We start from the raw sequence: 57671 nt of genomic DNA, 5'->3' as shown, positions 1-57671 counted from the left end.
TCCTTATTATTGGTTTGCTCATTGTCCATTTCGTAAAATCTTACCGCTTCGCGCATCGATAATGGTCGAGGGCTGACGTTGTTCGCCGAGTTCACCTAATACGAGTGCATCAATTTTACCTGTAAAATCTGCGAGAATTTCATCGGCAGTTAATGCTGGATCTTCACCCGCAAGGTTAGCGCTGGTCGACACTAAAGGTTTATTGAGTGCGCGGCACAGGGCTTGCACCCCAGTATGGGCTGACACTCGCACTGCGATAGAGTCAAATTCACCACAGAGGTATTTTGAAACCTGCGCTTTGATTGGCATTACAAAGGTAAAAGGCCCCGGCCACTTGGAAAATGCAAACTCGAGCTGCTCAGCCGTTAATTGCGATTCATCAACATAAGCTAAAAGCTGCTGAAAATCACTGGCGACTAAGATCAGTCCCTTTTGCCATGGGCGCTGTTTTACCGCCAATAACTTTTGGATAGCGGTGTCATTATCTGGGTCACAACCTAGGCCATAAACGGCCTCGGTTGGATAAGCGATAACACCACCGTTAAGCACAATATCTTTTATGTCAGATGGGTGCAGCTGCAACATCTTAGGATCACCTTTTGAGTATTGTCGATTTCAACAATCAAATTATTGGATAAATTCGAATACTGACCGCCCCATCAGCGGTCAGCCGAGGATTATACGCAAGCCACTTTCATCGGCCAAATATTAAGATGCAGGTCACACAATAAACTAAAGTGGTCTTTTGTATTTACAGCTTTTTTGCGGGCATTCTAAACGCATCCCAGCCGCACCTTTACGCTCGACCAAGATCCCAAAACCACAACTCGGGCAAGCTTCAGCAACCGGAGGATAATTCACAATAAACTTGCACTTAGGGTAAGCACTACAGGCATAAAAACTCTTTCCGAAGCGACTCGTTCTGTGCTCAAGCTTACCCGCTTTGCATTCAGGGCAAGGAATTTCAGGCTTGTCACTCGCTTGATCCTGTTTTTCAATATGCGTGCAGCTAGGATATTGAGTACACCCAATAAAGATCCCAAAACGCCCAGACTTTACCGCCAGTTCGTGACCGCATTCAGGGCATACAGAACCTTCAATCACTTGAGTTTCAATGGATTCGTGCTGCACTAAGGGTCGAGTGTAATTACAGCTAGGGTAATTATTACAGCCAATAAAACCGCCGTGCTTACTGTGTTTGACCGATAACTCGCTGCCACATTCAGGGCAAAGTTCGTATTCTTTTTCCAGTGCGTGTTCGTGGGCACTAAATAATTGTTCATCAATCTTAGACATAATCATTCACCACCTGTCGTAGCGCATTAGGATATCAAGCGCAGTGCCATCAAGGAATTTATGGCATCAAAAAAGGAGGTCTTAGCCTCCTTTCTCTCATAATTCATCTTTCACAACAATTAAGAATGCAGTCGGCCTTCGGGCTGTTCGAAGATTAAATCTTCCATTTGCTCATAAGCGGACTCATGGCCAGGAGCATTAAACAGTACCATTAAGATAACCCATTTGAGATCTTCTAAAATCAGGGTTGGTTCATCCAACTCCATAACTCTATCGATCACCATTTCACGGGTTTCGACATTCAGCACTTTAACTTGCTCTAAAAACAGCAAGAAACCGCGGGATTCCACATCCAGCTTGTCCATTTCGTCCTTTGTATAGATACGAAACGAATGCTGATCGTGATTACAAAGATAAGGTTTATCCCCTTCTTGTAATTCAGCTAAGCGCTCTAACCAAGTTAACGCTTTTAAAATCTCGGATTGATGAAATCCGGCACGAGTGAGTTCCTTGGTTAACTCGTCTTCATCAACTAGTAGTTCAACTTCACTGTGAACATAGTTTTCAAATAGATACATGAGGATATCAAACATGGCTAGCTCCTCTTTACTCTGACGTAACCACCGGGTACTGCTATTACCCAACCTTGCAACTCAAGTTCAAGCATTTGTTCTAACACCAGATCTATCGTTTTTCCACTATGTTCAACGACTGCATCAATTGATGTAGTTTCATAACCTACACTAGCTAACAGAGACGAAAATGGCAAATTACAAATCTCGCCTTGCTGTATATGGTGGCATAACTTCAATTCTTCAAGGTGGAAAGCGGTTAAACTTGCCAACTCTTCCACTATATCGGCAGCGGTTTCCACAAGCTTTGCTCCATCACGTAATAAATCATGACAGCCTTGATGGTAACCACCTAAGATTGAGCCCGGAACGGCAAACACCTCACGCCCTTGTTCCATCGCCAACCTAGCAGTGATTAAAGAGCCGCTTTTGCGACAAGCTTCAACCACAAGTGTCCCTAAAGAAAGACCGCTAATAATGCGATTTCGTTTCGGGAAATTACCCGCAAAGGGACCAGTATCAGGCCAAAACTCGCTAAGTATACAGCCTTGCCGCTGAATATCATGATAAAGCTGTCGATGTTTTCGTGGATAAATGATCTCTATGCCCGTTCCTAGTACGGCAATAGTGCGCCCTTGATGGTCAACACAGGCTTTATGGGCCGCCCCATCAATCCCCATCGCCATGCCACTACAGATACCAAATCCCATTGAGGACATCTCAGCAGCCAGTTGGTAAGCGACCTGCAATCCGCCAGGAGAAGCATTACGACTGCCAACAATCGCAAGATAAGGAAGGGCTAACGCCTCTAAGCAACCTTTAGCGAATAGGACGGCGGGCGGATCTGAGAGCTGTTTTAATAATGGGGGATAAAGCGGATCAGAGAAACAAAGCAGATGATGATCGGCGGCTTGCTGTTGCCATTCGAGGGCGACATCCACTTTTTGATAATCAATAACAAGGCTATGGAGCAGATGATCAGATAAAGGTAGCGCTTGTCTCTCATGCTCTAACCTTTGTCTGAGGTCGTCCACTTCCATGTGCGTTAATAATTGTTGGATCCGAGCGGGTCCTAGCCCAGATACAGCACAAACAACTAACCAATCGACCAAATTTTCAGAGATTATAGACCTCTTAAGGCTAAAGATTCTGGGGCGATTAACTTATCGTCGACACGAACAGGCCGCTCGGTGGAGACAATCAAACCTAAGCTCGCCTTATCAAACACTTTAAACACTAACAACTTACCATGATAAACATCCGGCATCTTAACTGCACGATCCGAAGAGACTGACGCCATTAGGTTATCATAGGCAGTACGTTCAATTGCAGGGACAGGCGTACCGTCATTGTTGATAACAATAACCTCACCATCACGATAAATAGAAAATACCACCCCAGGCTCGACGCCATCCTGAGTGCCTTTATCTAAGTACACGACATTCAACTTACCCGCTTCACGCAAATTTGATTCTGTCGCTAACACTAAAGCCGGTATCTTTAATTCCGCAGGTTTAGGAGTAAAGTAAGCTGACATCAAGGAATCACTTTCCATCGGCAATACTCTGAAGCCTGCTTTGGTTTCGCGAAAGCTCGTTAGCAACTTAATTTTTGAAACCTTACCAGACTCAATCACTTGCCCAGTAGACGACAAAATGGCTTCTTGTCCTAACGCTTCGCCTGACTCTTTATTGAAAAACTCGCGACCGCGTTCGTAAATACCATATTTTTGGTTTATTGGCAGTTCAGCATCAATATAAATCACATCACCCACAATATGGTGACGCGATGGACTTTCACCTGCCAGCACCATAGGTTGCTCAGTAAGCCAGTAAGTCTCGACGACCCGATTCTGCACTAAATATTGTTCAATCAAGGCTAAATCAACGGCTGGAATAGCATTACTCTTAGCAATGACACGTCCCTCGGGACTCTTTCTTACATGGGGTTTAGCACTATCAACAGTAGCACCATTACGCACAAGGCGGGGCTGACCATCAATAAATACCAGAGTGAGTTGATCGCCAGGGTAAATAAGGTGGGGATTAGCAATTTGTGGGTTTACATCCCAAAGACTTGGCCATTTCCATGGGTCATTCAGAAACGCGGCGGAGATATCCCAAAGAGTATCGCCCTTTTTCACTACATATGACTCAGGATGCCCCGCCTTAAGCGTCAGGGTATCTGCGGCAACAAACGTGCAATTGAATGTCATTAACGCGAGTAAAATTAACCGTTTCATGGGTATTTCCATGTTGTTTAACTCTTAGTTTGAGCTTTTACTGTTATTGGTAGGCACTAAAGATTAAAATTAACTCATTAGCATCAGTCAGTATAACTAACTGGCAGAGATTTGACAGACTTGTTAAGAGTTTATGTATGACACTATTAAAAGTATTACAATTCCCTGACGAAAGATTACGAACACAAGCCACACCCATCACAGAGTTTAATGCCGAACTGCAGACTCAAATTGATGATATGTTCGAAACCATGTACCAAGAAAAAGGTATCGGTCTGGCCGCGACCCAAGTTGATTACCATAAACAACTTATTGTCATGGACTTACAGGATGAAGTCGAACGACCCAAAGTGTTTATCAACCCCGAAATTATCGCCAGCAGCGGTGACTTCTGCAATGAAGAAGGTTGCCTGTCGGTTCCGGGGATTTACGCCAAAGTCGATCGCGCCGAATTTGTCACGGTAAAAGCCTTAGACAGACACGGTAACGAATTTATAGTTGAGGCCGATGAGTTATTTGCCATTTGTATTCAACACGAAATGGATCACCTCAAAGGCAAATTGTTTGTCGATTATTTGTCGCCGCTAAAACGTCAGCGGATCAAACAAAAACTTGAAAAAGCGGCCCGATTGGACGCCAAAGAAGCATAGGATCAGATTTGAAACCACTCAACATCATCTTTGCCGGAACACCGGATTTTGCCGCTCGCCACTTACAAGCACTGTTGAACTCACACCACAATGTGATTGGCGTTTACACTCAGCCCGATAGACCCGCTGGCCGCGGCAAGAAACTGACCGCCAGCCCAGTAAAAGAACTCGCTATCGCCAATAGTATTCCAGTGTTTCAACCCGGCTCATTACGTAAAGAACCCGCGCAACAAGAACTTGCCGCACTCAACGCCGATATCATGGTGGTCGTAGCCTACGGTCTGATCTTGCCAAAAGTCGTGTTAGATACACCGCGTTTAGGTTGTATTAACGTTCATGGTTCTATTTTGCCACGCTGGCGCGGTGCCGCACCGATCCAACGCGCACTTTGGGCCGGCGACAAAGAAACCGGCGTGACCGTTATGCAGATGGATGTGGGTTTAGATACAGGTGACATGCTGCTTAAAACCTATCTGCCGATCGAAGATAACGACACGTCAGCCAGCCTTTACGAGAAACTGGCAGAACAAGGTCCCGTTGCCCTATTGCAAGCACTCGAAGGTTTGGCAAATGGCACCTTAGCCGCTGAAAAACAAGATGAAGCCTTAGCGAACTACGCAGAAAAACTCAGCAAAGAAGAAGCTAGACTCGACTGGAATAAATCCGCTAAACAGTTATGGCAAGAAGTCCGTGCCTTTAATCCTTGGCCTGTGAGTTACTTTGAGCACCAAGGTAACACTATAAAAGTGTGGCAAACTCAAGTCAGCGAAACCACCAGCACAGCCGCTCCAGGCACTATTATCAGCGCCAGCAAAAAAGGCATAGACGTTGCCACCGCTGATGGTGTGTTAACCCTGCTGAGTATGCAGCTTCCGGGGAAAAAGCCACTCAATGTTGCTGATATTCTCAATGCTCGAGGTGAATGGTTTAGCCCGAATACTCGCCTCGCACACGAGGCACAATAATCATGAACTTGCGCGCGCTTGCTGCGAAAGCCATCTTCGAAGTATTAGAAAAAGGCGTGTCACTGTCAGTGGCATTGCCTGATCAACAAAAGCATCTTGCCAGCGGCAAAGATAAAGCCCTACTTGCCGAGATCTGCTACGGCGTGATGCGCACTCTGCCACAAATAGAAAAACGCATCAGTGAATGCCTAGAGAAACCACTTAAAGGCAAACAAAGGATTATCCACCAGCTCCTGATCGTAGGTTGCTATCAACTGTACTTCACTCGTATTCCAAGCCACGCCGCAATTTCAGAAACTGCCGAAGCCTGTCGCCAATTAAAATTTGAAGGCATGGTCAAAGTGGTTAATGGTGTACTGCGCAATATTCAGCGCCAGCTATCGCCGCTAAGCACAGAATCAGATACCTTAAGCTATAACACACCCGCTTGGTTAATTAAGCGCTTAAAAGAAGCCTATCCCGAGCAATGGCAAGACATCATTCAACAAAGCCATGAACGCCCGCCCATGTGGCTGCGTAACAATCGCTTATCCCAGAGCCGTGCCGAATACCTCGCAGCTTTAGCCGAAATCGACATTGAAGCGAGCGAAGGCAGCAGTGCCGATGCCATTCTCCTAGCGCATCCAAAGGATGTCGCCACACTGCCACACTTTCATGAAGGTGCAGCATCAGTGCAAGATGGCGCGGCACAATGGGCGGCGACATTACTAGCCCCGCAAGCGAATGAATTAATACTCGATGCCTGCGCGGCACCCGGTGGCAAAAGTTGTCACTTACTCGAACTTGAGCCGAGTATCAAATTAGTGGCTGTTGATTTTGATGCTAAACGCCTCGAGCGTGTGCAACAGAACCTTGACCGCTTATCATTAAAAGCGGAGCTTATCCATGGTGATGCGGCCAACATAGACTCATGGTGGCAAGGCGGACAATTTGATCGTATCTTACTGGACGCGCCTTGCTCAGCCACAGGAGTGATCCGCCGCCATCCCGATATTAAATGGTTGCGAAAAAACCATGACATCGAAGAGTTGGCTGAACTACAACAGCAAATTCTCGATCATTGCTGGAAGTGGCTAAAACCCGGTGGCACGCTTCTTTATGCCACTTGTTCGATTTTACCGCAGGAAAACCGCGACCAGATCAGTGCGTTTTTAGATAGAACGGTAGATGCTAAGCTAGACACACTTGCCCAGCAAAATTCGCCACAGGATATAGGTTGGCAAATCACGCCAGGACAAGACAATATGGATGGGTTTTATTATGCCCGTTTATTGAAAGCGACTGATTAGGAAGTAAGCAAGGCCATGAAAATTATCATATTAGGTGCGGGTCAAGTTGGGGGAACCTTGGCCGAAAATTTGGTGGGTGAGAACAATGACATCACCATTGTCGATTATGACAAATCCAGATTACGCGCCCTGCAAGATAAATATGACCTTCGCGTCGTAGCGGGCCATGCCGCTCACCCTGATGTGCTCAGAGAAGCGGGCGCAGAAGATGCCGACATGCTTATCGCCGTAACCAATAGTGATGAATGCAATATGGCTGCCTGCCAGATTGCCTATACCCTTTTTGGTACGCCGACTAAAATTGCCCGTATCCGCTCAGAACCGTATTTGGCGATGCGCGATAAACTCTTTATCGACAGTGAAACCAAAAATAGCGACGGTCGCCCCCGCGGCGGCTTCGTGATCGATGAATTAATCGCCCCTGAACAGTTAGTGACCGCTTACATCCAGCGACTCGTAGAATATCCAGGCGCATTGCAAGTGCTTGAATTTGCGGAAGGCCGGTTGAGCCTAGTGGCTGTTCGAGCCTATTACGGCGGCCCACTGGTGGGTAATGCATTAGCGGCACTTCGCGAACACATGCCCAATATTGATACCCGGGTCGCGGCGATTTTCCGCCAAGGCCGCGCTATTATGCCTCGCGGAACGACCATTATCGAAGCCGATGATGAAGTCTTCTTCGTTGCAGACAGTCGCCACATTCGCGCTGTCATGAGCGAAATGCAAAAGCTCGATAACTCCTACCGCAACATTATGATCGCTGGTGGCGGTAACATAGGCCTAGGCTTAGCAAAACGCCTTGAGCGCACCCACTCGGTCAAACTGATTGAGCATAAATTAGAACGTGCCGAAGCCTTATCGGAGCAGCTGGAAAATACCACAGTGTTCTGCGGTGATGCCTCAGATCAAGAATTACTGCTCGAAGAACACATAGACCAAACCGACGTATTTATTGCGGTCACCAATGACGACGAAGCCAATATTATGTCCGCTCTGCTAGCAAAACGTATGGGCGCGAAAAAGGTCATGGTGCTTATTCAACGCGAAGCCTATGTGGATATAGTGCAAGAAGCCAACATCGATATTGCAATCTCACCACAACAAGCGACGATTTCAGCACTATTAACTCATATTCGTCAGGGTGATATCTGTAACGTTTACTCTCTACGTCGTGGGGCGGCCGAGGCAATTGAAGCCATCGCCCACGGAGATGCCAGCACTTCTAAAGTCGTTGGCAAAGCCATTGGTGATATTAAGTTGCCACCGGGGACAACGATTGGCGCCATTGTCCGCAATGATGAAGTGCTGATGGCCCACGATAAAACCGTGATAGAGCAAGGGGATCACGTGATCTTGTTCTTAGTGAATAAAAAGTTTGTCGGTGAAGTCGAGAAGCTTTTCCAACCAAGTGCTTTCTTCTTCTAAGAACCTTAGTAAGCCAACTTATGCTGAACTTTAGACCGCTATTGTTTATTTTAGGGCTGTTTTTGTCGATGCTGACAGCCTTCATGCTGATCCCACTGCTCCTCGCCGCATACAAAGGTGAGGAAACGGTGGGCTCTTTTATGGTGTCGGCATTAGTCACTGGCATTAGCTCAAGCCTGTGTTTACACAATGGCCAGAGCAAAAGCATTAACCTCAATATCCGCGATATGTTTCTGCTAACCAGCCTAACGTGGTTGATCGTAAGCCTATTCGCGGCCATGCCATTTACCCTTTATCACGGTATTGGTTATACCGACGCCTTCTTTGAAACCATGTCCGGCATCACGACCACAGGTTCTACAGTACTCTCAGGGTTGGATACTATGGATCACAGTATCTTAATCTGGCGCTCTTTATTGCAATGGCTAGGTGGGATTGGTTTTATCGTAATGGCGGTGGCGATTCTGCCCTTCTTAAACGTTGGCGGGATGCGGCTATTCCGCACTGAATCATCCGATTGGAGCGATAAAGCAGTGCCTCGCACTCAAACCATGGCTAAGTATTTATTCTTTATATATATTTTACTAACGAGTATCTGCTGTGTTGCCTATCATCTGGCGGGAATGACTTGGTTTCAGGCCATCAATCATGCAATGACCACCCTCTCGACTGGTGGCTACTCGACCTCAGATAGCTCAATGGCGGCGTTCTCCAACTCTGCACACTGGGTTGGGACTTTCTTTATGGCAGCAGGTGGCTTGCCACTACTCATGTTTGTACAAACCATACAGCAAAGGGATCTACGGATTTGGAACGATGCTCAGGTCAAAGGCTTCTTATTTTTCCTCACGTTTGTCTCTTGTTCTATTGGCTTCTGGCTGTGGCAAACCCGCGACATTGAACTTCTAGATGCACTGCGTTTATCCAGCTTTAACGTGGTATCGGTAGTCACCACTACAGGTTATGGCTTAACGGACTACGGTGCTTGGGGCGCCTTTGCCAATATCGCCTTCCTGTTTTTAATGTTTGTCGGTAGTTGCTCTGGCTCAACTTCGGGCGGGATTAAGATCTTCCGTTTTCAAATTGCTGGGGCCATTATGCGCGAGCAATTGAAACAGCAATGTCATCCAAACGGTATCTTTAGGGAACGTTACAACAACCGCATCATCAGTGATGATATCGTGCGCTCTCTGATCACTTTCGTACTGCTGTTTGTGATGGTGATTGTAGGCTTGTCAGTGATTTTAGTGCTCACGGGTCTCGATCCTATGACCAGTTTCACGGGCGCGATTACGGCAGTCACTAACGTGGGCCCTGGTTTAGGCCCGATTATTGGACCTGTAGGTAACTTCTCAACGCTACCCGATGTCGCTAAATGGGCGTTGTCACTCGGCATGCTCCTCGGTCGTTTAGAAATCTTAACCGTGGCGGTGTTGTTTCACCCGAGTTTCTGGAAGTACTAATTCAGTAGAGCTTGAATACTAAAAAGGCGCTTAACTTGTTAAGCGCCTTTTTTATTAAGCTGTTGCAGTAACGTCAGCTAATTCCAACAGATGATCAGCATAGACTTTCACATCTGCCCAGTCGGTATAATCGATAACTGACTTAGGATCAGTTGGACCCTTAGTCATCTTCATAATCAACTGAATCGCCAATCTGTCATACCAAGGCCATGAAGGATAATCCACTTTGCCCGCAATAATTTTAAGATCAGCAGGCGTCCATGGCGATAACGCAATGAACTTTTGCAGATATTTATTATTTGCAGGGATACGTTTTTCAGGATTTCTCGCCACAACATTGACGCAGAAAAAACTGTTTGGCAATGCGCCCAGAGCCTGTGCATGCTGCTCAATAAATTGAAAAACGCTCTTATCATAGGTGCCATAGAGCACGCAGGCACCTAAGGCAACGACATCATAATCAGGCCAATTAATACAAGTCGCAGCAGCACTGTTGATATCGATGAGGTCAACCTTAGCGTCACGAAATCTTAATTGCTCGGCAATTGCACTGGCAATCTTGGCCGTATGGCCACCACGGGTAAAATAAAGTACGAGGACGCGTGTCATAGGCAATTCCCGATCCACTGAGTAATACCACCATTGTGGCAAGGTTACGTTAAATAAACCTCTGATAGGATCACAAATCAGTCGTATCTCATATTCTGAGATGCAAAAATTGAGATCTGCATTGCCGAGCAGTATGATTGCGTAAACACATGTGTTCAATTAGAATTATCTAATCAAAAGCGATAAAGTGAGTGACCTTATGCAAAATGACATAGATGTAGATGCAATGGTAACTAATGCGGAAAGTGCGGCTAAATGGCTCAAGGCCATAGCGAACCCTTATCGCCTAATGATTTTATGTCTATTACTAGACAAAGAGTTGAGCGTAACCGAGCTCAACGCCACAGTGCCATTAAGCCAGTCGGCCCTATCCCAGCATTTAGCCGTATTACGCGCAGAAGATCTCGTGGATACCCGTAAGAGCTCGCAGATTGTTTACTATAAACTCAAAAACGAGCAAGTCACCCAAGTGATTTCGATTCTGCATAGCCGCTACTGTGCAGCCTAACACTGCAAAATTAGCCTAAATTTAAGCCCTAACCTCTTGCAAGTGATTAGGGCTTAATGGTTTTTAATGTTGGCTAAAACGGTTACCGAAGGCATCGACTTTTGCCCAATCGGTAAACTCAAAAGTGCCTGTGATATCCGTTGGCCCTTTAGTCAACCACATGATAAAACGTATCATGGTCCGATCGAAGAAACCGTATTTAGGGTAATCAATCTTGCCTGCAAACACTTCTAACAGCTGGGGTTGCCACAGTGAAAGCTTGAGAAACTTTTGCATATAAGGATTGGTTTCAGGCGTATTTTTTAAGGATTTGCGCGCCACTACGTTAACGGTAAAAAAACCATTAATCTTAGTATCTAGCACTGCATGGTGGCGATTCACATACTGATAAAGCTCTGGTCTATGTTTACCATAACGAATACTGGCACCAATCAGCACTTTATCAAAATCCACTAGACTCAACGCTTCCGCCTGCTCTAATGTGGCGAGCGAAACCTGCTCTCCCGCCTGTTCAGCAATCGTCTTCATTTTTTGGCAAATTGCCAATGTTTGGCCATCTATCGTCGAATAGATTATTAACGTCTGCATGATTAATTCTTCCAAAAAGTTGGCGTAAACAAAATCAGTAAGGTAAATACTTCGAGGCGACCAAACAGCATAGCCACGACCAATACCCACTTGGCTCCATCACCAATACTGGCATAATTGCTCGCTACCTCACCTAAACCTGGGCCTAAGTTGTTTAAGCATGCCGCCGTGGCACTAAAAGCCGTAATATCATCTAATCCCATCACCATGAGTGCAAGCATACAAATCACAAACACCAGCGCATAGGCAGAAAAGAATCCCCAAACAGCATCAACCACGCGATCGGGCAAGGCTTTAGAGCCAATCCTAATCGAAAACATTGCCTTAGGGTGAACGAGTCGTTTCAATTCACGGGAACCCTGTAACAGCAGTAAAATTACTCGAATGACCTTAATCCCACCCGCCGTTGAGCCACCACAGCCACCGATAAAACTCGAAAACATTAATAGTATGGGTAAAAATAATGGCCACAGATGGAAGCTATCAGTGCCAAATCCAGCCGTAGTGGCAACTGAAACTGCCTGAAATAAAGCATGATCTAAGGTTTCTTCTGGCGAATCATAAATACCAGAACGATAAAGCGTGAAGAAACAAATCGCTGTGAGAATAAGTTGAATCGCCACCAGCATCTTAAATTCAGCATCTTTAAAATAGACTCTAACGTTAATCCCACGTCGTGAAAATGCCGCAAAATGCACGCTAAAGTTAACCGCAGAAACAATTAAAAAGAACACACAAATAAGGTTAATAGTAGGACTATCGAAATAGCCCATGCTGGCATCGTGGGTCGAAAAACCTCCGATGGCAATGGTCGAAAATGAATGACAAATAGCGTCAAAAATACTCATGCCCGCCCACCAATAAGCCGTCGCGCAGGAAATCGTTAGCAGTAAATAGATATACCACAGTGCTTTAGCAGTTTCGGCTATCCGCGGGGTCATCTTACTGTCTTTCACTGGCCCTGGAATTTCTGCGCGATAAAGCTGCATTCCTCCCACACCGAGCACAGGTAAAATAGCCACTGCGAGCACAATAATCCCCATACCACCAAGCCATTGCAGCATATGGCGGTAAAACAAAATAGCCTTAGGTAAAAAATCGAGCCCGACAATAACAGTGGCTCCGGTGGTGGTTAACGCAGAAAAAGATTCAAAGAAGCTGTCTGTCCAGCTTAAGTCTGGCTGACTCGAAAAGATAAACGGCAAGGCACCAATAGAACCCAGTACAGTCCAGAACAGCACGACAATCAGGAAGCCCTCTCGCGTACGCAATTCTTCTTTGCAGTGGCGGTTTGGATACCAGAGCCAAAAACCAATAAATAGGCTAACAAAAAATGCCTGCATAAACGCCGTGCCGCCGCCATCGTTATACCAAACAGCGATCAGTGCTGGTGGCAGCATAGTGATTGAAAATAAACCAATCAGCAGGCCTATGATTCTAATTATGGTTTTATATTGCATTACGCGAGTTCAATTATTCCATTGGCTGTAAAGGTATTTTCAGCATTTGGGCTATTTTGGCATAATTTACGCAGGCATCACAGCTCAAACTCGGGCCTCAAACTTCCTTGACTCAGTGTCGCCAGCGACTCACAAAGCCATGCCTGTTGCTCTCGCCCTATCTCAAACACAATATCGACCGCTGTGGCAAATTGCTTATCGATGATCACGGCATCCACTTGCTGTAATAGATGCTCGACATCGCGCAGCTGCGCATAATCACAATGCAACTTGGCGGGATACCGTAACTGTTTGAGTCGCGTCGGTAATTGAATCAAGCCTTGCCTTAAGCCCGACGTATAAGCCCGAACGAGTCCACCTACGCCTAGCTTAGTACCGCCATAGTAACGCACGACAACAGCGCCCACTTCTCCAATATGTGCCCCTTGCAACACAGCTAACATAGGGCGGCCTGCACTGCCAGCGGGCTCACCGTCATCACTCGAACCAATCAAGACGCTATCATCCGGTGCGCCAGCAACAAAAGCTGAGCAATAGTGGCTTGCGCTGGGATAGTCACGCTTTATGTCAGTAAGTACTAACTTTAATTTATCGACACTATCGCAATGAAAGAGAAAAGAGATAAAGCGACTATGCTTTATCTCTTCTTCAATGACGATTTCATCACAGGGAACGTTATAACTTTCGAGCACGAATTCGCCCTAATCTATTTTCAAACATCAATCGGCTAAGCCGAGCTCACGGGTCATATTCTCGTTTCTATCTTGATGCACTATGACGTTATCTTCGATACGAATACCGCCAAAAGGCCTTAACTCATCAACCGTTTGCCAGTTGATCTGTTGGCCACGACTATCTTGTTTAAGCTCATTGAGCAAAGTATCTATGATGTATAACCCAGGTTCCATAGTCAGCACTTGGTTTGGCGCTAAAATGCGGGTGCAGCGCAAAAATGGGTGGGCCTCGGGGGCCGCGATATGTGTACCGCGCTCATCGTGGGAGAAGCCACCCACATCATGCACTTGTAAACCTAACATGTGGCCTAAACCATGGGGGAAGAAAGCACTGGTAATGCCTTGATCAACCAAACCTTGGGCATCACCCGTGGCTAAATCAAAATCCAATAGTATTTGCGCGACTTTAGCGTGAGTCGCTAAGTGTAAATCAGGATAACGAACGCCGGGGCGCATCATGTCGATGAGCTCCAGCTGCGCCTTATTCATCGCAGCGATCAACTCATCGAAACGATTCTTCTCGAATGCATAGGTTCTAGTGATATCAGACGCATAACCAAAGTAGCTCGCGCCCGCATCGATAAGAAAAGACAAACGTTTCGCAGGGCTTTGATGCTCGAGCGCGGTGTAATGCAAAATCGCCGCATTTTGATTAAGAGCGATAATATTGCCGTAAGGCACTTCATTTTCGCTCTGGCCCACGGCAGATAAATAATGCTGTTGGATCTCGAACTCACTCGCACCGTTATAAAACGCATTTTTAGCCGCCAAATGTCCCTGCACCGCAATTTGGTTGGCGCGGCGCATACATTCCAGCTCATATTCAGTTTTAGTGGTTCTGTGGTAATGCAAATAACTCATCACAGCATCGGGATTGCGACTGGTAAAACCCAGCACTTCGGCTACATCTAAATGCTCACCCAAATAAGCCCAATTAACTGTGTCTTTGGGTAACAGCTCAGCGACCTTATCGGCCTTAGTTAACAGCTTAATATCAAAATGCTCGGTCCAGAACATATCCGGCACATCGGATACTTTGTGCCAAAAATCCACAGGACGATAAAAAATCAGCTGCGGCTTATCGCGACCATTGACGACTAACCAGCAATTCGGATTATCTAACACTGGCAACCATGCCTTGAAGTGCGGGTTTGCTTTAAAGGGATAATTGATATCATCCAAAAACATCCGATGCGGCTGACCCGAATGGATCACTAAACCAGACAAGGCTTCTCGAGACAAAATATCTGCGACTCGGCGGTTTAACTCGGCAATATGGGCACGATAGTGATGAGCCAACTGATCCATTTGTCATCTCCTGCAATGAATAAAAGTTAATATTATGAGCCAAATTTGCCCACATAATCTTAATCTGATCATGAACAACAGATTCAATCAAAACGTTAAACTGTCACTCAATCTAAAATACATGGCTGCTAAACAAAGAACATAAAAGCGATAACATCATGATTATTTTTAATAATTCTATTCAACCCTAGCATGGCTGCAGCGTTTAAACGTCTAAGGAAAACAGCCACAAAGACCTATTTATCCGCAAAGTGATTTAACGCACTCTAGGTGTTCTACACTCTGTGCAGTGTATCACAAAGGTGAAAAATCACTCTAGCCGACAAGAAATTAAACAGTCGTTTAAATTGGGTGTTGTAATTTATCGAATTTCGAAGCACACTGGCATACAACTGGTCAAATGATGGCCGAAGCTGCTGTGAGATAGAGAGTCGTACTAGCACCAACACATAATGGTGGGTATCACTTTTAAGCCAAAAGGAAGCAAGCAATGATCTACCAAAGTCCTACAATTCAAGTTGAGTTACTCGAGGATAATATTGCCAAGCTGTGCTTTAACGCACCCGGTTCGGTGAACAAATTCGACAGAGAAACCCTCGCTTCGCTCGATGCCGCATTAGACAGCATCAAGCAAAATTCCAATATCAAAGCGTTAGTGCTGACCTCAAGTAAAGATACCTTTATTGTGGGTGCCGACATTACCGAATTTTTAGGCCTATTCGCACAAGATGACGCCGTACTGCTCTCTTGGGTTGAACAAGCCAACGCTGTCTTCAACAAACTCGAAGACTTACCTTTCCCAACCGCATCTGCAATCAAAGGCTTTGCCTTAGGTGGCGGCTGTGAAACCATTCTGGCAACGGATTTTCGTATCGCAGATACCACAGCCAAAATCGGTTTACCTGAAACTAAACTCGGCATCATCCCTGGCTTTGGCGGCACAGTTCGTCTGCCACGTGTGATTGGTGCAGATAATGCACTTGAATGGATCACCACAGGTAACGACCAACGCGCTGAAGATGCACTGAAAGTCGGTGCTGTGGATGCTGTGGTTGCGCCAGAAGCATTAGAAGCGGCTGCGATTCAAATGCTCAAAGATGCTGTTGCTGAAAAGTTGGATTGGCAAGCGCGTCGTAACCGCAAGCTGTCTGCACTAACACTGCCAAAACTTGAAGCTATGATGTCATTCACCACAGCCAAAGGCATGGTGTTTGCGGTTGCGGGTAAACACTACCCTGCACCAATGGCCGCAGTAAGCGTAATTGAGCAAGCATCAACTAAAGGCCGCACCGAAGCACTGCAAATCGAGCATCAAGCCTTTATCAAACTGGCTAAAACTGACGTTGCTAAAGCGCTTATCGGTATCTTCCTTAATGATCAATTCGTTAAAGGCAAAGCGAAAAAAGCGGGTAAATTAGCCAAAGAAGTGAAAAACGCTGCCGTATTAGGTGCTGGCATTATGGGCGGCGGTATCGCCTACCAAAGCGCCAGCAAAGGCACACCGATTGTCATGAAAGACATTGCCCAGCCAGCATTAGATTTAGGCCTCAATGAAGCCGCCAAACTGCTGTCTGCCCAAGTTGCTCGTGGTCGTTCAACGCCAGAAAAAATGGCCAAAGTGCTGAACAACATCACGCCTTCATTAGATTATGCTGCGCTCAAACACAGTGATGTCGTCGTTGAAGCCGTTGTTGAACATCCAAAAATTAAAGCACAGGTTTTAGCCGAAGTTGAAGGCTATGTGAGTGAAGATGCAATTATCGCGTCAAACACCTCAACGATTTCAATCAACTTGCTCGCTAAGAGCATGAAGAAACCTGAGCGTTTCTGCGGTATGCATTTCTTCAACCCAGTGCACAAAATGCCGTTGGTCGAAGTTATCCGTGGTGAGCACAGCTCTGAAGAAACCATCGCCTCTGTTGTGGCTTACGCCAGCAAAATGGGCAAAACGCCAATCGTGGTTAACGATTGCCCAGGCTTCTTCGTTAACCGCGTACTCTTCCCTTACTTTGCAGGCTTTAACGGCTTACTTGCCGAAGGTGGCGACTTTGCTGCAATCGACAAGGTAATGGAAAAACAATTCGGTTGGCCAATGGGCCCTGCTTACCTGCTCGACGTAGTGGGTTTAGACACAGGTCATCACGCCCAAGCCGTTATGGCTGAAGGTTTCCCTGATCGCATGGGTAAATCAGGCACTGATGCGATTGATGTGATGTTTGAGAACAAACGTCTTGGCCAGAAAAATGGCAAAGGTTTCTATGTCTATTCAGTCGATAGCCGTGGTAAACCGAAGAAAGATGTCGATCCAACGAGCTACGGCCTATTGAAAGCTGCCTTTGGCGAATTAAAAGTCTTTGAAGCCGATGACATTATTGCCCGTACTATGATCCCTATGATCATCGAAACCGTGCGCTGTTTAGAAGAAGGTATTGTCGCATCACCAGCCGAAGCGGATATGGGCCTAGTTTATGGCTTAGGTTTCCCGCCATTCAGAGGCGGCGTGTTCCGTTATTTGGATACCATGGGTGTCGCAAACTTTGTGGCCTTAGCAGACAAATATGCTCACTTGGGCGGTCTGTATCAAGTCACAGATGCGATGCGTACATTAGCAGCCAATAACGGTAGCTACTACCAAGCCTAATTAGCGGGAAAGGAATTTAATCATGAAACAAGCTGTTATCGTAGACTGCATCCGTACTCCGATGGGCCGCTCAAAGGCTGGCGTATTTCGTAATGTACGTGCAGAAACTCTGTCTGCCGAATTGATGAAAGGTCTGTTACTGCGTAATCCGCAACTCGACCCAAACCTAATTGAAGACGTGATTTGGGGTTGTGTGCAACAAACCCTAGAGCAAGGTTTCAACATTGCCCGTAATGCTTCACTATTAGCCGGCATTCCAAAGACCGCTGGCGCTGTGACGGTTAACCGCCTGTGTGGTTCGTCAATGGATGCTATCCATCAAGCTGCGCGGGCGATTATGACTGGCATGGGCGACACCTTTATTATTGGTGGCGTAGAACACATGGGCCACGTGCCTATGAGCCATGGTGTCGACTTCCACCCAGGTCTTGCTAATAACGTGGCAAAAGCCTCTGGCATGATGGGGTTAACGGCTGAAATGCTGGGTAAATTGCACGGTATTACCCGTGAGCAGCAAGATGCTTTTGCGGTACGTTCTCATCAACGCGCTTATGCAGCCACAGTTGAAGGCCGTTTTGCTAAGGAAATCTATGGCATTGAAGGTCACGATGCTAACGGTGCCTTAATTAAAGTCCTCCAAGACGAAGTGATCCGCCCAGAAACCACAATGGAATCTCTAGCAGCACTGCGTCCGGTATTTGATCCAGTCAACGGTACTGTCACTGCGGGTACTTCTTCTGCACTGTCTGATGGCGCTTCAGCCATGTTGATCATGGAAGAATCTAAAGCGCGCGCACTTGGCTTACCAATTCGTGCACGTATTCGCTCTATGGCGGTTGCGGGTTGTGATGCGGCTATCATGGGTTACGGCCCAGTGCCAGCCACGCAAAAAGCGCTGGCTCGTGCCGGTATCACAGTTGCCGATTTAGATGTGATTGAACTGAACGAAGCGTTTGCAGCTCAGTCTTTACCTTGTGTGAAAGATTTAGGCTTAGCGGATGTGGTTGACGACAAAATCAACCTCAACGGCGGCGCGATTGCACTAGGTCACCCACTGGGTTGTTCAGGTGCGCGTATCTCTACGACGCTGATCAACTTGATGGAAGACAAAGACGCGACCTTAGGTTTAGCGACCATGTGTATTGGTTTAGGCCAAGGTATCGCAACCGTGTTCGAACGCGTTTAATTCGTTAATCGAATAATTATCAAAGCCGGAACTTGTTCCGGTTTTTTTTATGCCAAATCTTCTGCCATCGTAAATATTAATATTTCTCATTTCTTCTGCTGTTCATTTGAAAATCAGTCCGTTATCGACTTAACTACAAGGGCATTACTGGCTATTGTGGACGACAACAGGCAAGCAATCATCAGCCAAATCTAGGCAGTGTAGTGCAAGGATGCAATTCGTTGTTTTACCAGAGGAATGCCTGATGCTACAAACGGAACAGACCCTTTTCGAACAAATGCGGATCACTGAGTTGGAGATCGAGTCTCGTAAGGCGCTCTTCTCTTTTACTGGGGGGGATGTAAAGGCCCTACAATCCTTTAAGCCTATCATCGAAGAAAACATCGATAAAATCGTCGATGACTTTTACGGCTTACAAACCAGTGTGTCAGAAATTGCGCTCTTGATTGGAGACTCAGACACACTTGCCCGCCTGCGTACCGCACAGAGAAGATATGTGCTTGATTTATTTAATGGTGTTTATGATCTTGAGTACGTAAACAATCGCCTACGGATTGGTTTAGTCCATAAACGCATTGGTGTTGAGCCCAAACTTTACCTGTCTGCGGTACACACACTCAAGGAGTTGATCTATGCAGTGATCAACGGCTCAGTACAAGATGTACGTCAAGCCGAACGTATTCGAGCCGCAATTGATAAACTCGTGCTGTTTGATGTCACACTAGTATTCGATACTTATATTCGCAGTTTAGTCTCCGAGATTGAGAACGCTAAAGATAAGGCCGAGAAATATGCCCAAAGCATGGAAAGCAAAGTCAAAGAGCGCACCCAGCAGTTAGAAGAACTCTCGCAAACCGATCCCTTAACAGGTTTGCTCAACGTAAGGCACTTACAAGAAACCGCAACTCGCATACTCAGAGCTGCCCAAAGACGCGCCGAGCCTGTATGTGTCATCTACTTAGATGTAGATGATTTTAAATTATTTAATGACACTCAAGGCCATAGATCAGGTGATGAAGTACTTTGTGCTGTCGCAAAAGCGATTAAAGAAACCACTCGTGCTGAAGATCATTGTTTTCGATATGGTGGAGATGAGTTCTGTATCATCATGCCTAACTGTCGTGAGGAACAAGCTCGAGAGAATTTCATCACTCGGTTTAATCAAAAAATAAAACTCAGTCTAAACAATATTTCCTTAAGCTTTGGCATTACAGATACTGGCCCCTATGAATATGAAGAAGCCAATAGCTTAATTCATAAAGCCGATCAAAAAATGTATAGCTACAAACGGGCGTCCAAATTGCAGCAACAAACTATGGCGGCAGCAAATGATTTAGCACCAGAGAATAGTACAGCTGTCATCCATCCAATCTCTCAATCTCAAAGCGCTGCTGATAAAGCCGTTGAGTAATGTTAATTATCATAAGCCATAAGTTTGTTCCACGTGGAACATTTTATCTCTAGCTTTGGTAACGACAAAAGGCACACCAATCAAACCACATCACAAATTGAGACCACCAACTTGGTTTATCATGGGGGCTGGAGTAACATTAGCTAATTCTGCTTAACCGTTCAGTAGAGGTAATATGAACGACGCTTTCTCAACCGCACAGCATAGGCTCGATGCAATAGGCTTACGTTGCCCAGAACCTGTAATGATGGTGCGTAAAACGGTAAGACAAATGGCTGCAGGCGAGACACTGCTGATCATTGCCGATGACCCTGCAACGACACGCGATATTCCAAGCTTCTGTGAGTTTATGGATCACACCCTTATCGCCAGCGAAACGGCTCAGACGCCATACCAATATTTGATCAAAAAAGGACTTTAAGTCGTATCGTTTTAGCGACTTAATCATTAAAAAAGGATGTGAGGAACTATGCCAAAACTGCTGGCAATTGCCTATAAAACTGTAAAGCGCGGCCCAATGAATGAGGTTCTCTGTGCCAATGTCACCCAGTTAAATGGTGTAGAGAAAGATGTATTTGGTCGTCCTGGCAAACGCCAAGTCACTGTGCTTTCCAAACTACAATGGCAACAAGCCTGTCGTGCTATCGAGGCAGAATTGCCTTGGACGACTCGCAGAGCAAATCTGCTCGTTGATGGTCTAGTATTTAGCAGTGCAGATGTTGGTAAACATTTACAAATTGGTGAGTTACTACTTGAAATTACAGGTGAGACCGATCCTTGTAAAAAAATGGAAATTGCACATGTTGGTTTAGAAGCCGCACTCACCCCAGATTGGCGAGGAGGTGTAACATGCAGGGTATTAAATGATGCCATGATCCACCTAGGTGATGAGATAGCAATTTTCTTTCCTAGCTAATCCAATCAGCCTATCTCAGCTAGTTCTCCATACTCCTCTATAAATAGAACCAAATAACTTGGTTCTATTTCTGTTGTCCCAATCCTAATATAAATATCAGCTTTCTAGCTCGAACATCAATTGAAACAGTATTTACGTTTTCCTTCCTATCTATTTATGCGATAACTACACCAAGTATTAACAAAAATTTATCTTGTGATTAATACCGCTCATGTAGCCCATAAGAACGATAACAGGAAGTGATATGTTTAACTCTAAACTTACCCCGCTTTATATTGCCCTCACTCTTGGGATGAATACCCTCGCAGTTAACGCCACAGAAACGAAAGAATCGACTTGGAATGTTAACGCTCCAGCGAATGCTCCCTTAGTGCAAGTCAAAGTTGATGTTAATGAAGGCACTTGGATGAACTTAAGTGTCAGCCCAGATGGTAAATATATCGTCTTCGACTTACTCGGTGACATCTACCAAATTCCCGTAACAGGCGGTGAAGCTAAGCCATTAGCCCAAGGCATAGCTTGGCAGATGCAGCCCGTCTATAGCCCCGATGGCAAGCACATTGCTTTTACGTCCGATGGTGATGGTGGTGATAACATTTGGATTATGGATGCTGATGGCAAAAACCCAAGAACAGTCACCCAAGAAACCTTCAGGCTGCTAAACAGTCCAGCTTGGAGCCCAGACTCCCAGTATTTGGTTGCCCGTAAGCACTTTACCGCCAGTCGTAGTTTGGGTGCGGGCGAAGTGTGGCTATACCACGTTGCGGGTGGTGAAGGCGTTAAATTGACCGAACGTCCTAATGATGAGAAAGATTTAGGTGAACCCGCGTATTCACCCGATGGTCGCTATATCTACTTTAGTCAGGATGACACGCCGGGTAAAACATTCCATTACTCAAAGGATTCGGTCAACGGTATCTACAAAATAAAACGCTACGATACTCAAACTGGTGAGATTGAAGTATTAATCGAAGGCACGGGTGGTGCAATTCGGCCAACGCCGAGCCCAGACGGCACTAAGCTCGCCTATATTAAGCGCGATGATTTTCAGTCATCACTCTACCTACTCGACCTTAAGTCGGGAGAGACGACTAAACTGTTTGGCGAACTTGACCGTGATATGCAAGAGACTTGGGCCATTCATGGCGTCTATCCAACAATGGCATGGACACAAGATAACAAGGATATTTTCTTCTGGGCTAAGGGAAAAATTAATCGTCTGAATGTTGCCAATAAAACACTCACAGATATCCCCTTTAGTGTAAAAACTGAGTTAGCCGTACAGCCCTCGGTGCGCTTTAAGCAAGATATCGATAAAGACGTTTTCGATGTCAAAATGCTACGTATGGCGCAGGTCTCACCGGATGGCAGCAAAGTCGCCTTCGAAGCACTGGGGAAAATTTGGTTAAAATCCTTACCCGATGGCAGAATGTCACGCTTGACTGATCTAGACAAAAATATTGCAGAACTTTATCCCCAATGGTCGCGCGATGGTAAAAATATTGTTTTTACCACTTGGAATGACCAAGACCAAGGCACAGTACAAGTGATTAGCGCAAAAGGTGGCAAACCTAAGCAGCTAACATCTGAGCCAGGAAAGTATGTCGAACCCACCTTTTCACCCAATGGTGAACTCGTAGTGTATCGTAAAACTCAAGGCGGTAACCTCACACCAAGAACTTGGTCGCAGGAGCCCGGGCTATATAAAGTCGATATTAAAGGTAAACAAAATAGCAAGATCAGTACCGATGGCTATCAAGCTCAATTCGGTGCCAATGCCGATCGCGTCTTTTTTATGAATAGCAGCGAAGATGAAACGCCGCAATTATCATCGATCAACTTAGACGGCTTCGATAAGCGGGTTCATTACAGCAGCAAACATGCAACTGAATTTAGGGTTTCACCCGATGGTGAGCAACTCGCCTTTGCTGAACGCTTTAAAGTTTGGGTAACACCTTTTGCTAAACACGGCGAGACAGTTGAGATTGGCCCCAATGCCAACAATCTACCTGTAAGCCAATTGAGTACCCGTGCGGGCGAAAGTATCAGTTGGAACAGTAAAAGCGACCAACTATATTGGACTCTTGGCCCCGAGCTGTACCAAGCCAAAGTTGATACTCAATATCTCAATAAAGATGAAAAGGCACAACCCAGCATTATCGATTTAGGCTTTACCGAAAAGGCCGATGTTCCACGTGGAACAATCGCCTTCGTCGGTGGCAAAGTGATTACGATGGAAAATGACCAAGTGATTGATAATGGTGTGGTCATAGTCAAAGACAATCATATTGTCGCCGTAGGCGATGCCGATGTTGCGATTCCTAAGGATGCGCAGATCATCGACATCAAAGGCAAATCCATCATGCCAGGACTATTCGATGCCCACGCCCATGGACCGCAAGCAGATGATGAAATTGTGCCACAACAGAACTGGGCGCTGTATTCAGGCTTATCCTTGGGTGTCACCACTATTCACGATCCATCGAATGACACTACAGAAATCTTTGCCGCATCTGAGCAACAAAAAGCAGGCAATATTGTTGGCCCACGAATATTCTCCACCGGCACCATACTCTATGGCGCAAATGCACCGGGTTACACATCGCACATAGACTCACTGGATGATGCCAAGTTTCATCTTGAACGTCTGAAAAAAGTCGGGGCGTTTAGCGTAAAAAGCTACAACCAGCCGCGCCGAAATCAGAGGCAGCAAGTTATCGCTGCCGCACGTGAACTTGAAATGATGGTTGTCCCTGAAGGTGGTAGCTTGCTGCAACATAATTTAAGCATGGTCGCCGATGGACATACTACGATTGAGCACTCACTCCCCGTTGGTTCAATCTATAACGATATCAAACAGTTTTGGAGCCAGACTAAAGTTGGTTACACGCCAACCTTAGTGGTTGCCTATGGTGGTATTTCTGGTGAAAACTACTGGTATGATAAAACCGATGTGTGGGCACATCCACGCCTATCCATGTATGTGCCAGCCGATATTTTACAAGCAAGATCAATGCGACGCCCCCATGCACCAGAGAGCCACTACAATCATTTCAATGTTGCTAAGGTTGCTAACGAGCTCAATAAGTTAGGGGTTCACCCAAATATTGGCGCCCACGGTCAGCGTGAAGGTTTAGCGGCACATTGGGAAATGTGGATGTTTGCCCAAGGCGGCATGAGCAATATGGAAGTGTTGAAAACGGCCACCATTAATCCAGCGACAACCTTTGGCATGGAGCAGCAACTCGGTTCTATCAAAGAAGGTAAGCTCGCGGACTTGATCGTTATTGACGGTGATCCATTAGCCGACATTCGCGTTACCGACAGAGTCACTCATACTATGGTCAATGGTAAGTTATTTGATGCAGAGACTATGAATAAGCTTAATGGGGACAAGGAAAAACGTAAGCCATTTTTCTTTGAGAAAATCTAAGGGCTACTTTTAAGTCTAAGGAGAATAGCTTTCCTGTTGAGACCGTTTAAGTTTAACAAGATGAGTTCCAGCGAAGCTCAAAAAGCATGTTCCACGTGGAACATGCTTTTTTGTATTTGGATACTCTACAAGAGTTTTCTTTAATATCAGTCAGCTCAACGATTAATGATTCTAGTGGCTATGCTCAGCACAAGAATCGACACAGGCCTGATAAGCAATACACTCGACAAGGTGATCGTTCACCATACCCACCGCCTGCATAAAGGCATAACAAATAGTTGGGCCGACAAAATTGAATCCGAGTTTCTTCAACGCTTTTGACATGGCTTCAGATTCTGGTGTTTGTGCCGGAACCTGCGACATTGCCCTAATTTGATTAACTATGGGCTTACCGCCCACAAAGCTCCATAAAAAAGCAGAGAAATCCTTCCCATCGGCAGTATAGGCTAAATAACCTTTGGCATTCTTGATGATAGAGTTCACCTTCAAGCGATTGCGCACTATACCGGGATTCAACATGAGCTCCTCTACTTTCGCCTCATCGAAAGTAGCAATAATCTCAGGTTCAAAATTAGCAAAGGCCTGTTCATAGTTTTGTTGCTTCTTCAGGATAGTTATCCAAGATAATCCGGCCTGTTGACCATCTAAACACAACTTAGCAAACAGCTCCTTTGGATCATAAACAGGTCGCCCCCACACTTTGTCGTGATACTCACGATACAAGGGATCATCACTTACCCAGCCACAGCGGATCTCTTCCATGGTATATAACCTTATTGTTTTAATTAAGAAGGTAAAAAATAACCTACATAAGCAGATATCTACAAGGTATAATCGAACCCATTTTCTATTCAGGCTGACGGCAGTAGACAAGTAGACATGACGACAAAACACGACGTAAAAACATTTCAGGGTTTCATTCTCACCCTGCAGGAATATTGGGCACAGCAAGGCTGTGCAATTGTTCAACCTTTAGATATGGAAGTCGGCGCGGGTACATTCCACCCACAAACTTTCCTACGTTCTTTAGGGCCTGAACCTATGAGCAGTGCCTATGTGCAGCCATCGCGCCGCCCTACGGATGGTCGTTACGGTGAAAATCCTAACCGCCTACAGCACTACTACCAATTCCAAGTCGTGTTGAAGCCTTCTCCTGACAATATTCAAGAGCTGTATTTAGGCTCACTGCAAGCACTGGGTATTGATACTCAAATCCACGATATCCGCTTTGTGGAAGATAACTGGGAATCACCAACACTAGGTGCTTGGGGCTTAGGCTGGGAAGTTTGGCTTAATGGCATGGAAGTGACTCAGTTTACTTACTTCCAACAGGTCGGCGGCATCGAATGCAGCCCTGTCACAGGTGAAATCACCTATGGCCTAGAGCGTCTGGCCATGTATATCCAAGGCGTAGATAGCGTTTATGATCTCGTATGGACCGATGGTCCACTGGGCCTAATCACCTATGGCGATGTGTTCCATCAAAACGAAGTCGAGCAATCTACCTATAACTTCGAACACGCCGATGTGGATTTTATGTTCACCCTGTTCGATCAGTGCGAAAAAATGTGTCAGCATTTATTGTCGCTAGAAAAACCTTTACCTCTGCCCGCCTACGAGCAAGTGATGAAAGCCTCACACGCCTTCAACCTGCTCGATGCCCGCCATGCCATTTCAGTTACAGAGCGCCAACGCTACATCTTACGTGTTCGTACTATGGCGAAAGCGGTCGCTGAATCTTATTATCAGGCACGCGAAGCGCTTGGCTTCCCAATGTGTAAGTAGAGGTAAAAACATGAATTTTGAAAACTTACTCATAGAGTTAGGCACGGAAGAATTACCACCTAAGTCACTGCGTAAACTGGCTGAATCCTTTTTAGCTAACTTTACTGAAGAACTCACCAAAGCCGATTTAGCGTTCAGCTCAGCCGTTTGGTACGCAGCGCCACGTCGTCTGGCAATTAACGTCACTGAACTTGCCCTTGCACAAGCTGACAAAGTCGTTGAAAAACGCGGCCCAGCAGTGAGTTCAGCATTCGATACTGAAGGCAAACCGACTAAAGCCGCCGAAGGTTGGGCACGTGGTAATGGTATTACTGTTGAACAAGCCGAACGTTTAGTTACAGATAAAGGCGAATGGTTAGTCCATAACGCCAAAGTTGAAGGCGTCGAAACCAAAAGTTTGATCGCTGCCATGGCTCAACGTGCACTCGATAAATTGCCCATTCCTAAGCCAATGCGTTGGGGCAATAATAAAACCCAATTTATTCGCCCTGTTCACACCGCGACTATGTTGCTAGGCAGTGAGTTAATTGAAGGTGAATTGCTGGGTATCAAATCGGCACGCACTGTTCGCGGTCACCGCTTTATGGGACTCAAGCAGTTTGAATTAGCACACGCTGATCACTACCTTGCCGACCTAAAAGAAAAAGGCAAAGTCATCGCCGATTACGAAAGCCGTAAAGCATTAATCAAAGCCGATGCCGAAAAAGCCGCCGCTAAGATTGGTGGCACAGCGGATATCGAAGATAGCCTGCTTGAAGAGGTCACCTCTTTGGTTGAATGGCCTGTGGTATTGACCGCTAGCTTCGAAGAAAAATTCTTAAGTGTACCGTCTGAAGCTTTGGTCTATACCATGAAAGGCGACCAAAAATACTTCCCAGTCTTTGATAATGCAGGCAAGTTACTGCCAAACTTTATCTTTGTGGCCAATATCGAATCTAAAGATCCCACGCAAATTATCTCAGGTAACGAGAAAGTCGTTCGTCCACGTCTTGCCGACGCCGAGTTCTTTTTTAATACCGATAAAAAACACACGCTGGAATCACGTTTACCTAGCCTAGAAACCGTCCTGTTCCAACAACAGCTCGGCACCTTAAAAGACAAAGTGAATCGTATTTCTGCCCTAGCCGCCTTTATTGCCGGACAAACTGGCGCGAATGCGGTTGATGCAGCCCGTGCAGGTTTGTTATCTAAAACCGATTTGATGACCAATATGGTGATGGAGTTTACCGACACTCAAGGCACTATGGGCATGCACTACGCCCGCCTCGATGGTGAAACCGAAGCCGTTGCGGTTGCAATGGAAGAGCAATACAAGCCTAAGTTCTCTGGCGATACAGTGCCTAGTGCCGGTGTATCTTGCGCTGTCGCATTAGCAGACAAGCTCGATACTTTAGTCGGCATCTTTGGTATTGGCCAAGCACCAAAAGGCGCAGCCGATCCCTTTGCCCTACGCCGTGCCGCCATCGGTGTGCTGCGTATTATCGTTGAGAACAAACTGCCACTGGACTTAGTAACACTGATTGCTAAAGCTCAGGAGCTCCACGGTACTAACTTAAGCAACGCCAATGCAAGCGATGAAGTGTTAGAGTTCTTAATGGCTCGCTTCCGCGCTTGGTATCAAGATAAAGGCATTGGTGTTGATGTGATCTTAGCCGTGCTAGCACGTCGCCCAACACGCCCAGCTGATTTTGATAGTCGTATCAATGCGGTATCACACTTTAGAAGCCTAGAAGCTTCTGGCGCACTTGCAGCAGCGAACAAACGTGTATCTAATATTCTGGCTAAGGTTGAAGGCGCTTTACCGACATCGATCAATGCAGGTTTGTTGACCGAAGCCGCAGAGCAAGCATTAGCGGCCAAGTTGAACGAGCTACAACCACAGTTGGCACCTTTGTTTGCCAATGCAGATTACCAACAGGCCTTAACTTTGTTAGCTGGCCTACGTGAAAGCGTGGATCAGTTTTTCGAAGATGTAATGGTTATGGCGGATGATGAAGCTTTGAAAAACAATCGTTTAGCATTATTGAATAATCTACGCGAGCAGTTCCTGCACGTCGCGGATATATCACTACTGCAATAACGATACTAAGGTTTATAAAATTATCGCTTTATAAAAAAACGCGCTTCATAGCGCGTTTTTTATTGTCCTGATTTCTTATACCAAACGTATTAAATTGCCCAATCAAAACTGCGTCAGTTTTTGATGTAAGCCATCAAATTGAGTTTGATCTAAGTTAACTTGCTGCAGTAAATTCGCCAGTATCTCAGGGGATAATTGCCCTGCTTGATGCAGCATAGAAATCTCACTGATCACATTCGCCCGCCATACCACAGCGGCGAGCCCAGCTTGCGGACGCGAGTTTACACTGGCGAGCTTGTCTAATTCTGTTTCAAAGGTATTGGGTAACTGCCAATGCTTAGCGAGCAATGAACTTAAGGTTAACGATTTCGTCGTCATCACTTGTCTAAATAATCCAGAATTAGGCTGCTCTCCCAGCTCCGCCAGCACAAACGCATCGAGGAGCATTTTGAAAATGGCCAGCTTGCCGACATCATGCAATAAGCCCAATAAAAAAGCCGTATCTTGATCTTCATCGCTTAACTCACTGGCGAGAAAGGCTACCTGCATCGAGTGGCGCCAAATTTCAGCCCCAAAACGACGGAAATAGATTGGTTTGATATCCAACATTTCACGCACTAAACAAGTGGTGACAAATTTTCTCAACTGTTCGCGGCCAAGCTGTACCAAAGCTTGCTGTAAACTGGTGATATCCCTATCGCTACGTTTAAACGCGGGAGAATTACACAGCTTAAGCACCTCAATACTCAATAAAGGATCTCGCTCGATAAGCGCCAATAGATCCTTAATATCAAATTGTGGGTCGGCCAATTTACGATCTAACTCCAATACCTTTGACGGCAGCTTTAACACTTTTTCGGCGATGACTTGTGGCGATGCTAAGGCCAACTCTATCTCCGCCATTACCCGACGTTCAAGATTATTCGCTACACCACCAGTGTCCTTTACCCGTGTCGGAAATAACAAACTATAAAAGAGTGCAGATAAATCGACAGATACGACGCTAATATCTTCGAGAGATTTAGCTGGCTTTCGCGCAGGTTCAAGCGACTTACCTAAGTCCGTCGTTGAAAAACTTTTGGGTCTCTCAACGGTCGCCGTATCACGAATATTAAAGAGTTTGTTAAAAAGTGATTTAATCAAGAAGCATCAACCTGTCATTATAAATAATTGTTAAAAAGTCAGTTAAATATTGCCCATCATAAATCCATTTTGATCAGCTCAAGCCATGTATTAAGGCATTGTAGAGAGGCTAATACTTAGCTTAAGTGTAACATATTCAATTCATTTCGGACTTCTTCTATCCCACCATTACTGCTTTTACAAAGACAATCTTGGTTACAAGTTGAAACCTCAAAAAACTTACATTTCAGCATCATTTAACTGACAATATGCCTACCATTCCTAAAGGGATACATATTTTGTCTCCCTTTAATTGATTAACAATCTACTCGCGAGCTAACAACGGAAAATTTGATGATCGAGGTAATAAAAGCGGGTGCACTAACCACAGTTCAAGATATCGGACGCATGGGATATCGACATTTAGGCGTAACCCAAGCTGGTGCCTTAGATAGACCTGCACTGTGTTTAGCAAACCGCCTACTCTCAAATCCAGACAATACACCCGTACTGGAATTGACCTTCGGACAATCGATTTTTTTGTTTAAACGTGATGCTTGGATTGCCTTAACCGGTGCCGATTTCGATGCGCGCATAGATAATAAACCCATAGTTTGCGGCTGGCGTTACTCTATTAAGGCAGGACAAAAACTCAGTCTTAGAGGGGGGAATAAAGGCATGCGTGCCTATGTTGCGGTTGACGGCGGCGTTAAAGTGCCGTTAGTGATGGATTCTGCTGCAACTGATTTAACCTCAGGTATCGGTGGATTTCATGGCCGCGCATTAGAAGCTGGCGATAGCCTGACCTTAGGTTCAGCTCATCCACTAAGAAGGCAAGTTGGCGCAATTCAAAAAAGTTGGAATGGGCATATTCGCGCACTCGCAACAAAGCACACCCAAGCCTTCTCGTTGAAATCGCAGCAAACATTCTGGCAAACACAGTGGCAACTTTCGGCAGAAAGCAATCGTGCAAGTGCAATACTCAACGGGGAAATATTGACCTTAGCAAAACCATTTCCCGTTCAATCACATACAGTCAAGCCCGGAGTCATTCAAGTGTCAGCTTCAGGGCAACCTTTAGTGTTACTTGCCGATGCTAAGACCACCAGCAATCATCCTCAAATCGCCGTGATTATTGAAGCCGATCTGTGGAAACTCGCTCAAACTCGCCCAGGGCAGACAGTTAAATTCGAATTGGTTGACGATGAACAAGCGGCAACGGCGCAAGCGGAATGGCAAGACTACTTCTACCGACTACAACGTAGCCTAGGTTAACGAACCACTGCATAATCAAATCTACAAAATATCACCCGTATTCCTTACTAAACCCTATATCGGTTTAATTCAAATAACACACTATACTCGCGCTAATTCGCACTTAGGTTCGGTGTAACTTGCTGGCTATAAAACAGCGCCACATCTTGTAATTGCTCAGAACTTAACGCGCTGACTTGTGATTGCATCAAAGGATCGAGTCGTAAACCGGTTTTAAAATCGACGAGCTGTTTATTAAGATAAGCTAATTTTTGTCCCTTTAAGTTTGGGAATTGCTTGGCCATAGCGATCACCGCATTGCCATGGCATGACTCACACTGTGCTGTAGCCAATGCCTGACCTCGCTCTATATCTGTTTGATAAACCTCTCCATTAACCTCTGTGGATAAGCCACATAGCGCAATCAAACTTATGATAATCGCTCTCATTTTGGCTCCTTAGGGAAAGGTTTAACTAGCACAGGCTGCAGGTTCGGTTCTAAAGGTAGACGTCTGAAGATCGCCATATCCATTTCAGCTTGACCATAATAAGTGCTTAGATAACTCAAGGTCGGCGCCCAAGTATCCGACAAGTCCCATAAACCTTGAGTATCTACCATCCACAGCAAAGTCTCTTTCCAAAAGGCTTTATCGCCGTGGTTTTGCACGACTATCATACTGGTATGGCAGGCATTACATTGATAGTTCACTAACTCCCAGCCAGGAGCCATGATCAAACCCGATTTAGGGTCCACTGGATACTCAGCGGCTAGCGAAATACTGGATGCCACTAGCCCAAGCAATATCAGTTTATTGATATGTGACTTCATCACACCACCCTAACGGCAATACGGTGGCAGCCGTTAAACATATATCCCTTAGGATTCCATTGCGGTTGTACGACAGGCTGACTATCACCTTCACTATCGGTCGCTTTGGCCCAGATTTCATAATAACCCTGCGACGGTAATTGCAATTCAATCTTCCATTGCTGCCATGCTGTTATGTTTTTAGGTTTTTCTAATTCAGCGGCAAACCAACGAGTGCCATAATCGTAACTGACTTCCAGCTTAACCACTTCCCGCAATCCCGCCCAAGCATGACCTGCGATAGTCATCTTTTGACCTACAGCTAATTCGGTTCCAGATTGGGGGTGAGTGATCAATGACTTCACTATCATTTCTTCAATGATTTTATAGTCTTTATCATCAACAGACTCACCTGGCGCTATGGGATATTTAGGGAGTTGATACGCTGGCGCTTCCATTTTATGCCCATCATGGACTTTATTACGCACACTGATCCCCGTCGCCGCTTTTTGCGAAACGGATCCTGGCCGTCCACCAAACACAATACGTAAGGGATATCCATGTAGATAAGGAATGTCCTCACCGTTCATCGACCATGCAATAAGCCCAAGCTCTTCGAGCGCCGCCTTTATTGGTACGCCGCGTGAAATCGCCTCACCTTTGCCGCTCAAATGCCGATCAACACCGTGATGGCCTGTGTAAACAGCATCAGATTTAATACCGCAATCCTTAAGCACATCACTCACTAAGACACCTGTCCACTCAGAACAAAATACGCCGGCATTATTCCATTGATTGCCTTTAGTGCTAGGAAAGAAGCCTGAACGGCTATTACCACCACATTCAATCAGTAACTGTAATGTGTAATGCTTAAAGCGGCGCTTGAGCTCATCGATTGTGTAGGTTTTCGGAGTAGCAACGGACTCACCATCCACTTTAAAAGTCCAAGTCTTAGCATCCAGCGCCTTAAAATCAGGCACTATGCCATTCCAACGGATAAACGAGGCATCGGCAGGCGTCACAGCTGGAGCGAGCTTATGCTCCGGCGGAAACGCATTCAGTGGATGAGTGTTTAACACTTTGAAATAACTCGGTAAGTCCTCTGCCTTAGTCCAAGTTAATGCTGATATATCCAGAGGAATAACCTCTGCGGGAAGCTGATTGGCAAATACCCACTTAACGGGTAAAGCTGATAACACTGACGTCGCTACCGCACCTTTAATAAAAACCCGACGATTAAGATCCATGTTATTTATCCTTTCCGAGGTAAAAGTAATCCGCCATCAGCTGCATATCAGCCTCAGTCAAGAGTTGGGCGACTTTAGTCATAGTGGGATCTTGGCGATTCCCCGCCTTAAAGGCTCGCAGTTGCTTCAATAGGTATTCTGAGTTTTGCCATCCGATATTAGGAATATGCTCAAAACGACTCACACCGGACTCGCCATGACAGGCCTTACACATATTCAATAACTTATTTGCCTCATCGGCGTTTGCCACCGCCGATAGCATAAAAATCAGTGCACTTACGGGGTAAATCACTCGCTGCCACATCCATTTATCTCGCCAATTAGCCTTTATCTCGACAGAATCCATCGAACAAAGTAATTAAGATATGGTTAAATTATCTCAATGCTATGGGTCGTTTAAATTCAATAAAAGTGACTCGTAAGCTCAAGAGAAATGACGCGTATTAGCGGATGTAGAAAGGGTAAAATATTCATTAGTCATAGGTGAAATGAGTCCATATAGTAGCTTTGCAGAAACACTCGGCATTTCACTCAAGGACAAACAATGGATCTTTATATTGGCAATAAGAACTACTCTAGCTGGTCACTGCGAGCTTGGTTAATGGCCGCAAAATCTGGCGTGCAGTTCAACGAAGTATTACTGCAACTCGATACCGACAGCTTCTATCAGCAACTCAAAGCCATTTCGCCGACTTTAAAAGTACCGACATTAGTCGATGGTGACATTAGGGTATGGGATTCACTATCAATTTGTGAATACCTCAACGACACCTATCTTGCAGGTAGCGCATGGCCGCAAGATCCTAAACAAAAAGCCAAGGCTAGATCGATTGCCAGTGAAATGCATTCAGGCTTTAATGCCATGCGTAACGCTCTACCAATGAACATACGCGCGAGGCGCTATGTTGAGCTCACTGATGCGGTCCGCAAAGACATTGAGCGCATCGATGCGATTTGGTCAGCACAGATGGCCGAGTTTGCTCCATCAAATTCCGAAGGTACTTGGTTATTTGGCCAATGGTCGATTGCCGACATGATGTTTGCCCCTGTGGTTATGCGTTTTCTTACCTACGATATTGAAGTCTCGCAGGCAAGCCGTGCCTATATGCAGCATGTGATCAGCTGTCCGGAAATGCAGGCGTGGATTAATGCGGCTAAAGCAGAGACTGAAATTGTTGCAGCGGATGAAGCGGGTATTGATCGATAAAGAGATAAATCATAGAGATAAAAAAGGGAAAGCCTTGGCTTTCCCTTAATCATTCACGTACTAACGCGAGTCTTAACGCGCATTACACGTCTAATATTATACATCTAGCATTAAACGTCTAAGTTAGCCACGTTCAATGCGTTCGCTTCGATGAACTCACGACGAGGTTCAACTTGATCACCCATCAAACAAGTGAACAACTGATCGGCACCCACGGCATCATCAATCGTGACTTGCAACATACGGCGTGATTCAGGATCCATTGTAGTTTCCCACAATTGCTCAGGGTTCATCTCACCCAATCCTTTATAACGTTGAATGTATAAGCCGCGTTTGGCTTCAGAAATCGTCCAATCTAGCGCTTCGAGGAAGCTGCCGACTTCTTTAACACGATCGCCGCGTTGTACATAGCCGCCTTCTTCAATCATGCCATCTAACGCCGCACCTAACTTACCGATACGTTGATAATCGCTTGATTGGAAGAAGTCATAAGTAAACAGATAGTTAGTATCGATACCGTGTTTACGAATGGTGATCTTAGGCAGATACACTTTACGCTCAGGATCGAGAATAGGCTCAGCAGAATACAGTACACCGCTGTTTTCCATTTCCACCAGCTCATGGATAAAGGCATCGATCCACTCTTTCATCTTGCCTTCATCGGCCAACATCTCGTTGGTGATCATTGGGTGGTAAAGCATACGGTTAGTAATGTGCGTTGGATAGCGCTGCTCTAAACGAGCCACAATGGCTTCCACTTCACGATACTGAGTCACTAAACGCTCTAACGGCTCACCTGACATACCAATCGCACCTTGCGTTGGATACACAACAGTGCCATCCAATGCTTGAGTCGTGAGATATTGAGTCAATGCTGGCTCGTCTTTCAAATACTGTTCTTGCTTGCCCTTTTTCACTTTAAATAGTGGTGGCTGAGCAATATACACATAACCACGTTCAATCAATTCAGGCATTTGACGGAAGAAGAAGGTCAACAGCAAGGTACGAATGTGCGAGCCGTCGACGTCAGCATCCGTCATGATGATGATGTTGTGATAACGAGTTTTATCTGGGTTATATTCGTCGCGACCAATACCACAGCCGAGCGCCGTGATCAGTGTGGCCACTTCTTGAGAAGACAACATCTTATCGAAGCGTGCTTTCTCAACGTTTAGAATTTTACCTTTCAGTGGCAGAATAGCTTGGTTCTTACGGTTACGTCCCTGCTTAGCGCTACCGCCAGCAGAGTCACCTTCCACTATGTAAATTTCTGAAAGACCGGGATCTTTTTCTTGGCAATCGGCCAGCTTACCTGGCAAACCACCTAAATCGAGTGCGCCTTTACGACGGGTCATTTCACGGGCTTTACGCGCCGCTTCACGGGCACGGGCCGCATCGACAATCTTACCAACAATCAACTTAGCATCGGCTGGGTTTTCCAGCAGATAATCGTTCAGCTTCTCACCCATGGTTTGTTCAACCGCGGTTTTCACTTCACTAGAAACCAGTTTATCTTTGGTTTGCGAGCTGAACTTAGGATCAGGCACTTTAACAGAGATAACGGCAGTCAAACCTTCACGGGCATCGTCGCCAGTCGCGCTAGTTTTGCCTTTCTTGTTATAGCCTTCGTTTTCCATGTAGCTGTTGAGGTTACGTGTCAACGCACTACGGAAACCGACTAAGTGAGTACCACCATCACGCTGTGGGATGTTGTTGGTAAAACAGAAAATATTTTCCTGATAACCGTCATTCCACTGCATAGCCACTTCAACGGTAATGCCATCTTCACGCTCTTGCATAAAGTGGAATACATCTTTGTTGACTGGCGTTTTATTACGGTTCAGGTAATCGACGAATGCGCTAATACCACCTTCGTATTTAAAGAATTCATTTTTATTGTCACGTTCATCAACCAGACGGATACCCACGCCTGAGTTAAGGAAAGACAGTTCACGCACACGCTTTGCCAGAATTTCAAAGTGAAACTCAACATCGCTGAAGGTATCTTCACTTGGCCAAAAACGGATTTCAGTACCGGTTTTGGTTGCATCACCAATCTCTTTGATCGGCGCATCAGGCACACCGTGAGTATAAAACTGCTCGTATACTTTGCCAGCACGACGAATGGTCATTTGCAGCTTTTTAGATAAAGCGTTTACAACCGATACACCCACGCCGTGGAGACCGCCAGACACTTTATAGGAGTTATCGTCGAACTTACCGCCGGCATGCAATACCGTCATAATAACTTCTGCCGCCGATACGCCTTCTTCCTCATGGATAGAGACCGGGATACCACGGCCGTCATCCTTAACAGAAACCGAACCATCTACATGGATAGTAATCGTAATATCGCTACAGTGGCCGGCTAAGGCTTCATCGATAGAGTTATCGACTACTTCGAACACCATATGATGTAGACCCGTACCGTCGTCGGTGTCACCAATATACATCCCAGGTCTCTTACGTACTGCATCAAGGCCCTTAAGGACCTTAATACTCGAAGAATCGTAACTATTCTCTGACATATTATTCTCTCAATGGTTATTCAATTACCGTTACACGTCCCTGTTCCACATGAAACATCCTACTGGGAGGCGTGTGTAACGAATCGACTATTGCAGCAGGATCAATGGCGGTCACAAAAACTTGTGCTCCGGTATCCGTTAACTGCTTAAGCAATAGCTGCCTATGCTGTGCATCCAACTCGGACGGAAGATCGTCCACAAGATAAATACTGTTTTTATCTATTTGTTGTTTGAGCAACTTTCCCTGTGCAATACGCAGTGCACAGACTAATAATTTCAATTGACCACGGGACAGGGCATCCTGCGCCGGCAAAGTGCCTACACGAAGTCTAAGGTCAGCTTTATGGGGACCGCTGACGGTATGACCTGTGGCCAAATCTCTGGAATATTGGTTTTCGAGTAGTTCTGCAAAATCCGTTTTACTATCCCAGCCGCGCGTAAATGAAACCTTCACATCTACACTCGGTAAAAACTCCCCGATTATACCCTTAAGTAGCTCATTTAACGAGTCTACATAATGGTTTCGTATTTCGGTGACCTGCTCGGCATAGCGCACAAACTCTTGGTCCCAAAATTGAATATGACTGTAAGCTGAACCGTTCCTAAGTAATTGATTTCTTTGCTTAAGAACGCGACGAACATTCGTCCAAGCGCCATAAAACTGTGGGTCAGCATGAAATGCGCCCCAATCAATAAATTGTCGACGGGATTTTGGGCCTTCAAACAGTAAAGAAAAGCTTTCAGGTGTGATCACTTGAATAGGTAAAGCTTCGGCTAAGGTCGACAGACGTTTGACTTTTTCGCCGTCGATTTTCACTTCCGTCTCACCATTGCGAAATCGGCGTAAACCAATTTTACTGTCACCGCGCGCTAAATTTAAAGTCGCAAATAGCGTTAACTTATCGTCATCGTGATTAATCACTCGTTGGGATAAATGACTGCGAAACGAGCGCCCCATACCGAGGAAATAAATGGCTTCTAAAATACTGGTTTTTCCGCTGCCATTTTGACCATAAATCACGTTAATCCCAGGTGCTGGGATTAACTGTGCGGACTGAATGTTGCGAAACGCTTCGATATTGAGACGGGTCAGGCTCATGCATTACTCATTAAGCCGCGTAAACGGCGTAGGCAAGGATTCATAGCACTTAACGAGCAACTCAATCGCTGCCACAGGCTAAGACTATCAGTAAATGAGTGAAGGAATGGCCAATGCTGTGCATTAAACACTGTGCCGCCGTTAAGCGGCATAGACATCAAAGACAGAGGTACAGACACGGGTAACGTAAAAATCGATGGTTTATAAGCGCATCGGCATAACCACATACATGGAATCTTCTTCCAAATGGTTTTCGATTAGGGCGCTGGAGTTACCATCAATGAGCGTGATACGCACATCATCGGACTTAAGGTTGTTGAGCACGTCCAGTAAGTAACTGACGTTAAAACCAATTTCTAAGGCCTGATTGTTGTATTCCACATCGATGATTTCTTCCGCTTCTTCCTGTTCAGGGTTATTAGCGGTGATCTTGAGCAGACCATTTTCGAGTTGAATACGCACACCACGGAATTTTTCATTGGATAAAATAGAAGCCCGCGTCAGCGCTTGCTTCAGGTGATTACGACTCGCAATCACAATTTTATCACCGCCCTTTGGCAATACACGGCGATAATCAGGGAAGCGACCATCGACTAATTTACTGGTAAATACTGTGTTAGCCGTGGTGGCACGAATAGCATTATCACCAATAGCAATGGTGATATCGAGATCGTCAGACTCCAATAAGCGCGCCATTTCAATTACGCCTTTACGAGGCACAATGACTTGTTTTTCCGGTAATTGTGCTTCAATCGTACGATGACTTAAGGCTAAACGATGGCCGTCGGTCGCTATCGCACGCAACACATTACCTTCAGTTTCAAACAATAAACCGTTGAGGTAATAGCGTACATCTTGGTTAGCCATTGAAAACTGCGTCGAGTCGATAATTGACTTCAACACGCCCTGCTTCAAGCTAAATTCAATCTCAGCTTGGAAGGCTTCAACGTTGGGGTATTCTTCTGCGGGCAAAGTCGCTAAGGAAAAACGGCTACGACCTGAACGCAGCAACCATTTATTATCTTGTTGTTCGACTTTCAGTTCGCTTTGTTCTGGCAAAGACTTAACAATATCGAGCAGTTTCTTCGCCGGAACCGTAGTACGACCTTCTTCGATATCACCGTGAACCACTGCTTGGCCCACGAGTTCGACTTCTAAATCTGTACCAGTCAGCTTAAGTGAGTGACCACTTACTTCTACAAGGAGGTTAGACAAAATGGGCAAGTTATGGCGTCTTTCTACCGCACCACACACCAATTGCAACGGCTTTAATAGGGCATCCCTATCAATTGAGAATTTCATCGTGTCCAAATTCCTTGTTTTAAGAAGATAAGGTTCTAATCAAATTAGCATAATCTTCTTTAATGTCGTGGCTCTCTTCCCGTAGCTGAGCAATCTTACGACAGGCATGCAACACTGTGGTGTGATCTCGACCACCAAAAGCATCACCAATTTCCGGCAAGCTTTGGTTAGTTAATTCTTTGGATAACGCCATTGCAACTTGCCTTGGGCGCGCGACACTGCGTGAACGACGCTTAGACAACATATCAGCCATCTTGATCTTGTAGTATTCAGCTACGGTTTTCTGAATATTGTCTATAGTGACTAATTTTTCTTGAAGTGCCAAGAGGTCACGTAAGGCTTCACGAACAAAATCAATAGTAATTGGCCGACCCGTGAAGTTAGCGTTGGCGATAACGCGGTTTAATGCCCCTTCTAGCTCGCGTACGTTTGAACGTAAACGCTTAGCAATAAAGAAAGCCACTTCATCGGGCAAGTTAATGCCGCTCTCTTGAGCTTTACGCATCAAAATCGCTACGCGGGTTTCTAACTCTGGTGGCTCAATTGCCACAGTTAAACCCCAACCGAAACGCGATTTCAATCTGTCTTCAACACCGTCGATCTCTTTTGGATAACGATCTGAAGTCAAAATAATTTGGTGATTTCCTTCAAGCAACGCATTGAAGGTATGGAAGAATTCTTCTTGGGATCTGTCTTTATTGGCAAAAAATTGAATATCATCGATAAACAAGGCATCGACGCTACGGTAATAACGTTTAAATTCTTCGATCGCGTTGTTTTGCAGCGCTTTAACCATGTCCTGGACAAAACGCTCGGAATGCATGTAAACCACTTTGGCATTAGGATTATTTTTAATGATCCCGTTACCGACAGCGTGCAACAAGTGAGTCTTACCTAGACCTGTTCCGCCATATAAAAATAGTGGGTTATAAGCACCACCCGGATTTTCAGCCACTTGTAACGCCGCAGCCTTACCTAATTGGTTAGACTTACCTTCTACGAAGTTATCAAACTGGTAGCTCGGATTAATGTTACTGCGGTGATTCGCGTTCGCCATAGGCTCGGCTTGGACATTAAACGTCGTGCCTACCGTCGCTTTAGTTTGGGTATTCGCTACACGAGTTGGCGCAATCGGTGCTGGAACACTAGGCTTTTTCGCCGAAGGACGACTACCTATATCGAAACGCAATTTAGGCGCGTCGCTACCCATTTGCTCAGTAAAGAACTGATTAATGATATTGATGTACTTATCTCTGACCCAATCAAGCACGAAGCGGTTGGGCGCATAAAGCACCAGAGTATCTCCATCCATTTCGGCTTGTAACGGTCTGATCCACATACTGAACTGCTGAGCAGAAAGCTCATCTTGCAGTCGTCCGATACATTGTTGCCAAAGTGAAACAGCCACTTAGTTATCCCCAAAAGATCATCAAAAAAGAGATGTATTCTATAGCGAGATCTCAAGGATCGCTATCCTTAAAAAATATTTATCCCCAGCGAGATCATTCTATGTGGATATCCTCGATCATCAAAGATCCAAAACGATCCTTTTATTCAGCACTAACCGCAAATCCTGCTTTATTAAGCGATCCACATTGATCTATAATGGCGCCCCTTCGATCGGCTCGAAGATCCCCTGCACTACTACATGTAGTGTCCGTACACAGAGTTATCCACATCTTATGGTGTATTCTGGGGGTTGATCTAAGGATACGCTGGCAGAAATAAAGCACTTACTTACTTTCGTTGTTGACGTGACTAAGTATTGTGATTACAATTCGGCCTCTTTTTTGCCCTTACCTCTATCCTAGAGATAAGGATATGTTCACTAATAACAAAGACGGATTGCCATCATGAGTAAACGTACTTTTCAACCTAGCAACCTGAAGCGCAAGCGTTCTCACGGCTTCCGCGCTCGTATGGCTACTGTAGGCGGCCGTAAGGTGCTTGCACGTCGTCGTGCGAAAGGTCGCGCTCGTTTATCTGCTTAATAAGTGGGTAACTAGTTGACTAGCTATACCTTTTCGCGGGAGTTACGTTTGTTAACTCCCGCGCAATTTAAATCTGTATTTTCCAATCCCATCAAAGCATCTTCTGCTGAAATTACCTTGCTCGCTATTCCTAACACGGAACAACATCCGCGTATGGGCCTTACTGTTGCTAAACGCTATGTAAAACGCGCCAATCAACGTAACCGTATTAAGCGCGTGATCAGAGATAGTTTTCGCTTGAATCAACACGACATTCCTCATCTTGATATTGTTGTGCTTGTCAGAAATGGCGTGATGGAAATGGAAAACGCTGAAATCAACAAATTGATAGAAAAGCTATGGCGCAAACTCAGTCGCCGCTACAATGGCTAGCGACCACGTTAATTCGTGGCTATCAAGTATTCATAAGCCCTATACTGGGCCCTCGATGCCGTTTCAATCCCACCTGCTCTCACTACGCTATTGAAGCAATAAAAGTGCATGGAACCGCGAAAGGTTGTTGGTTTGCATTGAAACGCATATTAAAATGTCACCCTTTACATCCCGGCGGTAGTGATCCCGTCCCCCCTAAAAATGATAGGTGTAATAAATAGGCTATGGAATCTCAACGCAATATATTGCTCATAGGACTACTGTTTGTCAGCTTTTTGCTGTGGCAACAGTGGCAAGCAGACAAAGCTCCTAAACCCGTTGCAACCGAATCGTCCTTAGTGGCGAACGCGGCAAGCTCGCACAGTGCCGATGTTCCAGAAGCTGATACAGGTGTTCCTGCTGCAGCAGTTACTGCAAACAGCAAACTGATTACGGTAAAAACAGATCAGTTAGACATTCAGATCAATCCAGTGGGTGGTGACATCGTTTTTGCTGCGTTAGTTTCGCACAAAAAAGAACTAGAGAAAGATCAACCATTCGTATTGCTTGAGCAAACGAATGATTTCACTTATATCGCTCAAAGCGGCCTAATTGGTCGCGATGGTATCGATAGCAGCGCAAAAGGCCGTGCCGCATTTAGCACAACGGCAACTGAATATACCTTAGCCGAAGGCCAAGATACCTTAGAAGTACCGTTAACTTATATCGCTGACAATGGTGTGACTTACACTAAAGTGTTCGTATTCCATCGCGGTAAGTTCAACATAGATGTTGACTATAAAATCAACAACACTTCAGCAGCACCACTGCAAGTTCAGATGTACGGTCAGATTAAACAAACGATCAAGCCATCTGAAAGCAGCATGATGATGCCTACCTATCGTGGTGGTGCGTTCTCAACGAATGATGTGCGCTATGAAAAATACAACTTTGACGACATGGCCAAAAGTAACCTGAACCAAGCCACTTTAGGCGGTTGGGCAGCCATGTTACAACACTATTTCGTTTCAGCTTGGGTGCCACCCGCAACTGACAGCAACACTATTTTTTCTAGTGTCAGTGCTGGCGGTTTAGCTAATATTGGTTTCCGCGGCGCGGTATACGATATTGCACCCGGTGCCAGCCAAGAAATTAGCTCACAGTTCTATGTTGGTCCTAAGGATCAAGCGGCACTGTCAGCGATTTCTGAAACCTTAAATCTCGTGGTCGATTACGGTTTCTTATGGTGGTTAGCAGTTCCTATTCACTGGCTATTGATGTTCTATCAATCATTCGTCGGTAACTGGGGTGTGGCAATTATTCTGATCACGTTAACCGTTCGTGGTTTACTGTTCCCGCTGACAAAAGCGCAGTACACCTCAATGGCGAAGATGCGTAATCTGCAACCTAAGCTGACAGATTTGAAAGAACGCTTTGGTGATGACCGTCAAAAGATGGGTCAAGCCATGATGGAACTGTATAAGAAAGAAAAAGTTAACCCTATGGGTGGCTGTTTACCTATTATTTTACAGATGCCAATCTTCATTGCCTTATACTGGGTATTGCTAGAAAGCTTCGAATTACGTCATGCACCATTTATGCTGTGGATCCACGATTTATCGGTACAAGATCCTTACTACATACTGCCGCTGCTGATGGGCGTCTCTATGTTTGTAATGCAGAAGATGCAACCAATTGCGCCGACAATGGATCCAATGCAAGTGAAAATGATGCAATGGATGCCAGTAATCTTTACCGTATTCTTCCTGTGGTTCCCATCAGGTCTAGTACTGTACTGGTTAGTAGGTAACATAGTTGCCATCACGCAGCAGAAGATTATTTATGCAGGTCTTGAGAAAAAAGGCTTAAAATAAGCCCTACCTTTAGCAAAGCATAAAGTGAAAATAATACTAAAGGCGGCTAAATTAGCCGCCTTTTCCTTTACATGATTTGGTAGATATTAGTTTGGTGGGTATTTCCGTGACAACTGACACTATCGTGGCTCAAGCCACCGCGCCCGGACGTGGCGGCGTTGGCATCATCCGAATTTCAGGCAACAAGGCCAGTGATGTCGCTATGGCCGTATTGGGTCATCTTCCTAAAACAAGATATGCCGATTATTGCGACTTTAAAAGTGCAACAGGCCAAGTAATCGACCAAGGCATAGCGCTGTTTTTTAAAGGCCCCAATTCCTTTACTGGCGAAGATGTATTGGAGCTTCAAGGCCACGGCGGCCAAATCGTTCTAGACATGCTGATCAAACGTGTAATGGAAGTCGGTGGTATTCGAATAGCCAAACCCGGTGAGTTCAGCGAACAAGCCTTTATGAACGACAAGCTAGACTTAACCCAAGCCGAAGCGATTGCCGATCTTATCGATGCCACCAGTGAGCAAGCGGCTAAAAGCGCGCTGCAATCACTCCAGGGTGAATTTTCTAAGGAAGTCCATGAGCTGGTGGATCAAGTCACTAACCTACGTTTATATGTAGAAGCTGCGATTGATTTCCCCGATGAAGAAGTCGACTTTTTAAGTGATGGTAAAATTGCCAATGCACTCTACAAAATCATCGACAAACTTGACCTAGTGCAAGCCAGTGCTAAACAAGGTTCTATCATCCGCGAAGGCATGAAAGTCGTGATCGCGGGTCGTCCTAACGCTGGAAAATCCAGCTTATTAAACGCCTTAGCCGGTAAAGAATCGGCTATCGTTACCGAAATTGCTGGTACAACACGGGATGTATTACGCGAGCACATCCACTTAGATGGCATGCCGCTGCACATTATCGATACCGCAGGTCTACGCGATACGACAGATACCGTTGAACAAATTGGTATAGAACGCGCTTGGAATGAAATAAACAGTGCTGATCGAGTGCTATTCATGGTGGATGGCACCACCACTGCCGCCGTTAATCCCCATGATATTTGGCCTGATTTTGTCGATCGCCTGCCCTCAAATTTAGGTGTAACAGTGATCCGCAATAAAGCCGATCTCACTGGCGAAGACTTAATGATGACCGAAGAACAAGGTTATAGTGTTTACCGGATCTCGGCTAAAACAGGCTTAGGTGTTGAACAGTTAAAGCAGCATTTAAAATCACTCATGGGCTACCAGAGTAACCTCGAAGGTGGCTTTATCGCCCGGCGTCGTCACTTAGAAGCCCTTGAACTCGCCGCAAGCCATCTGCAATTGGGTAAAGAACAATTAGAAGTGTATCTAGCAGGAGAACTGCTGGCAGAAGAGTTACGCATGTGCCAATTAGCACTATCAGAAATCACTGGCCGCTTCACTTCTGACGATTTACTCGGCAAGATTTTCAGCTCTTTCTGTATCGGGAAGTGAAGTTCGTAATTCAGATGAAAAACAAAGTAAAACCCTTCAAAACATATCAAAGCAACCTACTGTTATTTAAGTAATTTTACAGCAACACTGTTATGGTTAGGTTTTACTTCCCTTTCCACGATTTTGCTCCGTTTTGCTAAATATTGATCCGCATTTGCTCCCGAGTTAAAATTTTGGAGTAACGGGAGCAAAGCGGAGCAATTATGAAGGTATCAGTAAACAAGCGTAACCCTAACTCGAAGGGGCTCCAGCAACTTAGACTGGTGTACTACTACGGTGTTGTTGAAGGTGAGGATGGTAAAAAACGTGCAAAGCGCGACTACGAACCTTTAGAGCTCTATCTCTACGAGAATCCAAAGACACAAGCAGAGCGTCAACACAATAAGGAAATGTTGCGTCAGGCTGAGGCTGCGCGGTCAGCAAGGCTCGTTGAATCTCACAGTAATAAGTTCCAACTGGAAGATCGAGTAAAGCTTGCTTCGAGCTTTTACGAATACTACGACAAGTTAACTGCCAGCAAAGAGTCTGGAAGTTCTTCAAACTATTCTATTTGGATCTCAGCAGGTAAACATCTTCGGAGCTATCACGGAAGAGCAGAGCTAACTTTTGAAGAACTTGATAAAAAATTCCTGGAAGGGTTTAGGAAATACCTTTTAGAGGAACCGCTAACGAAATCTAAGTCAAAGCTTGCCAAAAACACGGCCTCTAGTTACTTCAACAAAGTCAGAGCCGCCCTAAATGAAGCGTACAGAGAAGGCATCATAAGGGATAACCCAGTCCAGCGAGTAAAAAGTGTCAAAGCAGAAAATACCCAGCGAACCTACCTCACTCTGGATGAAGTTCGAGCTATGACAAAGGCGGAATGTCGCTATGACGTTCTTAAACGGGCATTTCTTTTTAGTTGCACAACTGGCTTGAGATGGAGCGATATTCAGAAGCTTACATGGAAAGAAATAGAAGAGTTTCAGAATGGACACTACAGAATTATTTTCAAGCAGACTAAATTACTGAATGCCGGAAACAGCTTAGTCTACCTGGATCTACCAGACTCAGCAGTTAAGCTTATGGGAGAGCGCCAAGATAAAGCTGAGCGAGTCTTTAAAGGGTTGAAATATAGCAGTTACACCAACGTCGCTTTACTACATTGGGCAATGCTAGCAGGCGTTCAAAAACATGTTACTTTCCACGTTGGCAGACATACATTTGCGGTGGCCCAGCTTAACCGTGGCGTTGATATCTATTCTCTCTCTCGCCTTCTTGGGCACTCCGAATTGAGAACAACGGAAATTTATGCTGATATCCTTGAAAGTCGCCGGGTAACAGCAATGAGAGGCTTTCCAGATATTTTTGAAGATAAGGTAAAAGAGTCTGGAACTTGCTGTCCTCACTGCGGAAAATCCGTATCCCATACAGCACTTTAAGATGCCCTACGGCTACGAGGTGAGCACGCAATGTAATTTGCAACATCTTGGTGAAGTTCATCTTGGGACTTCACTCTGTTCTTTTCCAGCCATGCTTGAAGGTCTGATCGTTTAATTAGCACTCTATTACCTCCCGGCTTAGTAAATGATACGCGCTTTTCATGCGTCAAACGGTAGATGTACGAGCGTTTTGCTCCAACGTAGGCCGCAGCCTCATCAACTGTAAGATACTCTTTATCAGACGGCGGTAAGTTTGATTTGCTGCCGTCACTCACTGTATTTTCAACGAACTGAGCCAGCAATTGCTTCATTTCAGCAATTTCGCTTCTCAGGGCGTTCAAGGTTTCATTCACGTCTACAGTCATCAGCCTATCCGTTATAAACCAGTTATTGATAGACCTATTTTATGAGAAGCAACAGCAGATCCTTGGCTCTGGAACTGCCCTTTTAGGGCGCAAAGAGAGTTATTAACACCTTAACATGGTTCAACTATAGGGATATTTATAGGATATTTTTTAAAGGCAATACCTATAGGTTTAGGGGGGGGCCAATTATGCGCGGTAAGGGGGCCCGATTATGCGTAAAAATTTAACTTACTGGGGTCTAACTATGCGCAACAAGGGGGGTCTAACTATGCGTGGATAAAATTCAAACCAACAGGGTTTTCCACAACTTTGTTGAGCAATAAGATAAAAAAACCGGCACATTGGCCGGTTATTAATTCAATCACGATAGGGTATTGGTGGGGGGCTGGACATCATCAAAATCCCGCCTGTCACTTTCTTAACTTTTGCATCCGGATAAACAGCAAGAACTCGCTGTAGTGCAGGCAGGAATTTTTTCTTAAAATTCTTGTCTGCCTCTTCTCCAGTATATTCTTGACCAAACTGCTCCCGCAAATTATGCCAGTGTAATACAACAGGCCTACCACTAATTCGATGCAATCTATCCGCAAGCATGGCATAAATGTCCATAGCAAGAGCACTGGTGGTAAGCTCATTTATAGCTCTTAAATCAAGCGGTACAGCATGTTCGCTTAGCGTCGTAAAGTACTCTTGCGAAAATGTAATAACACCGGGCCATAATGCACCTTGATTATCATTGTTACCAATCCAAGCCTCAAACTTTTGGATTGGTTTACCATCGTAAGTAATCGCTTTTTCAGCGGTACTAAAACCCAGCGTAATACTACAAGCAGACAACGCCATGAGCTGTTTACGAAAGTTTGTATAGCTCCCGTTTTTGCCTCCTGATGACTCCTTACCCAGTTGTTTAAGGAAGCCTCTGGCGCTATTGCCTACATCAATTTCTGGTGATTTTGAACGCAACGCCTGAGTGTTCAGATACGCCATTACCAAACGGGGCATTGGCCCATAAGGAACGGGCTGCTGAACAAACTGTTTACCGTCCCAAATTTTGCCTGCACGAACATACAGACCAACAGCACCGCAGCGTCTCTCAAACTCTGTTCCGTTAACTCGTGAGCGAGGTAAACCAACTTGGCACATTATTGAGTGCATAAAAGTGAAATCATTGGACGAGGGCGGATCTGATTTGATCCTTACAGATGCATCTATTAATTCAGACTCAGCCCTACTCAAGCCTTGTGGTCTACTATTATTTTTTACTTCAATATCTGACTGATACTGTGAAAAAAGTTGGCTAAATGACTTCATTACTGATCCTGCGTGAATCAAGCCATGCTTCCAACTGATCTAATCTGTATCTGAGTGTTTTCTCACCACTGATCTTATATGGTTTAGGGAATGATGGGTCATTTGTGCGAATCCTTTGAAGCGTTGGCGCAGATATTTTAAGAAGGGCAGTCACCTCGTAAACAGAGACCATCTGCAGGTGACTGTAATCTTTTTCATTTAAAGTTTGCTGCATAATTTTCTCCAGCATCATTGATTTACTGGAGAAATTTTGAGGGTGAAACCCCGTAAACATGGCCTCTGGAAGTGCCCTATTTGGGCACCTAGGCGATTTATTCCGGCACAAAAACTTTCACATGTGAAAGTTTCTTATTGATAAACATCAACCACCATTGCCATCCAAGTCAGGAAAAATTTCACGCGCTTTGTCGTTTCTGATTTTGTCTACATTAATCCCTTCCAGCCGCTCCATGACTCGTTGCGATGCGTCTTGCCGAGTACCATCAATATTAAAATCACTTCCAGCTCCCGTTAAAGCGTCCAAGTTTAACGATGCGGGATCAGGAAGTTTTCCATTTTGCTGAAGTATCCCCAACCACTCGTCCAAGTTGACCTTACTCCAATCAATATCCGCTATTCGATCCAATGGAATTCCGCCGCATTGAGGTGCGCGTGCATCACCAAAGTTAAGGCCAAGTTGTGGCCGAACTTGCTCTTGGATGATTCGAGACAGTGGCGAGTTGAAACAGCAATAGGACTCGCGCTCCTCGACACACGCTCCCAATACTTTGGACTTGCAGTAAGAACCAACGTATGTGCAGCTATTCAGCGCCCTTTTAGCATTCATGGTGAACTCCTTTTCCTCACACTTCCATATCATCTGGATCATGACCATCGACACAACATACACTGTGTAAACAGTCATGACGGTGCTTAGCATGGCGGCACCTTGTTGGCCGAGGATTTGTTCAGTCATTGATTCAGGAGCCCCTGCAGGTACGCCAGCGGCTCCCGTCGCAGAAGCATTCCCTAGAGCTTCAGAAGTCAGCTTGGTAATTTGCTCCTTTAATGCGCCAATAGTCTCCTGAGCAAACTGTTGAACAGGCTGGAGAAAACTATCAACCGCTCCACTAATATTTTCTATATAACTTGCAAAAGGCTGTGTTATTTCGGTCCAGCCAGACATTACGGGGTCTCTTAATACTTGGTATGCTCCTTTCACGGCACTGCCATCAGAGAGTCCCATAACGGCACCGTCTAGCTTAGGCACGGCCATAATCAAATTGAGATAATCAGCAAACGAAATATTCGTCGGCTTTTCACAACAATCTGAGACACCACCCACAGCAATCTTGCATTCCCCAGCCTCACCGGCAAAAGCTGAACACATCACATTTTCTTCACCAGTAGGGTTATCATCATCATTTTGACCAGTACAACTCATATCCTGAGTCATGAACTGAGCTGCATTCAACAATGCAGATGCACGAGCGAAATCAGTGCTTTGTGACTTTGTTATATCGAGACAATCATCCCCCATACACCTAATGGGTCCGCCGCATTGATACGTCGTTTCTTTCTCTAAAGTAGGTATTGATACGTCCGTTCCGCAGTCGTAGGTATCTTTAAACACATAACACTTACCCGAGGAACCTTCTGCTCCATCAATACATTCCGAACTAATAAATCCACACTGAGGATTATCCTCGTACATCTGGCAACTGTTGAGATTTCCACCAGTATTTACAGGGCAGTGTGTTTCACCTTGAGGATCTGTCCAGCAGTCCATTTGCCCCTTATAAAAGTCATAGTCGGCTTTAACTCGAACCTTTTTGCATAGTTTTGGAATACCAGGCAAAGGTGACGGCTTGAGTTGAGATTCGCAAACTTTGATCCCATTGATGACTGTGCAGCCCGTAGCATCAGTCGGGTCATCTATACATGTGATCTCGCCTTCCGCAAAACCATCTACCACCCCTTTGGCGGAATCCATGCAGCTCTGTGGAGCCCACTCATCCTTGGTAATGGCTTTCGATGGGTCATAGCGGAGTTTTATGCGGCCAAAACCCTCACCTTCGCCACTTACTGAAACGCGGATCTTAAACGTAACAACATCACCATCTTTCACGTTCTTAAAATAGGGAGTGACATCAACATTAGGGTTTCGCTCCCAACTCGTGGAGAGTTCACATCTACCGGCTGTTTCTGGAGGGAAGTTGCCATCTGGGCCAGACCACACTTTAGTCTCTTGGCCGGACTTACCGACCCACACTTGCATGTAGTCATCCCACTTGGCGTATTCAAGCGTTGCTGACACTATGGCATCTGGATTGCTGACTTGGACCCGCGTGTACTCCTCATAAATCTTGCAGTTACCACTCCAGTAGTTGTCCCCCACTCGACCAATCCACAACTCAGTACAGCCTTCTCCACAAGATTTGAGGTTATATGGACCATCATAGTGCTTCACCACAGAGGCATCGTAGTCATGGACAACCTCACAGTCCGCGCTTTGATCTACAACACGCTGACACCGTTCATACTCTGGAATGTGGGCGTTGATAGTATTCTGATTAATGGTTGTTTCGGCAGAACAATCCCCAAAGCCACCTGCGATGAGGTCCATATCCTCATAGGTCTTTTTGCTTAGATTTAGTACTGGGTCATTACTGAAATCAGGGCGTGAGCGATTGGCCGCATCCATAAGAACTTGATATGCAGAACCTGATATTGAGGGATTGGTGCTGTTGGCGTCTTGGAATAAATTGGCTTTTGCCTCATTACCAAACTGATCCATAGCATCAGCATCACTGAATATCTGTTCTAGCTCCTCCTGAGATGCTGCATCAGGGAAATACTCTGCGGTATTTTGCCCAGGTTGAACTCCAGGAAACAGTTCATTTATGTTTATGGATGTTGATTGGCCATTACCGACTGGTAGAGAAATTTTACCATCTTGAATCTGAGCAGAGTTTTGCTTAACTCCGTTCGCAATAGATAAACCAAATTGTTTGGCATCACGACCAACAGCTCCGATGTTAGGTTCCTGATTACCCGCATAAGAATGTATCGGAAGAACTGAGATGGTTAAACATAGGAGCGAGGCAACAAACCTCGTCATGATGGGCGGCATAGTGGACATAGCATTTCTCCAGCTTTTTAGTTTGGATAATGCTATGTCGCTCTTTCATAAAAATTAGCATCGCTATTTGCCCTTTTGCGGCATACGCGGCTGTATTCAGGCAGCTTTTGAAACCCGACAGAATGGGCATTCAACACATGTTCGCTGATTAATTGACGTAAAAAAAGTGCATTGGCATTGCTCGCAATGCTCTATCATTGCTTCTCCATTGCGGAGTTCAGAGGCAAGACACCAGGCATCTGTAATGTCGAAGGGCTCCCATTTTCCTCCCTTCATACCTGGTACTTCTTTACGGATAGCGTGATACATCCTAAACGCTTTATTCAGAGCGCTAATATCTACAGAACGCTTAACCTTTTCCCCTCCAAGATTTGAATAGAGCTGCATTAAAAGCGATGCTTGAATTTTAGATGTCTGACTGTGGATCAGCGTCGCTCCACCACGGAATGTCCTGGATTTCTTATCCTTCACATCATATCCGCAATATTCAAGCTCAGCGTACAGCCTGCGAACTTGCTTATAAGTCAAACCAGTCTCTAGGATAATTATCTTTGTGATATAACCCGCCAATGCCATGTGCCTTGCTTTTACCCAGCGAGATAACGAACCAGATGTAAAACATTCACTCATGATTATCTCCACACCAAAGATTGCTGAATTTTTTTTAATAAAATCGGCGTTGTATCGGCAAGAGCTGCTGATAAGAATTGATCGAGTACGCCAATATCAAATCTCAATGAAAATCTAATAACGACCCTATGCGATAACGACCTTAACTGGCTGTTTGAGGAGGCGGCGACTGAGGAAGCAAGACCAGAAGATACACCAAAAATTTGCATCGCCATGTCCAAGTTTCTACTAGCTAACTTGTTAAGCAATAGCCAGTACGCGGCGTCAAAGTCGTCCACAACATTTTTAAGGCATATGACAGAATCGTAGCTACCGGCAAGATTATCGATCACTTCCATTTGATCTGTTTCAAGTTTAAAGCTCAGAAGAACTCCACTCGCTAATTGTGAAAGATAACTGTCAGGAGCTGACGCCAATTTATTAACAAGATCTTCTGGAAGAGAAAAATGATTGCTAACCTGGGATGGCGCATTGGCTGATAAAAGCTTCAGTAGTGTCCACAGAGTCAAATCGAACTCAAAAATATCTTGGTCTGGCTTCTCTTCACTCAATTGAACGGCAAACTTGTCAAAGCTACCAATAACATCACGTTCTAACGGCTCTAAGGCATACATCAGTAGTCCTCCTTACCTTTTTTTCTGCGGCCCAGATTGATTGAAACTAACGCGCCCCCTGCAATCAACGCGAGTAAGGTAAATCCATATTGGTCATCTCTCCACGACGAGATAACTAAGTGAGCAAGAAAGCTTAGAATAAACAACGTTCCGATTGCCTTAACGACTATGTTTAATCGCTTTTCAGTTTCACGATCTAAATGCTTCATATCTTTCTCCATAACACACCTGATTTATTCACTGATTAACTTTGTCATCAATCATAAATACCATGACTTTTTGATAATGCAACGCCAAATACTGTGTTTTTTTACAGTATCATTTTATGGTGCTATGAAGATTTGCATTTCTGAACGATAATCTATAATCGGTTACATATTAATCAGGAGGCGTAAATGAAAAAGGCGCTATTCTCTTTGTTTTTAATCGTAAGTTTGTTCTATTCGTACAAACTTCTTGGCCTATGGTCGCTCATATTTTTTGTAGTCGGAGTTTCTCTGCTGGCATCTTTAAAGATTGGTAGAAGAGCCTATCTAATCAGTAATTCCGGGAGTAAAACGAACACATTATCTGGGCGTTATCTGTTTGCAGACGTCACATACAACCCTGCCACAGGATCTCCAATGGTAAGTGACGTAGATGTATCTGGAAGCTTCTATGGATTGAATAAAAACAAAGGCTCCTGAGAGCCTTTTTTTATTAATTATAGACTTAACGTTAACTGCCTATCTTTATATCTTAATAACGGATACCGTTGAGGCGACGAAAAAAAACCTATCAAAATGTGTTTATTAAGTTCCGGATGCTCTCTGATTACATTGTTCAACACCGAACCATCGACGATAAATTTTTTATTTCCACAGGAGATTGGCTTTTCGTTTAGCCATCTCCCTTCCCCCAGTAATATCATCACTTTAAGCTCTTTAATTGCGCGTCTATATTCAGCTCGTCTGCTCATTAACGGCCTCCTTTGGCTACGGACAAATACCTTGATACAGGCGCTAAATATCCGCCCGCTTGGTCTTTACCTGCCCCCGCAGAACTTTCAATAATCGCAGCCATTTTATCTGCCAATACGTTATCACCAACCTCTTCTCTGAGATTTTCTCTTAGTTCTCCAGAGCGCGATGAATCGCCGCCCATCAACGATGCAGCAAACAATTCTGCTCCTGCCTGACTATTCAAACCATAATCATATCTTGCAGTATCCATTGCTATCTGCCTGAACTCGTCACCATATTGCTGAACAAACTCAGCCGCCTTTCCAGCTCCAGCCTCGCTTGCACTTGCTAATGCAGAAGCAAAAAACATCCCTCTTTCTCTAACAGACATTCCCTGTGCTGCCTCTGAAAGATCTGACTTACCAGTTAACCATTCTTTACCGGCCTCAAATCCACTGATCCCCACACCAATGATATCCCTACCCAGATTTGCAGCGCCTACGGCCAAGAAGCCTCCGAGACCATACTCTTGCTTGACGTAATCATCCCCTTTCTTTGTGTCCTCAATAAACTGATCTCGTTGTTCCGGAGTCATCTGGGCTAACTTAGACATTGATTGCCCAAAATTCTCTGCGAACCCATCTTTGGCGGCTCCTGCGCCACCCACAACTTGCTGTACAAAACGACCAGCGCCTTCAGCACCTGCAAACAAAGTGCTGGATGTTGAAGGGGCTAAATCAGATGCCATGATCTGTGACTTTAAAGCAGGCAAGCGGTCATTAAGGTAATCATTTCTGCTGGACCCATAACTCTGCTCAAGTTGTTGGATACCCTTTTCATGAGCGTCACGAACAGAATTTTCAGATCCAATACTGCCTGATTCAGCCAAAAGCTTTTGTTCACTGCTCATTCTTTCCGGTGCCGAAAGTGAGCTCGTATTTTCAACCGGTGAAACATAGCGCGGAGCATCCTTTACCAACATTGCACTTTGACCTGGTTGATTAAAGTCGATGCCACTGTTGCCACCAGTCGCCCTTGCTATTGCACTGGCTGCAATTGCTTGTTCAGATGGAGAGTTGGAATTAAGCATAGCAAACAACTGCCCTCCAACTATTGCCCTCTGTGAATCAATGCCTAAATCTTGGTAATGCTGGGCTTTTCTTTGCGCAAAATCTCTTGTCTCTGGGGATGACTGTCTAACGCCATCTGACAATGACTTGCCAGCTGACCAGTTGTTCAGAACTTTGTCAGCTAACGCGCTAATATTATTGTTGCTAGTAGTCCCGATAGTTTGCTGAGCCTGAGATAACTCTTGGTAGGTTTGTTGCGAAGACAAAAGATCAGAACTGGATTGCATGAGCTGCTTTCTCTGCTCTTCACCTAAGCTCTGGGTAAAACGTTGACCTTTATCAGTGGAAACTTGACGAGCCAAATCACTCGTTAATGCTGAACTGTCATCTTTTGTAAAACCAAGTCCGCGAGATAAAGAGTCAATATCAGAACTAAGCTGCTGTCTACTATCCTGACTCTGCGATTGCGCGGATACATCTAAACTACCGTTCATAGATACCGGGTTAGCGGCATTTACGGCAGCACCAACCGGTCCTGTAAAAGCCGCAGCAAGTTTTCCGGCATCCACACCAGCGCTGGCCCGCATAGCAATAGCTCCAGCCACAGCATCCGTGTGAGAGGAATTTAATCCATGATCACGAGAGTAGTTCTGGGCGGCGGACAAAATACTTTTAGCCTGAGTTGAATCAGACGCTCTCAGCGTTTGTCCTAATGATTGTAGTTGTGAATAAGTCTGTTCTGAACCATGTCCAGAAAACACACTATTACTTAATTGGCTAGCGAAGCCTTTCTGGGCCTGTGCAGTAGCAGCAGAGCTACTGCTAAGGGCATTACTTACAGTACTTCCTAAGTTAATACTATCAACTAACGACTCACCTCCAGAGGTCATTGTTCCAGCAATTCTGGATTGATTAAATTGTGGTTGTTGGCTCAAAACAGAACCACGGTCCACTAAGTCTGGTGACATCAGTTTTTCATTGACTGTATCACTAGCTCCCACTCGTTGAGCAAGACTATTGAAGGCATATACTGAGCCAGTTACTAGCATCAACGATAGGACGGGGGTTGCTGCCGCCATCATTCCACCTATACCTATCCAACGCTCAATTTCGGCCCCAGCATAGGCAACACCTTCAAATGAGGATAAGTTCCCTGTCGTATATTTTGCGAGAGCCTGCTGCCCCATTATGTAAATGAATAGATTGATTACCGACATAATTGGTAACCAAAGTTGTACCCATATAAGCATCTGAAGATACTTACCGACCAATAGCAAACCTTTAGACCCGAGCACCATAACAAAAGCAGCTATAGGCGTAATCGCATACGCAAAACCCTCTACCAAGGTCATAAGAGGTTGAATCGATTTTACAAATAAAGACTGTTCGGCTGCGTATTGCGTATTTCGCTGAGACTCTGCTTGAGTGAGCATGATTTGTGCGTACGGATCATTCATATCACTGTAGTACTGAGCAAAGCCACGCTGTACGATAGGTTGCAGAAAATTGGCTTTTATAAAATCACCTGCGGCCACATTAGTAACCTGCAGGCGATATAAAGCGTCAGATGTAGCATTCAAAGCATCAGTGGTAGACAACAAATAGCCAAGAGCTTGTTGCGAAAGGCCAGAATTGAACGCAGTTTCAAAGGATTGGCTCAACTGAATCCAGCCATCTGTACAACTGGGATCTGTCGGACCAGATGGAGACAGAAACAATCGGGTCCCATATATTTGTGAATCAAATCTGAGAGCTGTACGCCAATTCTCTGTGTTGATTTGATCCTCATTTGACTCACCTAATGAAAATTTAATTGCTGTGCATTCTGATATGTAGTTAGTCAGGCTTTTCTTCATATCAACAGTACCGCCTCCTAGGGAATCATTCCAGACAGTCCATAGTGCTGACTCCATTTCGTGATTTCTGAGCTTTGATAATAACTCTAAAGAATCCATGAACTTTGATTCAGTCACACTCGCGACAGGGCTATATGCAACCTCAAAGAGTTTTGTGAGACCAAATCCAATGCTTGAGATTATAGAACCAGCGGCGGCTGGACCAACAGGTACGTTATCCACTACTCGCACTTGTCCGTTGTACGCGTCCTCAATAGTTACCGTAACGCCGGCTCCAAAGGAAATGGCATACACGAGCCAACAAGCAAAAACTTGATGTAAATCCCAGGATTTAGCGCCCTGGAATAACGACTGAAATGAGATGATAAGAGCGCCAATTAAAAGGCCAATACTTACCATGCGTTCAAAATCACCGGTGCCTGTAGCCATCGCCACAGCAATCATTATTTGCTCTAGAAATGCGGCATCACCGACGGAATAAATACTAAAATCCATTAGTTACTCCTTTTTCCCTGATGCTTGGGTTGCAAGTAAAAGCCGCTGCTTCTTTGTGGCATCAAGTAAGCTGTTGTAATGTCCCATCAGATCACTTAGCTTCCCGTGTCTAACAATTAATTGGTCATACTCTTGTCTGACAACAGCACGAGAAGCATCAAGTACATCAACAGCTTTTTGTTGATAGGCATTATCACTGTTAGCTAACGCAATAGTTGTTGCCCGGTATATCTCCTCAATAAACCTGTAGGTTATATCTAGCGCTATGATGGTCTGTGCTTGCTGAGCAAACTGCTCTGCTGTATCACTGGAAACAGCTGAAAGATTTCGGAAAAGTGAGCCAAAGCTACTGGGGAGATTTGATACAAAAGCTATCTCGGCAGAACTTAAAGCCCCAACATTGTTTGCATATTTATAAATCAATCCAGGTGAAGAATCAGAACCAAGAAGTAAATCTGACATTTGATTGCCAATACCCTTGAGCTGAACACTCTTCAGCTCAGAACCAGCAGAAATACAGTTAACCGTATCACTGTCACATGAATAAACTTTAACAGAGCCACCTGAAATGAGGTCTCCCAGGGTAATTCGATTTCCTGGTAAGGTGACGATGGGATTAGTACTGTTGTTTGCTCCAGCAAGATTTGGATCATTAATTAAATCACCAATGACAACGGCACCAGTTATAGACATCATGGCTTCAAGCAGGCTGTTATCCCCGTACTGGAACCATGAACTTACACTATTCTTTTTGAGTTGCTTCCAGACAATATTACCTATCATCTCTTGGTAGGCCTGTGGCGAGTTGTCTTTCAGCGTCTTGATTGCCGTTTGTCCATCCGTTTCCTGCGTTGCAGAAAACATGTCTTCAAATAAACCTTTGGTCGATGCTTTTGTACGAGTATCGTTCTTTAGTTTCGTGTCAAAAGCACTTAGTGAATCGTTAACAATACCCTGAGCTAACTGACAAGAATTGCCTAAATGCTGGTTCAAAGCCTGAACTTTCTTTTGAAAGTTTTCTATCCATTTGGCACC

General features: G+C 45.1%; 52 protein-coding genes (1 of these 52 only partly in view). 22 read left to right on the top strand and 30 right to left on the bottom strand.

The window, feature by feature from the left end:
* Nucleotides 1-18: 18 nt before the first annotated feature.
* The 5 genes from HQQ92_RS22680 to HQQ92_RS22660 all read right to left on the bottom strand — a co-directional run bounded on the left by HQQ92_RS22680 (nucleotide 19) and on the right by HQQ92_RS22660 (nucleotide 4122).
* Nucleotides 19-585, bottom strand: a complete 567-nt coding sequence (locus HQQ92_RS22680) for an L-threonylcarbamoyladenylate synthase (RefSeq protein ID WP_105250832.1) — start codon at nucleotides 583-585, stop codon at nucleotides 19-21.
* A 147-nt stretch (nucleotides 586-732) separates the two neighbouring features.
* Nucleotides 733-1296: a type I DNA topoisomerase gene (locus HQQ92_RS22675; protein WP_173248520.1), complete on the bottom strand. Its 564-nt coding sequence runs from the start codon at nucleotides 1294-1296 to the stop codon at nucleotides 733-735.
* A gap of 119 nt (nucleotides 1297-1415) precedes the next feature.
* On the bottom strand, nucleotides 1416-1889 hold the full coding sequence (locus HQQ92_RS22670; protein WP_006083793.1) for a DUF494 family protein: 474 nt from the start codon (nucleotides 1887-1889) through the stop codon (nucleotides 1416-1418).
* 2 nt (nucleotides 1890-1891) lie between these two features.
* Nucleotides 1892-2908, bottom strand: a complete 1017-nt coding sequence (gene dprA / locus HQQ92_RS22665; protein WP_173248518.1) for a DNA-processing protein DprA — start codon at nucleotides 2906-2908, stop codon at nucleotides 1892-1894.
* A gap of 83 nt (nucleotides 2909-2991) precedes the next feature.
* Complete coding sequence (locus HQQ92_RS22660; RefSeq protein WP_173248516.1) at nucleotides 2992-4122, bottom strand: LysM peptidoglycan-binding domain-containing protein; 1131 nt, start codon at nucleotides 4120-4122, stop codon at nucleotides 2992-2994.
* Nucleotides 4123-4247: 125 nt separating this feature from the next.
* Between HQQ92_RS22660 and def the strand changes: the two genes are divergently transcribed.
* Genes def through HQQ92_RS22635 form a run of 5 tightly spaced genes read left to right on the top strand, consistent with a single transcriptional unit; the run spans nucleotide 4248 to nucleotide 9902 of the window.
* The gene (gene def, locus HQQ92_RS22655; protein ID WP_206766142.1) at nucleotides 4248-4760 is read left to right on the top strand and encodes a peptide deformylase; all 513 of its coding nucleotides are present in this window, start codon (nucleotides 4248-4250) and stop codon (nucleotides 4758-4760) included.
* Between the two features lie 8 nt (nucleotides 4761-4768).
* Nucleotides 4769-5725: a methionyl-tRNA formyltransferase gene (gene fmt, locus HQQ92_RS22650; protein ID WP_105250828.1), complete on the top strand. Its 957-nt coding sequence runs from the start codon at nucleotides 4769-4771 to the stop codon at nucleotides 5723-5725.
* A 2-nt stretch (nucleotides 5726-5727) separates the two neighbouring features.
* Nucleotides 5728-7014 (top strand): 16S rRNA (cytosine(967)-C(5))-methyltransferase RsmB, encoded by a 1287-nt coding sequence (gene rsmB, locus HQQ92_RS22645; protein ID WP_173248514.1) that lies wholly within the window; start codon nucleotides 5728-5730, stop codon nucleotides 7012-7014.
* Between the two features lie 15 nt (nucleotides 7015-7029).
* Nucleotides 7030-8439, top strand: coding sequence for a Trk system potassium transporter TrkA (gene trkA, locus HQQ92_RS22640; protein ID WP_105250826.1), 1410 nt, complete (start codon nucleotides 7030-7032; stop codon nucleotides 8437-8439).
* A gap of 20 nt (nucleotides 8440-8459) precedes the next feature.
* The gene (locus HQQ92_RS22635; RefSeq protein WP_173248512.1) at nucleotides 8460-9902 is read left to right on the top strand and encodes a TrkH family potassium uptake protein; all 1443 of its coding nucleotides are present in this window, start codon (nucleotides 8460-8462) and stop codon (nucleotides 9900-9902) included.
* Nucleotides 9903-9956: 54 nt separating this feature from the next.
* Here the strand turns inward: HQQ92_RS22635 and hemG (HQQ92_RS22630) are convergent, their stop codons facing one another.
* Entirely contained in the window at nucleotides 9957-10511 is a 555-nt protein-coding gene (gene hemG / locus HQQ92_RS22630) for a menaquinone-dependent protoporphyrinogen IX dehydrogenase (RefSeq protein WP_105250824.1), read from the bottom strand.
* 199 nt (nucleotides 10512-10710) lie between these two features.
* Here hemG (HQQ92_RS22630) and HQQ92_RS22625 point away from each other — a divergent pair, with 199 nt between their 5' ends.
* Nucleotides 10711-11019 carry a metalloregulator ArsR/SmtB family transcription factor gene (locus HQQ92_RS22625; protein WP_105250823.1) on the top strand — a complete coding sequence of 103 codons (309 nt, stop codon included), beginning with the start codon at nucleotides 10711-10713 and terminating at the stop codon, nucleotides 11017-11019.
* Between the two features lie 63 nt (nucleotides 11020-11082).
* Here HQQ92_RS22625 and hemG (HQQ92_RS22620) read toward each other — a convergent pair whose 3' ends face one another.
* The 4 genes from hemG (HQQ92_RS22620) to pepQ all read right to left on the bottom strand — a co-directional run bounded on the left by hemG (HQQ92_RS22620) (nucleotide 11083) and on the right by pepQ (nucleotide 15109).
* A complete protein-coding gene (hemG, locus tag HQQ92_RS22620) occupies nucleotides 11083-11607 on the bottom strand; it encodes a menaquinone-dependent protoporphyrinogen IX dehydrogenase (protein WP_105250822.1) in 525 nt (174 codons plus the stop codon).
* A 2-nt stretch (nucleotides 11608-11609) separates the two neighbouring features.
* Nucleotides 11610-13067 carry a TrkH family potassium uptake protein gene (locus tag HQQ92_RS22615; protein ID WP_173248510.1) on the bottom strand — a complete coding sequence of 486 codons (1458 nt, stop codon included), beginning with the start codon at nucleotides 13065-13067 and terminating at the stop codon, nucleotides 11610-11612.
* A 77-nt stretch (nucleotides 13068-13144) separates the two neighbouring features.
* Nucleotides 13145-13759, bottom strand: a complete 615-nt coding sequence (locus HQQ92_RS22610; RefSeq protein WP_173248508.1) for a YigZ family protein — start codon at nucleotides 13757-13759, stop codon at nucleotides 13145-13147.
* 27 nt (nucleotides 13760-13786) lie between these two features.
* Nucleotides 13787-15109 (bottom strand): Xaa-Pro dipeptidase, encoded by a 1323-nt coding sequence (gene pepQ, locus HQQ92_RS22605; protein WP_173248506.1) that lies wholly within the window; start codon nucleotides 15107-15109, stop codon nucleotides 13787-13789.
* A 490-nt stretch (nucleotides 15110-15599) separates the two neighbouring features.
* On the opposite strand from pepQ, the gene fadB reads away from it, so the two are divergent.
* The 6 genes from fadB (at nucleotide 15600) to HQQ92_RS22575 (ending at nucleotide 24696) form a co-directional block, all read left to right on the top strand.
* Nucleotides 15600-17750, top strand: coding sequence for a fatty acid oxidation complex subunit alpha FadB (gene fadB / locus HQQ92_RS22600; RefSeq protein WP_105250819.1), 2151 nt, complete (start codon nucleotides 15600-15602; stop codon nucleotides 17748-17750).
* Nucleotides 17751-17772: 22 nt separating this feature from the next.
* Nucleotides 17773-18936 carry an acetyl-CoA C-acyltransferase FadA gene (fadA, locus tag HQQ92_RS22595; RefSeq protein ID WP_006083808.1) on the top strand — a complete coding sequence of 388 codons (1164 nt, stop codon included), beginning with the start codon at nucleotides 17773-17775 and terminating at the stop codon, nucleotides 18934-18936.
* A 244-nt stretch (nucleotides 18937-19180) separates the two neighbouring features.
* Complete coding sequence (locus HQQ92_RS22590; RefSeq protein ID WP_105250818.1) at nucleotides 19181-20347, top strand: diguanylate cyclase domain-containing protein; 1167 nt, start codon at nucleotides 19181-19183, stop codon at nucleotides 20345-20347.
* A 175-nt stretch (nucleotides 20348-20522) separates the two neighbouring features.
* Complete coding sequence (gene tusA / locus HQQ92_RS22585; protein WP_168827595.1) at nucleotides 20523-20768, top strand: sulfurtransferase TusA; 246 nt, start codon at nucleotides 20523-20525, stop codon at nucleotides 20766-20768.
* Between the two features lie 48 nt (nucleotides 20769-20816).
* Complete coding sequence (locus HQQ92_RS22580) at nucleotides 20817-21263, top strand: MOSC domain-containing protein (RefSeq protein ID WP_168827597.1); 447 nt, start codon at nucleotides 20817-20819, stop codon at nucleotides 21261-21263.
* Nucleotides 21264-21507: 244 nt separating this feature from the next.
* A complete protein-coding gene (locus HQQ92_RS22575; protein ID WP_173248504.1) occupies nucleotides 21508-24696 on the top strand; it encodes an amidohydrolase family protein in 3189 nt (1062 codons plus the stop codon).
* Between the two features lie 171 nt (nucleotides 24697-24867).
* Here HQQ92_RS22575 and HQQ92_RS22570 read toward each other — a convergent pair whose 3' ends face one another.
* Nucleotides 24868-25458, bottom strand: a complete 591-nt coding sequence (locus HQQ92_RS22570) for a DNA-3-methyladenine glycosylase I (RefSeq protein WP_168827609.1) — start codon at nucleotides 25456-25458, stop codon at nucleotides 24868-24870.
* A 117-nt stretch (nucleotides 25459-25575) separates the two neighbouring features.
* On the opposite strand from HQQ92_RS22570, the gene glyQ reads away from it, so the two are divergent.
* Both glyQ and glyS read left to right on the top strand, forming a co-directional pair.
* Entirely contained in the window at nucleotides 25576-26481 is a 906-nt protein-coding gene (gene glyQ, locus HQQ92_RS22565; RefSeq protein ID WP_006084781.1) for a glycine--tRNA ligase subunit alpha, read from the top strand.
* A 10-nt stretch (nucleotides 26482-26491) separates the two neighbouring features.
* Complete coding sequence (glyS, locus tag HQQ92_RS22560; protein WP_173248502.1) at nucleotides 26492-28561, top strand: glycine--tRNA ligase subunit beta; 2070 nt, start codon at nucleotides 26492-26494, stop codon at nucleotides 28559-28561.
* Nucleotides 28562-28663: 102 nt separating this feature from the next.
* Here glyS and HQQ92_RS22555 read toward each other — a convergent pair whose 3' ends face one another.
* A complete protein-coding gene (locus HQQ92_RS22555; protein ID WP_173248500.1) occupies nucleotides 28664-29704 on the bottom strand; it encodes an HDOD domain-containing protein in 1041 nt (346 codons plus the stop codon).
* Between the two features lie 333 nt (nucleotides 29705-30037).
* On the opposite strand from HQQ92_RS22555, the gene HQQ92_RS22550 reads away from it, so the two are divergent.
* Entirely contained in the window at nucleotides 30038-30958 is a 921-nt protein-coding gene (locus HQQ92_RS22550) for a biotin-dependent carboxyltransferase family protein (protein WP_173248498.1), read from the top strand.
* A gap of 92 nt (nucleotides 30959-31050) precedes the next feature.
* Here HQQ92_RS22550 and HQQ92_RS22545 read toward each other — a convergent pair whose 3' ends face one another.
* From HQQ92_RS22545 to HQQ92_RS22530, 4 genes are read right to left on the bottom strand one after another with little or no spacing between them, the layout of a single operon-like run.
* Nucleotides 31051-31386 (bottom strand): c-type cytochrome, encoded by a 336-nt coding sequence (locus HQQ92_RS22545; protein WP_173248496.1) that lies wholly within the window; start codon nucleotides 31384-31386, stop codon nucleotides 31051-31053.
* A complete protein-coding gene (locus tag HQQ92_RS22540; protein WP_173248494.1) occupies nucleotides 31383-31766 on the bottom strand; it encodes a cytochrome C in 384 nt (127 codons plus the stop codon). The genes HQQ92_RS22545 and HQQ92_RS22540 overlap by 4 nt, the downstream gene beginning before the upstream one ends.
* Complete coding sequence (locus HQQ92_RS22535) at nucleotides 31766-32992, bottom strand: sulfite oxidase (protein WP_173248489.1); 1227 nt, start codon at nucleotides 32990-32992, stop codon at nucleotides 31766-31768. Before HQQ92_RS22535 ends, HQQ92_RS22540 begins: the two co-directional genes overlap by 1 nt.
* Nucleotide 32993: 1 nt before the next feature.
* Nucleotides 32994-33296 carry a hypothetical protein gene (locus HQQ92_RS22530; RefSeq protein ID WP_006083821.1) on the bottom strand — a complete coding sequence of 101 codons (303 nt, stop codon included), beginning with the start codon at nucleotides 33294-33296 and terminating at the stop codon, nucleotides 32994-32996.
* A gap of 240 nt (nucleotides 33297-33536) precedes the next feature.
* On the opposite strand from HQQ92_RS22530, the gene HQQ92_RS22525 reads away from it, so the two are divergent.
* A complete protein-coding gene (locus HQQ92_RS22525; RefSeq protein ID WP_173248487.1) occupies nucleotides 33537-34199 on the top strand; it encodes a glutathione S-transferase family protein in 663 nt (220 codons plus the stop codon).
* A 110-nt stretch (nucleotides 34200-34309) separates the two neighbouring features.
* Here the strand turns inward: HQQ92_RS22525 and gyrB are convergent, their stop codons facing one another.
* From gyrB to dnaA, 5 genes are read right to left on the bottom strand one after another with little or no spacing between them, the layout of a single operon-like run.
* Nucleotides 34310-36727, bottom strand: a complete 2418-nt coding sequence (gene gyrB, locus HQQ92_RS22520) for a DNA topoisomerase (ATP-hydrolyzing) subunit B (RefSeq protein WP_113941413.1) — start codon at nucleotides 36725-36727, stop codon at nucleotides 34310-34312.
* A gap of 16 nt (nucleotides 36728-36743) precedes the next feature.
* Entirely contained in the window at nucleotides 36744-37826 is a 1083-nt protein-coding gene (gene recF / locus HQQ92_RS22515; RefSeq protein WP_105250804.1) for a DNA replication/repair protein RecF, read from the bottom strand.
* On the bottom strand, nucleotides 37823-38053 hold the full coding sequence (locus HQQ92_RS22510; protein WP_147250508.1) for a hypothetical protein: 231 nt from the start codon (nucleotides 38051-38053) through the stop codon (nucleotides 37823-37825). The genes recF and HQQ92_RS22510 overlap by 4 nt, the downstream gene beginning before the upstream one ends.
* A complete protein-coding gene (dnaN, locus tag HQQ92_RS22505; RefSeq protein WP_105250803.1) occupies nucleotides 38028-39128 on the bottom strand; it encodes a DNA polymerase III subunit beta in 1101 nt (366 codons plus the stop codon). Before dnaN ends, HQQ92_RS22510 begins: the two co-directional genes overlap by 26 nt.
* Before the next feature lie 19 nt (nucleotides 39129-39147).
* Nucleotides 39148-40536: a chromosomal replication initiator protein DnaA gene (dnaA, locus tag HQQ92_RS22500; RefSeq protein WP_006083826.1), complete on the bottom strand. Its 1389-nt coding sequence runs from the start codon at nucleotides 40534-40536 to the stop codon at nucleotides 39148-39150.
* Nucleotides 40537-40981: 445 nt separating this feature from the next.
* Here dnaA and rpmH point away from each other — a divergent pair, with 445 nt between their 5' ends.
* The 6 genes from rpmH (at nucleotide 40982) to HQQ92_RS22470 (ending at nucleotide 46233) form a co-directional block, all read left to right on the top strand.
* A complete protein-coding gene (gene rpmH / locus HQQ92_RS22495; RefSeq protein ID WP_006083827.1) occupies nucleotides 40982-41119 on the top strand; it encodes a 50S ribosomal protein L34 in 138 nt (45 codons plus the stop codon).
* Between the two features lie 15 nt (nucleotides 41120-41134).
* Nucleotides 41135-41491, top strand: a complete 357-nt coding sequence (gene rnpA, locus HQQ92_RS22490; protein ID WP_105250802.1) for a ribonuclease P protein component — start codon at nucleotides 41135-41137, stop codon at nucleotides 41489-41491.
* Nucleotides 41458-41712 (top strand): membrane protein insertion efficiency factor YidD, encoded by a 255-nt coding sequence (gene yidD, locus HQQ92_RS22485; protein WP_006083829.1) that lies wholly within the window; start codon nucleotides 41458-41460, stop codon nucleotides 41710-41712. Before rnpA ends, yidD begins: the two co-directional genes overlap by 34 nt.
* Before the next feature lie 3 nt (nucleotides 41713-41715).
* Nucleotides 41716-43344, top strand: a complete 1629-nt coding sequence (gene yidC / locus HQQ92_RS22480) for a membrane protein insertase YidC (protein WP_105250801.1) — start codon at nucleotides 41716-41718, stop codon at nucleotides 43342-43344.
* A 106-nt stretch (nucleotides 43345-43450) separates the two neighbouring features.
* The gene (mnmE, locus tag HQQ92_RS22475; RefSeq protein ID WP_131524518.1) at nucleotides 43451-44812 is read left to right on the top strand and encodes a tRNA uridine-5-carboxymethylaminomethyl(34) synthesis GTPase MnmE; all 1362 of its coding nucleotides are present in this window, start codon (nucleotides 43451-43453) and stop codon (nucleotides 44810-44812) included.
* Between the two features lie 203 nt (nucleotides 44813-45015).
* A complete protein-coding gene (locus HQQ92_RS22470) occupies nucleotides 45016-46233 on the top strand; it encodes a site-specific integrase (RefSeq protein ID WP_161706365.1) in 1218 nt (405 codons plus the stop codon).
* On the opposite strand, the gene HQQ92_RS22465 is transcribed toward HQQ92_RS22470, so the two are convergent.
* The 9 genes from HQQ92_RS22465 to HQQ92_RS22425 all read right to left on the bottom strand — a co-directional run.
* Nucleotides 46230-46598, bottom strand: coding sequence for a helix-turn-helix domain-containing protein (locus HQQ92_RS22465; protein WP_046821265.1), 369 nt, complete (start codon nucleotides 46596-46598; stop codon nucleotides 46230-46232). The genes HQQ92_RS22470 and HQQ92_RS22465 overlap by 4 nt on opposite strands.
* 357 nt (nucleotides 46599-46955) lie before the next feature.
* Entirely contained in the window at nucleotides 46956-47909 is a 954-nt protein-coding gene (locus HQQ92_RS22460) for a replication protein RepA (RefSeq protein WP_046821264.1), read from the bottom strand.
* Nucleotides 47896-48123: an AlpA family transcriptional regulator gene (locus tag HQQ92_RS22455; RefSeq protein ID WP_237584756.1), complete on the bottom strand. Its 228-nt coding sequence runs from the start codon at nucleotides 48121-48123 to the stop codon at nucleotides 47896-47898. The genes HQQ92_RS22460 and HQQ92_RS22455 overlap by 14 nt, the downstream gene beginning before the upstream one ends.
* A 147-nt stretch (nucleotides 48124-48270) precedes the next feature.
* Entirely contained in the window at nucleotides 48271-51030 is a 2760-nt protein-coding gene (gene traN, locus HQQ92_RS22450; protein WP_161706366.1) for a conjugal transfer mating pair stabilization protein TraN, read from the bottom strand.
* 96 nt (nucleotides 51031-51126) lie between these two features.
* Nucleotides 51127-51660, bottom strand: a complete 534-nt coding sequence (locus HQQ92_RS22445; RefSeq protein ID WP_001287663.1) for a FlhC family transcriptional regulator — start codon at nucleotides 51658-51660, stop codon at nucleotides 51127-51129.
* Between the two features lie 2 nt (nucleotides 51661-51662).
* Nucleotides 51663-52274 (bottom strand): hypothetical protein, encoded by a 612-nt coding sequence (locus HQQ92_RS22440; RefSeq protein ID WP_032481334.1) that lies wholly within the window; start codon nucleotides 52272-52274, stop codon nucleotides 51663-51665.
* Nucleotides 52274-52483, bottom strand: coding sequence for a hypothetical protein (locus tag HQQ92_RS22435; RefSeq protein WP_032481333.1), 210 nt, complete (start codon nucleotides 52481-52483; stop codon nucleotides 52274-52276). The genes HQQ92_RS22440 and HQQ92_RS22435 overlap by 1 nt, the downstream gene beginning before the upstream one ends.
* 748 nt (nucleotides 52484-53231) lie before the next feature.
* On the bottom strand, nucleotides 53232-56636 hold the full coding sequence (locus tag HQQ92_RS22430; protein ID WP_173248485.1) for a conjugal transfer protein TraG N-terminal domain-containing protein: 3405 nt from the start codon (nucleotides 56634-56636) through the stop codon (nucleotides 53232-53234).
* 3 nt (nucleotides 56637-56639) lie between these two features.
* A protein-coding gene (locus HQQ92_RS22425; RefSeq protein ID WP_173248483.1) for a conjugal transfer protein TraH crosses the window boundary here: on the bottom strand, nucleotides 56640-57671 show its 3' portion. It continues 393 nt past the right edge of the window; only the last 1032 of its 1425 coding nucleotides appear in the window; its start codon lies off the right edge, out of view; the stop codon is at nucleotides 56640-56642.

This window comes from Shewanella sp. DC2-4 (assembly GCF_013248875.1).
In the GTDB taxonomy this organism is placed as follows: domain Bacteria; phylum Pseudomonadota; class Gammaproteobacteria; order Enterobacterales; family Shewanellaceae; genus Shewanella; species Shewanella oncorhynchi.
Note: the sequence above shows the minus strand (reverse complement) of the source record. Positions and strands in the feature narration are given on the sequence as shown.

What these genes read in the sequence shown, in the direction of transcription:
- HQQ92_RS22615 (WP_173248510.1), bottom strand. Translation starts at nt 13,067, where the DNA reads ATGCAATATAAAACCATAATTAGAATCATAGGCCTGCTGATTGGTTTA.
- HQQ92_RS22460 (WP_046821264.1), bottom strand. Translation starts at nt 47,909, where the DNA reads ATGAAGTCATTTAGCCAACTTTTTTCACAGTATCAGTCAGATATTGAA.
- HQQ92_RS22455 (WP_237584756.1), bottom strand. Translation starts at nt 48,123, where the DNA reads ATGCAGCAAACTTTAAATGAAAAAGATTACAGTCACCTGCAGATGGTC.
- rpmH (WP_006083827.1), top strand. Translation starts at nt 40,982, where the DNA reads ATGAGTAAACGTACTTTTCAACCTAGCAACCTGAAGCGCAAGCGTTCT.
- HQQ92_RS22535 (WP_173248489.1), bottom strand. Translation starts at nt 32,992, where the DNA reads ATGGATCTTAATCGTCGGGTTTTTATTAAAGGTGCGGTAGCGACGTCA.
- pepQ (WP_173248506.1), bottom strand. Translation starts at nt 15,109, where the DNA reads ATGGATCAGTTGGCTCATCACTATCGTGCCCATATTGCCGAGTTAAAC.
- gyrB (WP_113941413.1), bottom strand. Translation starts at nt 36,727, where the DNA reads ATGTCAGAGAATAGTTACGATTCTTCGAGTATTAAGGTCCTTAAGGGC.
- HQQ92_RS22445 (WP_001287663.1), bottom strand. Translation starts at nt 51,660, where the DNA reads ATGAGTGAATGTTTTACATCTGGTTCGTTATCTCGCTGGGTAAAAGCA.
- HQQ92_RS22680 (WP_105250832.1), bottom strand. Translation starts at nt 585, where the DNA reads ATGTTGCAGCTGCACCCATCTGACATAAAAGATATTGTGCTTAACGGT.
- HQQ92_RS22430 (WP_173248485.1), bottom strand. Translation starts at nt 56,636, where the DNA reads ATGGATTTTAGTATTTATTCCGTCGGTGATGCCGCATTTCTAGAGCAA.
- dprA (WP_173248518.1), bottom strand. Translation starts at nt 2,908, where the DNA reads ATGGAAGTGGACGACCTCAGACAAAGGTTAGAGCATGAGAGACAAGCG.
- HQQ92_RS22545 (WP_173248496.1), bottom strand. Translation starts at nt 31,386, where the DNA reads ATGAGAGCGATTATCATAAGTTTGATTGCGCTATGTGGCTTATCCACA.
- HQQ92_RS22675 (WP_173248520.1), bottom strand. Translation starts at nt 1,296, where the DNA reads ATGTCTAAGATTGATGAACAATTATTTAGTGCCCACGAACACGCACTG.
- hemG (WP_105250824.1), bottom strand. Translation starts at nt 10,511, where the DNA reads ATGACACGCGTCCTCGTACTTTATTTTACCCGTGGTGGCCATACGGCC.
- HQQ92_RS22660 (WP_173248516.1), bottom strand. Translation starts at nt 4,122, where the DNA reads ATGGAAATACCCATGAAACGGTTAATTTTACTCGCGTTAATGACATTC.
- HQQ92_RS22440 (WP_032481334.1), bottom strand. Translation starts at nt 52,274, where the DNA reads ATGTATGCCTTAGAGCCGTTAGAACGTGATGTTATTGGTAGCTTTGAC.
- trkA (WP_105250826.1), top strand. Translation starts at nt 7,030, where the DNA reads ATGAAAATTATCATATTAGGTGCGGGTCAAGTTGGGGGAACCTTGGCC.
- HQQ92_RS22510 (WP_147250508.1), bottom strand. Translation starts at nt 38,053, where the DNA reads ATGTGGTTATGCCGATGCGCTTATAAACCATCGATTTTTACGTTACCC.
- HQQ92_RS22550 (WP_173248498.1), top strand. Translation starts at nt 30,038, where the DNA reads ATGATCGAGGTAATAAAAGCGGGTGCACTAACCACAGTTCAAGATATC.
- HQQ92_RS22540 (WP_173248494.1), bottom strand. Translation starts at nt 31,766, where the DNA reads ATGAAGTCACATATCAATAAACTGATATTGCTTGGGCTAGTGGCATCC.
- HQQ92_RS22525 (WP_173248487.1), top strand. Translation starts at nt 33,537, where the DNA reads ATGGATCTTTATATTGGCAATAAGAACTACTCTAGCTGGTCACTGCGA.
- tusA (WP_168827595.1), top strand. Translation starts at nt 20,523, where the DNA reads ATGAACGACGCTTTCTCAACCGCACAGCATAGGCTCGATGCAATAGGC.
- dnaN (WP_105250803.1), bottom strand. Translation starts at nt 39,128, where the DNA reads ATGAAATTCTCAATTGATAGGGATGCCCTATTAAAGCCGTTGCAATTG.
- HQQ92_RS22580 (WP_168827597.1), top strand. Translation starts at nt 20,817, where the DNA reads ATGCCAAAACTGCTGGCAATTGCCTATAAAACTGTAAAGCGCGGCCCA.
- recF (WP_105250804.1), bottom strand. Translation starts at nt 37,826, where the DNA reads ATGAGCCTGACCCGTCTCAATATCGAAGCGTTTCGCAACATTCAGTCC.
- yidC (WP_105250801.1), top strand. Translation starts at nt 41,716, where the DNA reads ATGGAATCTCAACGCAATATATTGCTCATAGGACTACTGTTTGTCAGC.
- traN (WP_161706366.1), bottom strand. Translation starts at nt 51,030, where the DNA reads ATGTCCACTATGCCGCCCATCATGACGAGGTTTGTTGCCTCGCTCCTA.
- HQQ92_RS22625 (WP_105250823.1), top strand. Translation starts at nt 10,711, where the DNA reads ATGCAAAATGACATAGATGTAGATGCAATGGTAACTAATGCGGAAAGT.
- fadA (WP_006083808.1), top strand. Translation starts at nt 17,773, where the DNA reads ATGAAACAAGCTGTTATCGTAGACTGCATCCGTACTCCGATGGGCCGC.
- HQQ92_RS22465 (WP_046821265.1), bottom strand. Translation starts at nt 46,598, where the DNA reads ATGACTGTAGACGTGAATGAAACCTTGAACGCCCTGAGAAGCGAAATT.
- HQQ92_RS22570 (WP_168827609.1), bottom strand. Translation starts at nt 25,458, where the DNA reads ATGGAAGAGATCCGCTGTGGCTGGGTAAGTGATGATCCCTTGTATCGT.
- HQQ92_RS22590 (WP_105250818.1), top strand. Translation starts at nt 19,181, where the DNA reads ATGCTACAAACGGAACAGACCCTTTTCGAACAAATGCGGATCACTGAG.
- HQQ92_RS22530 (WP_006083821.1), bottom strand. Translation starts at nt 33,296, where the DNA reads ATGTGGCAGCGAGTGATTTACCCCGTAAGTGCACTGATTTTTATGCTA.
- glyS (WP_173248502.1), top strand. Translation starts at nt 26,492, where the DNA reads ATGAATTTTGAAAACTTACTCATAGAGTTAGGCACGGAAGAATTACCA.
- yidD (WP_006083829.1), top strand. Translation starts at nt 41,458, where the DNA reads ATGGCGCAAACTCAGTCGCCGCTACAATGGCTAGCGACCACGTTAATT.
- rsmB (WP_173248514.1), top strand. Translation starts at nt 5,728, where the DNA reads ATGAACTTGCGCGCGCTTGCTGCGAAAGCCATCTTCGAAGTATTAGAA.
- HQQ92_RS22575 (WP_173248504.1), top strand. Translation starts at nt 21,508, where the DNA reads ATGTTTAACTCTAAACTTACCCCGCTTTATATTGCCCTCACTCTTGGG.
- HQQ92_RS22670 (WP_006083793.1), bottom strand. Translation starts at nt 1,889, where the DNA reads ATGTTTGATATCCTCATGTATCTATTTGAAAACTATGTTCACAGTGAA.
- glyQ (WP_006084781.1), top strand. Translation starts at nt 25,576, where the DNA reads ATGACGACAAAACACGACGTAAAAACATTTCAGGGTTTCATTCTCACC.
- fadB (WP_105250819.1), top strand. Translation starts at nt 15,600, where the DNA reads ATGATCTACCAAAGTCCTACAATTCAAGTTGAGTTACTCGAGGATAAT.
- HQQ92_RS22635 (WP_173248512.1), top strand. Translation starts at nt 8,460, where the DNA reads ATGCTGAACTTTAGACCGCTATTGTTTATTTTAGGGCTGTTTTTGTCG.
- def (WP_206766142.1), top strand. Translation starts at nt 4,248, where the DNA reads ATGACACTATTAAAAGTATTACAATTCCCTGACGAAAGATTACGAACA.
- hemG (WP_105250822.1), bottom strand. Translation starts at nt 11,607, where the DNA reads ATGCAGACGTTAATAATCTATTCGACGATAGATGGCCAAACATTGGCA.
- HQQ92_RS22470 (WP_161706365.1), top strand. Translation starts at nt 45,016, where the DNA reads ATGAAGGTATCAGTAAACAAGCGTAACCCTAACTCGAAGGGGCTCCAG.
- HQQ92_RS22435 (WP_032481333.1), bottom strand. Translation starts at nt 52,483, where the DNA reads ATGAAGCATTTAGATCGTGAAACTGAAAAGCGATTAAACATAGTCGTT.